The sequence below is a fragment of the Sphingomonas arabinosi genome (assembly GCF_036663715.1).
In the GTDB taxonomy this organism is placed as follows: Bacteria; Pseudomonadota; Alphaproteobacteria; order Sphingomonadales; family Sphingomonadaceae; genus Sphingomonas.
The window spans coordinates 461,136-518,806 of sequence record NZ_JAXOJN010000002.1; the positions used below are offsets into that span (position 1 = coordinate 461,136).

The window sequence follows — 57,671 nt, forward strand, 5'->3', positions numbered from 1 at the left end:
GCAGATGGATCGCCGCATCGACGATTACCTTGCCGGGAAACCGGACGCGCGCGAGCAGCCAGGCCAGCGCGAAAGCGACCGGCAGGGTCACCAGCATCGCCACCCCGCCGACCTTCAGCGACAGCGCGACGATCTCCCATTCGGCCGCATCGAGCATCTAGCGCGCAGAGAATCCGTAGCGCACGAAGATCGCCTTGCCCGCGCGTGAGACTAGGAAGCGCCGGAACGCCTCGGCCTCGGGGTTGGTCGACGTCTTCAGCCGCGCGATCGAATAGGTGATCGCCGGATGCGTATCTTCGGGAAAAACGCCTGCGATCCGGACCTTTGCGGACGCCTTCGCATCGGTTGCGTAGACGATCCCGAGCGGCGCCGCGCCGCGCTCGATCAGCGCCAGCGTCGCGCGGACATTCTCGGCGCGCACGACCTTCGGCGCGACCCGCGTCCAGACGCCGAGCTTCTCCAGCGACGCCTGCCCGTATTTCCCCGCCGGCACCGCGGTATCCGCCATCGCCAGCGGCCCGGCGGTCAGCACGCGGACGAGCGCGGCGGGCGGGCGGACCGGGATGCGGACCGTGCTGCCAGCCGGCGCCGCGACGACGAGCCGGTTGCCAAGGAACGTCACGCGCGTCGAGGCGACGATCAGGTTCTTCTTCGCCAGTGCATTCATCCAGTCCTCGTCGGCCGACACGAACAGGTCGGCGGGCGCGCCGGCCTCGACCTGTCGCGCCAGTGCCGACGATGCGGCGAACGAGATTGTCGGCTTGGCATGGCCCTGTTTCGCCCAAGCATCGGCCGCAGCGGTGAGCGATTCCTGGAGCGACGCGGCGGCAAGCACGAGCGGCGGGCGCCGCTGCGCCTGCGCCGTCAGCGGCGCACCGATCAGCGAAGCGGCCAGAACCAGCCGCAGCGAATGTTTCACCTGTGTGGACTCCTCGAACCCGTCACCACCGCTATAGGGCGCGGCGATCGCCCCGCGCTACCGCGAAACGGACGTACGATCCTGCCCTCGAACTCGTTCCGTCGTGCACGCAACGCCGCTGCAACGGGCGACGCGCGCTACGCGTACGCCGAGGCCACCGACAGCCTCTTAGCATGGCCCTTCCCCTGAGGGCCCGTCGACATTCAGTTTGCCCCGTCCAATCAGTTCGTTTCTTCGTCATGTCGGACTGGTTCCGGCATCTACCGTGCCGCAAAATCGATAGAATTTGGTTTGCGGAACCGTGGACCCCGGAACCAGTCCGGGGTGACGGAAAATTGGTCAAATCTTGCGCGCCAAATTGAATGTCGATCCGGCCTAGTTCGCCGTCACGCGTCCCGTCCGCGCCAGCTTGCCCCAGCCGACCAGCGGCCCGCGCAACGCCTGCGCGATCGCCTTCAGCACGACGTAATACATCACCTGGCGATACCCGATCCGCTGCGGGATCAGCAGCCAGAGCAGCCGCCAGCGCTCCTTGCGCTCCAAGGCGAAGGCGATCGTCGCGGCGAGTAGGTCGATCGCGGTGAAAATCAGCCAATAGGCCAGCATCGTATAGACGTCGTGGCTGGTCTGCTCCCAACCATGCGCCTGCACCGACAGATAGGTCGAGGCGAAACTGACCAGCAGCGCGAGATCGATGATCGGCGAGATCGACGCGAGCACGATCTGGAACACGATCGCCTGCGGCAACCCGACCCAGCCGAGCCCGCGCGGCTGCGACCTGCCGATGGCGGAGCGGTGCTTGTAGAGGCATTGCAACGTCCCGAACGCCCAGCGGAACCGCTGTTTGGCGAGCGCGCGCATCGTCTCCGGTGCCTCCGTCCAGGCGATCGCGAACTGGTCGTATTTCACCGCCCAGCCGTGCCGCTGGATCGCGATCGTCAGATCCTGATCCTCGGCGAGCGTGTCGTCGGGATAGCCGCCGACGCTGCGGATCGCCTCGAGCCGCCACGCGCCGACCGCGCCCGGCACGACCGTCATCGCGTTCAGCCGCGCGAGCGCACGCCGTTCGAGATTCTGCGCGGTGATGTATTCGAGCGCCTGCCATTTGGTGATGAGGTTGACCCGGTTGCCGACCTTGGCGTTGCCTGCGACCGCGCCGAGCTTCGGGTCGTCGAACCACCGCGCAAGCCGGGCGATGGTCATCGGCTCGAACTGCGTATCCGCATCGAGCGCGATCACGATCTCGCCGCGCGCGAGTTCGAGCCCGCGGTTGAGCGCACGCGCCTTGCCGCCATTCTCCAGCGTCAGCAGGCGGACGCGGTCGTCGCCCGCGAACGCTTCGGAAACGACGCGGCTGGTGCCGTCGCTGGAGCCGTCGTCGATCACGATCACCTCGATCGCGACGTCGGCGGAGGCGAGCACGCCCTGCACCGCGCGGACGATCACGCGCTCCTCGTTGAATGCCGGGATCATCACGGTGACGAACCGCGACGGATCGATCGCCGGGAACACGGTCTTCAACTCGCGCCGCGCCTGGATCAGCGCGAGCGCGGAGAGCGCCAACGCGCGCAAGATGCCGATCGTGATCGCGATGCCGAAGATCCAGCGGAGCGCGACGACGATGCCGCCGAGCGTGCTGAACAACGCCAGATCGGCGACGGCGGCGACACGGTCGCTCGACGATATGACCGGCATCGCCGCATCGCGCGACAGGCCCGCAAGCGTCGAGACGGGGACGAAGCTGTAGCCCATCGCGCGCAGTCGATCGATGATGATCGGCAGCGCGGCGACGGTCTCCGCGCGGTTGCCGCCCGCGTCGTGGAGCAGGATGATGTTGCCGCTGCGCTCCGGATTGCCCGCCTCGACGCCGGCGATCGTCCGGTCGATGATCGCCTGCACGCCCGGCCGCTTCCAGTCGTCGGGATCGACGTGCAGGCCGACCGAGATATAGCCGCGCTGCTGCGCCTCGAGCGCGGGCAGGATTTCGTCCGCGGTGCTCGGCTCGGCATCGCCGAAATAGGGTGCGCGGAACAGCCGCAGCGAGCGTCCGGTAAACGCCTGGAACAAGCGCTGCGTCGCGTTGAGTTCGTACTTCACCTGCCGCGTCGACACGTTGGCGAGGTTGGGATGCGTATAGGTGTGGCTGCCGATCTCATGCCCCTCGGCGACCATCCGTTCGAGCAGCGACCGCTGCGTCAACGCATTCTCGCCGATCACGAAGAACGTCGCCGGGGCATGCTCGCGCTTGAGGATGTCGAGGATCTGCGGCGTCCATTCGGGATCGGGACCATCGTCGAAGGTCAGCGCGAGCTGTTTCGGACGATAGCCGGTCCGCACCACGACGTAAGGCGACGGCATCCGCGTGAAGTTCACATCGGCGATCGTGCCGTCCTTGGCCGGCACCGCATCGCGCATGCCGGTGACGGGCTCGGCGGCGATCTTCAGGATCTCGCCATTGCCCTCGATATCGACGTTGGTGCCCGCCGGCATGGCGTCGATCGAATCGGGGACCGGCAGTTTCCGATGATCACGCCCCCAGATCGACCAGAGCCCCGGATCCTCGGAGCCGAGCCGCCACAGCGCGACGCTCCCCAGTCCTGCCTTTTGCAGGAACGCGATCTGGTTGTACGCCGATGCCGCATCGAGCAGCCAGACCTGATGCTGCACGCCGCCTTCCGAATAGGCGAAGCTGCTGTTGCCGCTGGCCTTGTCGAAGGTCGGCACCGTGCCGGAGTCTGCTGCGTTCTGCCACGCTTCCTCGACGTCGAGCGCGTCGCCGTTGCCGCTCTCGGCACCCGCATGCCAGTCGTAAGCGTAGGAGCCGATCGCGACGACCAGCTTCGACGGCGGGATGCCGCGCGCCGCATCGGCGACCATCCGCGCGAACCAGCGTTGCGAGGCGATCGGGCCGGGCGCGCCGCTCGTCTCATGCTCGTCATAGGCCATGAGGAAGATCTTGTCGGTCACCTTGGCGTAGGCGGGCAGGCTCCAATCGGGGTTCGCGACCGGCGCGGCGATCGCGACCACCCAGCCGCGCGGCGCGAAGCGGGCGCGGGTCTCGGCGAGGAACGCGCGGTAGTTGGACTGCGCCGACGCGGGAAGGTCTTCGAAATCGTAGAACACGCCGCCGGCATGGTTCGCGCTGAGGAACGGTACGAGTTTGTCGAGGAACGCCGCGCGTGCCTTCGGATCGGCGAACAGCGCTGCGCTGCCGGCGCCGTCCCAATCCCCGTCGACCGCGTTCTGTACCATCGGCAGGATCACCGGGCGATGCACCGCCTTGTTGAGGATATCGCGCCCGGCCTGATCGCGGAACACGGTGATCTTGTGATCCTTGCCGGTGATCGAGACCCAGCCGGGGATCAGCCAGTCGAGCTGTTCGACGTGCCGAGCGAGGCTGGCCGTGCTCGCCTCGTCCCACGGCACGTGAAAGGCGATTGCGAGCGACGGGTTGGCGCCGTTACCGACACCGGGCTTGGCCGCGCTCGTCCCGAACAGTTGCCGGGCGTAGTAGTTGATGTCGCGCCGCGTCTCGCGAAGGATCCCGCCGCGTGGTGCGGGCAGCTTGTGGAGCGCGGGGTGCTCGGGCTCGATCGGCAGCAGCGGCGCGGTCGGCACCGCGCCGATCGACACCGCGAACACCGCGATCGACAGCAGCAGCAACGCGACGAACGCAGCAACACCAAAGGTAAAGCGCCGACGCCGACGGCCGCTTGTATCGTAGAATACAGGATTGTGCGACATAGGTTAAGTATCAACCGGCGGAGGAAAAACGGCAAATTGCCATTTCAGGCCGCTACAGCGCGTGACACGCGGACGCTTCTGACAAATGCGTCACGCTGGCGTTAGGAATAGTCCGAGAACTCTATGCATCCCCTCCCGCAAGCGGGAGGGGATCGAGGGGTGGGCGCCCGGCCGAACGCGTACTGCGCCTAGTGACAGCACGAGCCCACCTCCAACCCCTCCCGCGTGCGGGAGGGGGGACGAAATCAGCGGAACTTACCGCTGAGTGACACGCCAATGATCCGCGGTTCGTTGAACACCGCCGCCATGTAGTTTTCGATCACACCCTTGAGGTTCTTCTCGCCCGTGATGTTGCGCGCGAACACCGCAAGCTCATACGCATCGTCGGGCGCGGCGTAACCGATCTTCAGGCCACCCTCGAAGTTGCCGTTCGCGGTGAACTCCTTGGTCTTGTACAGCACGAACTGCGTGTAGCCCTGGATGTTGAAGTCGCCCGCGATGAACGCGCGCCCGCCATTGCCGAGCGGGTGGTCGTAGCGCGCGGTGAGGTCGACATTATATTCGGGCGCATTCGGCAACGGCTCGCCGTTGATCTTGACCAGATAGGTCGTACCGAACGCACCAGGCACCGCACGGACCGGCGCCGACGGCGTGCAGACCACGACGTTGTTGAGCGCGCAGATCTGCACCTCGGTCGTCTTGTCGCGGATTGCGCTGTGCAACAGGCTGAGACCCGCACCCAGCGTCAGGTTCGGTACCGGCTTCCAATTGGCCTCGGCTTCCATGCCGTACGCCTCGGCCTTGTTGCCGTTGAACAGGATGCCGTTGCCGTTGACGTCGTTGCCGTTGAGCTGAATGTCGTTGACGCGGTAACCGAACACCGTGGCGTTGAGCGTCAGCGTGTTGTCGAGCAGGCGGGTCTTGATCCCCGTCTCCCAAGACAGAATTGTCTCGGAGTTTGCGGTCGAAAAGTCCGAGTCGAACACCGCCGAACGTCCCTGGATCGTCGGTCCACGGAAACCTTGGGCGACGCGCGAATACAGGCTGATGTCGGGCGTTGCCTGATACAGGATGCTCGCATCCCAGCTCGGCTTGGTCGACTTCAGCGTGACGTCGCGACGGCCGTTGGCCGGATACTGATTGATGCCGCCGGCGGTCTGCACCGTTTTCAGCAACTGCGTACGCTTCTTGTCTTCGGTGATGCGGCCACCGAGGGTAACGGTCAGCTTGTCCATCAGCTCGTAGCTGACCTGACCGAAGCCGGCCCAGGACGTGTTCACGTCGCGCAGGCGCACCCAGTTGTTGGGATTACGCGCCGCGCCTGTCAGGAAGTACGTCCGCTGGTAGAAGTCAGTGATATCGCGGTTGTCGAAATACAGGCCGCCGACCTGCCAGTTGAAGCGGCCACCGGGCGTGCCGGCGACGCGCAACTCCTGCGACCACTGGTCGAGGTCGCGGATCTGGCCCTGCGACTCGCCGAAGCCGTTGGCGACGCCGCGTACGGGGAAGTTCGCGCCTGCACCGCCGTCTGTATCACCACGGCTGAAGCCCGACGTCGTCTCGTACGCGGTGATCGAGGTTAGCGCGGCCGGACCGAAATCGTAGGTCGCGCGGGCCGAGCCGCCATAGGTGTTGTAGCTCTGCGGGTTGTCGTTCCCCTCGTCGAGCGACACGGTGTTGCGCGGCTCGGCCGAAACGTCGTTCGAACCCTTCTTGAGCGCGCCGCGATGGAACAGCGTCGAGGTACCGTCATACCAGCGCGCATGGCCCGACAGGTCCAGCGTGAAGCGCTCGCCCGGGGTCAGGGCGAGCTGCACGCGCACGTTGCGATCGTCGAAGCCGCCCATCGCATCCTTGCGCGGCGTCGCGGTGTTGTCAGCGCTGACGCCGGCAAACCGGTTGTCGATGTAGTTCTCGCGGTGCTGGAGAAGCGTCGACAGGCGAATCGAAAGCAGGTCCTTGATCAGCGGACCACCGACACCGGCATCGAGGCTGACGCTGTTATACGACCCTACCGACGCTGAAGCGCGGCTCTCGAAGTCGTTGGTCGGTTTGTTCGTGTCGAACTTGATGATGCCAGCGGTCGTGTTGCGGCCAAACAGTGAGCCTTGCGGCCCGCGCAGCACTTCGACCTGGCGGACGTCATAGACCGGGTTCGACTTCAGCACGACATGCTCGAGGATCACGTCGTCCTGGATGATCGTGACCGGCTGCGACGCGCCGAGGTAGAAATCGATGTTGCCGAGCCCGCGGATGTAGAAGCGCGGGAAGATGCGGCCGGTCGTCGACTCGACGTACAGTCCGGGGACACGGCCCGACAGCGCGAGCAACGTATCGTCGCCGCCCGCCGTAAAAGTCCGTAAATCAACGCCCGAGACGACGCCGACCGACAGCGGCACCTTCTGGAGGTTCTCGGAACGACGCTCGGCGGTGACGACGATGTCGTCGAGACCTTCGTCTGGAGCGGCCTGCTCCGTGGCGGGAGCAGCCTGCGCGAACACGACCGAACCACCGAACACCGAACCACACGCGACGCCGAGCATCAGCGCCGATTTAACGACCGAAATCTTCAAGATGATATTCCCCAATCGTGCGGTGCCGTCCCTGACGACCGGCCGCACATCCAATATGCAACGCCGCTGTTCGTCGTCGACCGCCCTCCCTGGACGGCACGAAGACGCCTCGCGACGCTCACTCCCCGACCCGGCGGTTAGGTCGGGATTGTGTTGGTATGATGACAGTTGGTGATGGCTTGGTGGGGCGAGCACAGGTTTGCAACATGGTGCGATATTTTTGCCGATAGCGACCGGTAGAGGCGCCATGCTAGCCTCGTCCGATGGACCTGCTGATGCGATTTTGGCTGACCATCCGGCACTCGGGGTGGTTCGAGTCCAGTGCGACCGGCGGCATCTTCCCCTTCGCCTGGCAGGCCTGGGCGATCATGGCTGCGTTTATGGCCGCGATCGCGGCGAGCGTCGTACTGCACGGCGAAGCGGCGTGGCTGACGCGGATTATACTGTGCGTCGGCTACATCGCGTTTGGAATTGCAACGTACGAGTAACTGCGCCGTATTGCGATGCGCCGTTCAAGCACGGCAGGCATTCAGGGTTTGGCTCACGACAGTTCCAAAGCCGCGCGACCACTGCGGACTGGTCTGGTGCTTATTCCATAGAGACAAGAATAGCTTGTTTCCCCGCGAAGGCGAGGATCCAGACTGGGCTCCCGCCTTCACGGGAGAACAAGGAAGAGCGGATGGTCGTTTGAACACGGGCTCAGTCGCGCCGCGGCAAAGCCGCGTCGTCGGACGACACGGCCGAGTACCAGCGCGGCCGGTCGCCGTCCGGCTAGACGCTTGTCCTCGTCCAAGCAAAGCTTGGCCTCAGGCGTCGTCGCCCATCCTGAGCGCGGCAATAAACGCTTCCTGCGGGATACTGACCGAGCCGTATTCGCGCATCTTCAGCTTGCCCTTCTTCTGCTTCTCCAGAAGCTTCTTCTTGCGGCTCGCGTCGCCGCCATAGCATTTGGCGGTCACGTCCTTGCGCATCGCGCTGATCGTCTCGCGCGCGATCACCTTGCCGCCGATCGCCGCCTGGATTGGGATCTTGAACAGGTGGCGTGGGATCAGTTCCTTGAGCCGCTCGACCATCCCGCGGCCGCGGACTTCGGCGGTGCCGCGGTGGACGATCATGCTCAGCGCGTCGACCGGCTCCTCGTTGACGAGAATACCCATCTTCACGAGATCACCCTCGCGGTAGCCGATCTGATGATAATCGAAGCTCGCATAGCCTTTCGACATTGATTTTAGGCGGTCGTAGAAATCAAAGACAACTTCGTTGAGGGGGAGTTCGTAGGTGGCCTGCGCGCGGCCGCCTACATAGGTGAGGTTCTGCTGGATGCCGCGGCGGTCCTGGCAGAGCTTGAGGACGCTGCCGAGATATTCGTCGGGGACGTAGATCGTCGCTTCGATCCACGGCTCGCTGATCGTCGCGATCTTGTTCGGCTCGGGCATGTCGGCGGGGTTGTGCAGCTCGATATGCGTCGTGCCGGACGGATCGGGGTGGGTCAGCTCGATCTCATAGACGACGGAAGGCGCGGTCGTGATCAGGTCGAGATCATATTCGCGCGTCAGCCGCTCCTGGATGATCTCCAGATGCAGCAATCCGAGGAACCCGCAGCGGAAGCCGAAGCCCAGTGCCGCCGACGTTTCCATCTCGAACGAGAAGCTCGCATCGTTCAACCGCAACTTCGAGATGCTCTCGCGCAGCTTCTCGAACTCGGCAGCATCGACCGGGAACATCCCGCAGAACACCACCGGCTGGACTTCCTTGAAGCCCGCGAGGGCCTCCAGCGCAGGGCGCTTCGCATCGGTGATCGTGTCGCCGACGCGGGTCTGTGCGACCTCTTTGATCTGCGCGGTGATGAAGCCCATCTCGCCGGTGCCGAGCTCGGTCAACTGCTCGATCTTCGGCCGGAAACAGCCGACCCGGTCGACCAGATGCATCGTGCCGGTCTGCATGAACTTGATCTGCTGGCCCTTCTTCAGGACCCCGTCGATCACCCGCACCAGGATGACGACGCCGAGATACGGGTCGTACCAGCTGTCGACCAGCATCGCCTTCAACGGCGCCTCCGGGTCGCCGCTGGGCGGCGGGATCTTGGTGACGATCGCCTCCAGGATCTCGACGATGCCGATCCCCGACTTGGCCGACGCGAGCACCGCCTCGGATGCGTCAATGCCGATCACGTCCTCGATCTCTTTCCGGACCTTCTCGGGCTCGGCGGCAGGCAGATCGATCTTGTTGATGACCGGCACGATCTCGTGGTCGTGCTCGATCGACTGGTAGACGTTGGCGAGCGTCTGCGCCTCGACGCCCTGCGCGGCATCGACCACCAGCAGCGCACCTTCGCACGCGGCGAGGCTGCGGCTCACCTCATAGGCGAAATCGACATGGCCCGGCGTGTCCATCAGGTTGAGGACGTAATCGAGGCCGTCCTTCGCGTGATACGCAAGCCGCACGGTCTGCGCCTTGATCGTGATCCCGCGTTCCTTCTCGATGTCCATGTTGTCGAGCACCTGCTCGGACATTTCGCGCGCGGTAAGGCCGCCAGTTTCCTGGATCAGCCGGTCGGCGAGCGTCGACTTGCCATGGTCGATATGGGCGATGATGGAAAAATTGCGGATGCGGTCGAGCGGAGTCATGGCGCGCTCCTAGCAGCGACGCCGCGTGCGCGATAGATCGCCGCAACACTCAACATGCTCCCCCATATTTGTCTTGAACGTTCGGGATGTCGCGGCTAGGGGGCTCACCGGCAATGTTGTCGGGGCGTGGCGCAGTCTGGTAGCGCACTGGTCTCGGGGTCCAGGGGTCGTAGGTTCGAATCCTATCGCCCCGACCATTGCCAATTTTACGGGGTGAGTTTGCCCCTACCCCGAACCCAAACTCTTCTCGATGTCGCGAGCGTTGTACCCCTAGGGGTCCGCCTGCCGCCCGAAGGCGTCCGGCAGTTCAGAACGCGTTGGCGATCCGCTTCTGCATCGATCGAACCGGGCTCGCATCCGGTTCCGGCATATCCTGTGCCTCGTCCATCAGAGCCACACGCCGATGCAGGTCCGTACTGGCGCCGATCATCTCGCGCGCACGCGCCGGCAGCATCGCGAGCAGGGCAGCGTCGGTAACGGGAGCATCCCCCAGGCGTCGCGCGGGATCGAGCGCGTCGCGCGGAAGCAATTCACCGGATTCGATGGCGCGCTGCGTCAGCAACCAAGCGACGACATGCATCAGCCGCGTCGTGACCTTAAGGGATTCGCAACTGAAGCTGACGCGGATCAACGGGTCGAGCGCCTCGCGCTCGACCCGGCCGGCTTCGTCGAAATAGGTCCGCGCCTCATCCGCCAATATCATCGCTTCGCTATACAGCGCGTCGAACACGTGGCGCTGCATCCGCGATTCATATCTGGGGTGGGTCATCTTCCGGGCAGATGCCACACCGCCTCGACGCCATCCAGAGAGGTTAACGACCGGCTAACCATCACATGTCCCAAAATGCGCCAGTATGCGTGCGCTCCAGTTTAGAGCGCTGCAATCAGGCGATAATATCCGGGATGAGCAAGTCCTCGAGCGATGCGATCTCATCACGAAGCCGCAATTTACGCTTCTTCAGCCGTGCCATCTGCAATTGGTCGGGCGTCGACGCCAGTGCGAGGGCGGCGATCGCATCGTCGAGATCGCGATGCTCTATCCGCATCGAGTCAAGTCGAACTCTGGTCTGCGCGTCGTCCACTCGTCCCCCGATGGCTGCCGTCGTGTGACGGGTCCTTAGCAAACACAGCGCACGGCGCGAGCACGAAACCGCCGCTGGCCTGCGGGCACGTCGAAAACATGTTACGCGGCCCCCGCCCCCCAGTCGACGGACACCCCGAGGGACAGCCCGAGGGACAGCCCTGGGGGGACGGCCGTCGTTCGATCAGTCCGTCGCGGCAAATCGCTCGGACAATCGATTTGGTCCGTTTCCGATGAAGACATTTCGATGACGGAGTGGTTTACTTCGCTCCCCAACCCGAATGCAGGAGGCAACCCACCGTGCAGACGACTCATCAGACAGCCCTGGAAACCAAGCATGCCGTGCTGGATCAGCGGATAGCCGACGAAACGCATCGTCCGCTACCCGACGCGAACCTGTTGGCGAGCCTGAAGAAGCAGAAGCTGCGACTGAAGGAAGAGATCGTCAGCCTGTAACGGTCGCGATACCGCTCCCCGGGTCGATCCGGGGAGCGACTTGCCCTGCTATCGCGGTTTCGGATTACGCAACGCGTACGCGGTGTCGGATGCCTTTGCGATAGGGGGCGGTGCGATAGGAGGCTGCGCCGAGGGTTTGGCCCCGCTGGATGACTTACGCACCCGGAGCGGGTCGATCGGCGAATCGAGCGATATGCCCATCCGACCCTCGGTACACCACGCTACGCTTCCGGCGACGTCGCCGATCCCGCGCAACGTTACCGTGACCGGCGTACCGACATCGACGACCTTGGCGAGCTCCGCCATCAGCCCCGTTTCCGAGAGATTGCGGACCCTCGCGTCGCTCGGAGTCGCCTCGTCGCCGATCCGCACCTGCGCGACCAGCAACAGGCTGTCGCGATCACGCTGTCGCCGGTTGCCGTTACCGTCGGCCGACCCCGTGTCCACGCTCATGCCGCGACCGATTTTACCATGATCGAACACAGCATGCTTTTTCTTCCTCGTCGGCGCGCGCTCAATCCTCGCGCGACACCTTTTCGTTACGCTCGTGCCGCTCCTGCGCTTCGACCGTCATCGTGGCGATCGGACGCGCTTCGAGCCGCGCAAGGCTAATAGGCTCACCGGTGACTTCGCAATAGCCATATTCACCTTCGTCGATACGACGAATCGCGGCTTCGATCTTCGAGACGAGCTTGCGCTGACGATCGCGCGTCCGCAGTTCGATCGACCAGTCGGTTTCGCTCGATGCGCGATCGGTGAGATCCGCCTCGCGCAGCGAATCCACCTGCAACTGGGAAAGCGTCTCCTGCGACTCCCGAAGGATCGATTCCTTCCACTCCTGAAGCTTGCGACGAAAATAGGCCTGCTGCTTCAAGCTCATGAACGGCTCGTCCGCATCCGGACGATAGCCGTCTTCACCGCTGTCGTTGGCGGCCTCTCGATTGGAATTCCCGGTGTCGTCCATACGATTCATTACGGTCGCCATACCACTCTCCCTCTGGCCCCGTCGCATCAGCCTCGCTGATTTCCAGGGACCGCCCCCAAATGGTGAAAGCGCCTATAGTCTCACGTGTCGGCGACCACAAGCGACAGGACTTACACATTCGACCCGCAAACCGACATTATGTTGCGAGCGGCGGACCGTGCGTGTCGCCGCAGCAATCGACGCATATTGGGCGAAGCCCGGTGCAGTGGGGACTCGGCCTGTCCCAGTGCGGTACGTTAAGGATGCCGCTTCCGAATCCACATGAGCGGATCGAGCGGGAGCATCGTGATATCGTCGACGTCGAGCGGCGGATCCACCTCCACCGGCGGGTCTTCGACCAGCAGCGGTGGATCCTCGACCAGCACGGGCGGCGCGACCGTTTCCAGCGCCTCGTCGACCGGCGGATCGAGCGGCGACGTGTCCTCCTCGACCGGCAGCGGATCGAGTGCGAGCAGCGCCAGTTCCGGTGGGAGCACGAGGTCGAGCGGCGGTCCGCCAGCACCCGTTCCCGCGCCGCCGATGGTGTTGCTGTTCGGCGCGGCAGCGGCAGCACTGGTGGCACGCAAGCGCTTCGCCAAGCCGAAGGGCGTCGCCGCTTAAACGCCCGAATACCGCAGAGAAAAGGCCCCGCCGGATATGCTCCGACGGGGCCTTTTTCGTATCTGAGGTTCAGGCGTTCTGGAGCGCCTTCTCGATGTCCTTGATCGGATGTCCGGTCAGGTCCTTGTCGAGTTCGCCCTTGAGGCGGCTGCTGACTTCCTTGTGGTAATGCTTGCGCAATTCACCAAGCGTCTTCGGCGGTGCGACGACGATCAGCGAGTCATACTTGTTCTTCAGCGCACCCATCTTCAGAAAGTCTGCTGCGTCCGCAGCGAAGCGATCTTCCTCGATCTGGTGGAAATCGGTCGGCTCGACCGAACTCTGCACACCACCCTGCGGAGACGAGGCGCGGCCTGCGGAATCGGTCGCCTGGTCGCGGGTGGCTGGATTGTCCTGCTCCTGCGCCTTTTCGACGACGAAATTGGGAAATTCATTGTCTCCCTCGTTGCGCAGGAACAGCATTTTCCGGCCGTCCGCGACGAGCACGACGGAGTTGTGGGGAAGCTGCATGCGGGTCTCTCCTTTTCGCTATGCGTACACGGGGTTAACGCGCCCAGTACCGGGGAGGTTGCGCTGCCTTGCGTACGCCCCCGGCGGTCGGCATAGCCCAGCCATGCACGACATACGCCTGATCCGCGACGATCCCGCCGCCTTCGACGCCGCCCTCGCCAAGCGGGGTGTCGCACCGCAGTCCGCCTCGCTCGTGACGCTCGATGAGCAGCGCCGAGCCACGATCGCGGAGTCGCAGACCGCGCAGACGCGGCGCAACGAACTGTCGAAGGCGATCGGCCAGGCGAAGGCACAGAAGGACGAGGCCAAGGCACAGGCGCTGATGGCCGAGGTCGCGAGCCTGAAGGAGGCTCTGCCGCAGCTGGAAGCGGAGGAAGCGCGACTGAGTGGTGAACTCGGCGATATGCTGGCGGCTATCCCCAACCTGCCAGCGGCAGGCGTGCCGGAAGGCGGCGGCGAGGACGATAACGCGCTCGTCCACACGCGCGGCACACCGACGATTTTTGCTTTCGCTGCCCGCGAGCACGACGCGATCGGTCCGGCGATCGGCCTCGATTTCGAGACCGGCGCGGCGATGTCGGGCGCGCGCTTCACGCTGGTCCGTGGCCCTGCCGCCAAGCTGCAACGCGCGCTCGGCCAGTTCATGCTCGATCACGTTGCGGACGCCGGCTTCGAACAGGTTTCGCCACCGCTGCTGGTGCGTGACGAAGCCGTGTTCGGCACAGGCCAGTTGCCCAAATTCTCCGAGGACCTGTTCCGCACCACCGATGGTCGCTGGCTGATCCCGACCGCGGAGGTGAGCCTCACCAACATCGTTCGCGAACAGATCCTGAGCGAGCGCGAACTGCCGTTGCGCTTCACCGCGCTGACGCCGTGCTTCCGCTCCGAGGCAGGTGCTGCGGGGCGCGATACGCGGGGCTATATCCGCCAGCATCAGTTCGACAAGGTCGAGATGGTCTCGATCGTGACGCCCGACATGTCCGAGGCCGAGCATGAGCGGATGACGGCGTGTGCGGAGGGGGTGCTCGATGCGTTGCAGCTGCCGTTCAGGCGGATGCTCCTATGCACGGGCGATATGGGCTTCACCGCGGGACGCACCTACGATCTCGAAGTCTGGCTGCCGGGCCAGGCGCGCTATCGCGAGATCAGCAGCGTCTCGACCTGCACCGATTTCCAGGCGCGGCGGATGAACGCGCGCTATCGGCCCGAGGGCGAGAAGGGCACGCGGTTCGTCCACACGCTCAACGGCTCCGCGCTCGCGGTCGGTCGGGCGCTGGTCGCGGTGCTGGAAAATTACCAGCAGGAGGATGGCTCGGTTGCGGTGCCGGCGGTGCTCCAGCCGTATCTCGGCGGGCTGACCATGCTGGAGCCGAAGCGCTGATGCGAATCCTGCTGACCAACGACGACGGCTATTACGCCCCTGGCCTCAAGGTGTTGGAGGCGATTGCCAAGACGCTGTCGGACGACGTCTGGGTGGTGGCGCCGGCGGAGGAACAGTCGGGCGCGGGGCATTCGCTGACGCTGTCGCGCCCGTTGCGCGTCCGTAAGCACGGCGAGAAGCGCTACGCGGTCGCGGGCACGCCGACCGATGCGGTGATGATGGCGCTGGCCAAGATCATGAAGGATTGCCAGCCCGACCTGATCCTGTCGGGGGTCAACCGGGGCGCGAACCTTGCCGAGGACGTGACCTATTCGGGCACCGTTTCGGCAGCGATGGAGGGCGCGCTGGGCGGCATCCGGTCGATCGCGCTGAGCCAGATCTACAGCCGCGAGGGGATGGGCGACAGCGTGCCGTTCGAGGCCGCGGCGGCCTGGGGCGAGCGCGTGCTGCGGCCGCTGGTCGATGCGCCGCTCGCCCCAAGGACGCTGGTCAACATCAACTTCCCCGCTTGTCCCGCCGACGCGGTGAAGGGCGTGCGGGTCGTCGGCCAGGGCCTGCGCGACTATGGGCGGTTGCAGATCGTCAGTAACACCGATCCGCGCGGGTACGAATATCACTGGTTCGCGCTCGGCCGGACGGTCGAGACGCCGGCGCACGCGACCGATCTCGAAGCGACGGCGGCGGGATATGTGTCGGTCACGCCGTTGCACCTCGACCTGACGCATTTCGAATCGATGGACATGTTGACGCAGGCCTATCGTTGATGCGGCGTGCGGGCGTCCTGGTCTCACTGGCGACGCTCGCGCTGACCGCGTGCATCCCGAAGGTCGATCGTCCCGCCGGCTACGGCAACGCATCGCACCGCCCGTACCGCGATCCCCCGCCCCACCGCGACGATCCGCCGCGCCCTCGTGAGGATACGCCGCGGGAGAATAGCCCTCGCGACGACCACCCGGTGCAGGACATTCCCGGACGTGATACCGGCGAGGTCACCACCCTGCCCGCCCCGCGCCCCGCTTGGGAAGCGCGGCCGGTCAGCGCGGATGCGAAGACGATTCCGGACACCACCTACATCGTCCGGCCCGGCGATACGTTGAGCCGCGTGGTCGATCGCAGCGGCGCGAGCCTCGAAGCGATCGCGCGCGCGAACGACCTCGAGCCGCCTTATACGATCCGCGCCGGCCAGCGGTTGCAGATCCCCGGCGGCCGCTATCACCAGGTCCGCCGCGGCGAGACCGGCATTGCGATCGCCCGCGCCTACGGCGTAGAATGGTCGCGGATCGTCGCCGTCAACGCACTCGTCGAACCGTACGTGCTGCGCGCCGACCAGCGCATCCAGATTCCCGGCGAAGCGAGCGGCGGCACCGCCAGCGCCTCCGAGCGCGCGCGGGCGTTCACGCTCGACATCGACGACATCCTGACCGGTGGCGAACCCGCGCTCGCGAGCAACCAGGCGCCTGCGAGACCGATTGCGACGCCGCGCCGCGTACTCCCGTCGAACGCCGTCGTGACCGCGCCGGCCCGTCTGGCGAGCGGCGGGTTCCTGTGGCCGGTCGACGGCAAGGTCGTGAAACGCTTCGGCCACGGCGCGAGCGGCGAGCGCAACGACGGCATCAAGATCGCGGTGCCGGTCTCGACCCCGATCCATGCGGCGGCGGACGGCGTAGTCGCCTATGTCGGCGACGGCATCGCCGCGCTTGGCGGGCTGGTGATCATCAAGCATGGCGGTGGCTGGACGAGCGTCTATGGCCACGCATCGAAGCTGCTCGTTCAGCGCGGCCAGAGCGTGAAACGCGGGCAGACCGTGGCGTTGTCCGGGGATACCGGGTTTGCGGATCGGCCGGAGTTGCACTTCGAACTCCGAAAAGGGCGCACGCCTGTGGATCCCACGTCGCAACTGCCGCGCGCGTGAATCTCCCCTCCCGCTTGCGGGAGGGGTCGGGGGAGGGCATGGGGGCCGGTAAGCCCCTCCCCTAACCCCTCCCGCAAGCGGAAGGGGAATGAGACGCACCATGACCTACCAGTCCGACCTGCTCACCACGCTGACCTCGCGCGGCTATGTTCACCAGATGACCGACGCGACCGCGCTCGACGCGCTCGCCGGCAAACAGGTCGTGCCCGGCTATATCGGCTTCGACCCGACCGCGCCCTCGCTCCACGTCGGCAGCCTCGTCCAGATCATGCTGCTTCGTCGGCTCCAGCAGACCGGGCACAAGCCGATCGTGCTCATGGGCGGCGGCACCGGCAAGATCGGCGACCCCAGCTTCAAGGACGAGGCGCGCAAACTGCTCGGCGAGGACGGGATCAAGGCCAACGTCGCCTCGATCCGGCGCATCTTCGAACGCTTCCTGACCTTCGGTGACGGGCCCACGGACGCCGTGATGCTCGACAACGCCGAGTGGCTCGACGCGCTCGAATACATCCCGTTCCTGCGCGATGTCGGCCAGCATTTCTCGGTCAACCGGATGCTTGCGTTCGACTCGGTCAAGCTCCGCCTCGACCGCGAACAGTCGCTGAGCTTCCTCGAATTCAACTACATGATCCTCCAGGCCTACGACTTCCTGGAACTGTCGCGCCGCGCCGAGTGCCGGTTGCAGATGGGCGGATCGGACCAGTGGGGTAACATCGTCAACGGCATCGAACTCGCGCGCCGGATGGATTCCACCGAGGTCTACGGCGTCACCACGCCGCTGATCACGACCGCGGACGGCGGCAAGATGGGCAAGACGATGTCGGGCGCGGTCTGGCTGCACGAGGACCAGTTGCCGCACTTCGACTACTGGCAGTTCTGGCGCAACACCGACGACCGCGATGTCGGCCGCTTCCTGAAGCTGTTCACCGACCTCCCGCTCGACGAGATCGCACGCCTCGAAGCGCTCGAAGGCGCGGAGATAAACGCCGCCAAGATCGTCCTCGCCAACGAGGCAACCGCGATGTGCCGCGGGCGCGCTGCCGCCGAACAGGCTGCCGAGACTGCGCGGAAGACGTTCGAGGAGGGCGCTTCGGGCGACTCGCTGCCGAGCTACGCCGTTGCCGGTGGCGCGATCGGTGTCGTCGAGGCGCTGGTCGGGCTGGGCTTCGTCGCCTCCAACGGCGAGGCCCGCCGGAAGATCGCCGAGGGCGCGGTGCGGGTTGACGGCGAACCGGTGCGCGAGCCAACTGCGAGCATCGACGTCGCGTCACCTGTCCGGCTCAGCCTCGGCAAGAAACGCCATGGGATGCTAACCCCCTCGTAAGAGCCGCAGTCTCGTTTCGAAGAACGCCGCGTTAAGCATCACCGGTCGTATCGGGTTGACGCCAGATCGCGTAAACAGGCGGGATGATTATTCCAGGGGAACGATCGATGCCACGCTACGCAACGGCCGTTCGCGATGCGCGCGGCGAGCCCCGCGACGAGGTGATGCACCGGACGCATGCGCTCGACCGCGACGATCGCACGGTGAAGCTGGTGCTGGTCAACATGTCTGCCAACGGCCTCATGGCACGCTGCGACGGCGATCCGGTAGCGGGTGAACGATTGCGGATCCGCCTGCCGATCCTGGGCTATGTCGACGCGGTGGTACGGTGGTCGCTCGGCGGACGGATCGGCTGCGAGCTTGAGCGGACGATACCGCTGGCCGAATATTACACGATGCTCACGGTGATGGTCCGCGCCAGCTGACGACTCAACCGGAGCGGAGCAAGGCCACGCCGGCATCGCGGTCGAACAGGTAAAGTGCGGTGCGTGCCGCCTGCCCTCTTGGTCCTTCGAGGCCACCATCGCGGTCGATCAGCAGGCGCGCGTCGTCGTGCGCGCATTGCAGTAGGTCGGCCATCATGTCCGGCGTCGCGAGCCGGAACGCCATCTCGCCGGATTGCTTGGTGCCGAGCAGTTCGCCCGCGCCGCGGAGGCGCAAGTCTTCCTCGGCGATGCGGAAACCGTCGTTGGTCTCGCGCATCAGCGCGAGGCGCGCGCGCGACGTTTCGCTCAGCGAAGAGCCGCGCATCAGCAGACAGATCGACCGACCGGTGCCGCGCCCTACCCGTCCGCGGAGCTGGTGGAGCTGGGCGAGGCCGAAGCGGTCGGCGTGCTCGATCACGATCAGCGTCGCGTTGGGGACATCGACGCCAACCTCGATCACGGTAGTGGCGACGAGGACGGAGGTGCGGGCGGCGGAGAACTCGGCCATCACCGCGTCCTTTTCCGCGGGTTTCATGCGACCGTGGACGAGTGCGACCTTCTCGCCGAACCGTGCACGCAATGTCTCCGCGCGCATCTCGGCGGCGGCGAGGTCGCTCTTCTCGCTCTCCTCGACCAACGGGCACACCCAATAGGCCTGCCCCCCATCAGCCAGATGCCGGCCGAGCGCGTTGACCACGTCGTCGAGGCGATCTTCCGAGATTACGCGCGTCTCGATCGGCTGACGGCCCGGGGGCATCTCGTCCAGGCGGCTGACGTCCATCTCGCCATATTGCGCGAGCGTCAGCGTGCGCGGGATCGGCGTTGCGGTCATCGCCAGCAAGTGCGGCGGCGCGACGCCCTTCGCCTGCAACGTCATGCGTTGCGCGACACCGAAGCGATGCTGTTCGTCGACCACCACCAGCGCGAGATCCTTGTAGCCGACCGCATCCTGGAAAATCGCGTGCGTGCCGATCAGGATGTCGATCTCGCCGCTCGCCAGCGCCATCAGCGTCGCCTCGCGCACACGGCCCTTGTCGCGGCCGGTGAGCACGCCGATTTCGATCGGCAGCCCGGCGAGCGTCTTCCTAAGCGTCTCATAATGCTGACGCGCGAGGATTTCCGTCGGCGCAAGCATCGCCGCCTGCGCGCCGGCCTCGACGGCAATCAACATCGCCATCGCCGCGACCAGCGTCTTGCCCGAGCCGACATCGCCTTGCAGCAGCCGCAGCATCGGCGCGGTCTGCGCGAGATCGCCCTCGATCTCGCCCACCGTCCGCGATTGCGCGCCGGTGAGGGTGTATGGAAGCTTGAGCAGGTCGCGCAGCCGCCCGTTGCCCTGCAAGGCACGGCCCCGGCGCTTGCGGGTATCCGCGCGGACGATCGTCATCGCGAGCTGGTTTGCGAACACTTCGTCATACGCCAGCCGCTCGCGCGCCTTCGCATCCGACGGGTCTGCATGGATGCGTTCCAGCGACTCGTGCCAGCCCGGCCATTCGCGTTTCGCCTTCAGGCCCGGCTCGATCCACTCGGGCAGGTCCGGCGCGCGTGCGACCGCCTGCGCGGTCAGCGCTGCCAACCGCCGCGACGTGAGGCCTTCCGACAGCGGATAGATCGGCTCGCGCTCGCGCAGCTCCTCGTCGGGCTCGACGATGTCGGGATGGACGATCTGCAATTCCTGGCCATATTCGTCGAGCCGGCCCGAGATCCGCTTGGCCTCGCCGATCGGGAGGAGCTTCTTCGCCCAGCCCGAACTGCCGCCGAAGAAGACGAGGCTGACGTAATTTCCATGCTCGTCGGTCGCCTGCACACGCGTCGGACCGCGGCCCGCGCTGATCCTGTAGTCGCGCGGGGTCAGCGTGATCGTGATGATACGCCCGGCATCGCTCGACATCAGCTCGGTGCGCGGCAGGCGGTCGACATAGCCGGTCGGCAGATGGAAGGCGACGTCGACGACGCGCGCGAGCCCGAGCCGGTCGAGCGGCTTGGCAAGCGCAGGCCCCACCCCCTTCAGGACGAGGGTTTCGGCGAACAGCGGATTGAGGATTTCGGGTCGCATGACTATCTGGCCTCTATAGCCTAGCCGACGCCCGCCGCCAGCGGTCGCCGGCCTATCCGCGTTGGAGATACGATGGACCACGAGACCCGCCTCAAGCGCCTGGGCTTTCGCAGCTCGCACCGCGGCACGCGCGAAGCCGACATGATGATCGGCGGCTTCTTCGCGACCTATGGACGGACGTGGACGCCGGAGCAGCTCGACTGGTTCGAGGCGCTGCTGGAGGAACAGGACGTCGACATCATGGGCTGGGCGATCGGCTCGATTCCGTGCCCGAAGGAGTGGGACGGCCCGATGATGCAGGCGATGCGCGACATCAACTACGTGACGGTCGTGAAGTAAGCCTTCTGCGCCCCTCTCTGGAAGGGAGGGGTTGGGGTGGGTCGGCCGCTTGGCGGTCGTGACACGCGCCCCATACCAACCCACCCCCAGCCCCTCCCTTCCAGGGAGGGGGGAGTTCGAATGCCAGATCTCAAGACGATCCTCTCCGCGACGACCCCGCTGATCCTCTCAGGCGTGCCGTCCGGCTTCCAGCCATCGCTGCTCGCCGACCTCGCCCGTGCCGTGAAGACCCGCGCGGTGTTCATCGCGCCGGACGATGCGGCGATGCGCGCGATCGCCTCGACCGCGGCGTATTTCGCGCCCGATCTCGAAGTGCTGAGCTTCCCGGCGTGGGACTGCCTCCCCTACGACCGTGCCTCGCCGACGCTGCGCATCATGGCCGAGCGTGTCGCGGCGCTGCAACGACTCCAGGGCAGGCCCAAGGGTCCGCAGCTCCTCCTCACCACCGCCAACGCGGCGACGCAGCGCGTCCTCACCCCGTTCCGCATCCGCCAGCTCGTCGCGCGGCTCGCACCGGGCGAACGGATCGGCCGCGACAAGCTTGCCGTGCTGCTCCAGGCCAACGGCTATGTCCGCACCGACACCGTCCACGACCAGGGCGAATATGCGGTCCGCGGCGGGATCGTCGATCTCTACCCGTCGGGCGAGGACCACGCGCTGCGACTCGATTTCTTCGGCGACGAGATCGAGAGCGTCCGCACGTTCGACGCGGCAGACCAACGCACCACCGGGCGGATCGACGGCTTCGTCCTCCTCCCTGCCTCCGAAGCGTTGCTCGACGAGGATTCGATCAAGCGTTTCCGCACCCGCTACCGCGACGCGTTCGGCGCGACCGCGACCGGCGATCCGATGTACCAGGCAATCTCCGAAGGCCGCCGCATCGCCGGCATGGAACATTGGCTGCCGCTGTTCGAGGAGAAGATGGCGACGCTGTTCGACCATCTCGGCGCCGACGACGTCGTGGTGCGCGACAACGGCGTCGCCGCCGCGGTCGAGAGCCGGCTTGAATCGATTGCCGACTATTACGAGAACCGCAAACGCGCCGAGGCCGCCCAGCCCGGCAGCTATCGGCCGATGCCCGCCAAGGCGCTATACCTCGACGCACAGGAATGGTCCGGCGGCGTCGAGGCGTTCGCCGCGCATATCACGTCGCCGTTCCACGAACCGCCGAGCGACACCGTCCTCGACTTCGACGTCGACGGCCCGCGCGATTTCGGCCCCGAGCGCGCGGCGCAGGCGAACATCTATGAAGCCGTCGCAGATCACGTCGAGAAGCTACGGAAACAGGGTCGGAAACCGATCCTCGCGAGCTACTCGATCGGCGCACGCGAGCGCCTGGGGAGCCTCCTCGCCGACCACGGCATGAAAGGCGGCAAGCACGCCGAGACCTGGCAGGAGGCGCTCGGCATCGCGGATACCGCGCGAAGCTTCGGCGTCGCGCTGATCGTCCTGCCGCTCGATCACGGCTTCACCGCGCCGGGGATTGCCGTGCTCACCGAGCAGGACATGCTCGGCGACCGCCTAGTCCACCGCAAGAAGCGCAAGAAATCCGCCGACGCGTTCCTCGCCGAACTCGCGACGCTGACGCCCGGCGATCTCGTCGTCCACACCGAGCACGGGATCGGGCGGTACGAGGGCCTGACCTCGATCCCGGTGGGCCAGAGCCCGCATGATTGCGTCGCGCTGAGCTATGCCGGTGGCGACAAGCTGTACGTGCCCGTCGAGAATATCGACGTCCTCTCGCGCTACGGCTCGTCCGAGGAAGGCGCGACGCTCGACCGTCTCGGCGGCGAAGGCTGGCAGCGCCGCAAGTCGAAGATGAAGGAGCGGATCCGCGAGATCGCCGGCGAACTCATCGCGACCGCCGCCGAACGCGCGCTGCATCCGGGCGACGTGCTAGAACCCGATGCGAGCGGTTATCCGAGCTTCGTCGACCGCTTCCCGTACGAGGAAACCGAGGACCAGGACCGCGCGATCGAGGACGTGCTCGGCGATCTGTCCGCGGGCAAGCCGATGGACCGGCTCGTGGTCGGCGACGTCGGCTTCGGCAAGACCGAGGTCGCGTTGCGCGCGGCGTTCGTCGCGGCGATGGGCGGCAAGCAGGTCGCGATCGTCTGCCCGACGACGTTGCTCGCGCGCCAGCACTACAACAACTTCGTCGCGCGCTTCGAAGGCTTCCCGATGAACATGGGCCGCCTGTCGCGACTCGTCACCGCGAGCGAGGCGAAGGCGACCAAGGAGGGTTTGGCGAACGGCACGATCGACGTCGTCATCGGCACGCACGCGCTGCTCGCGAAGAACATCGACTTCAAGCGGCTCGGGCTCGTCGTGGTCGACGAGGAACAGCGGTTCGGCGTCACGCACAAGGAACGGCTGAAGGCGCTGCGGGCTGACGTCCACATGCTGACGCTGACCGCGACGCCGATCCCGCGCACGTTGCAGATGGCGATGTCGGGCATCCGCGAGCTGTCGGTGATCCAGACCCCGCCGGTCGATCGCCTCGCGGTGCGGACGTACATCATGCCGTTCGATCCGGTCGTGCTGCGCGAGGCGTTGCTGCGCGAGCATTACCGCGGCGGCCAGAGCTTCGTCGTCACGCCGCGCGTCGCCGACCTGCCCGAGATCGAGGATTTCCTGCGCGAACAGGTGCCCGAGATCCGCTTCGTCGTCGCGCACGGCCAGATGTCGCCGACCGAGGTCGAGGAGCGCATGTCCGCGTTCTACGACAAAAAGTTCGAGGTGCTCGTCTCGACCACGATCATCGAGAGCGGGATCGACATCGCGTCCGCCAACACGATGATCGTCCACCGCGCCGACCGCTTCGGCCTCGCCCAGCTGTACCAGTTGCGCGGTCGCGTCGGTCGTTCGAAGACGCGCGCGTACGCGTATCTGGTTACGCCGCCCGAACGGCAGATGACGGTAACGGCCGAGAAGCGACTGAAGGTGCTGTCCGATCTCGATTCGCTCGGGGCTGGCTTCCAGCTCGCCAGCCACGATCTCGATATCCGCGGCGCCGGCAACATGCTCGGCGACGAGCAGACCGGGCATATCAAGGAGGTCGGGTTCGAACTCTACCAGGCGATGCTGGAGGAGGCGATCATGGACGCCAAGGCGGGCGGCATGACCTCGTCGCGCCCGCGAGATTTCAGCCCGCAGATCACGGTGGATGCGCCGATCCTCATCCCCGAGGATTACGTGCCCGATCTCGATCTGCGGATGGGGCTGTATCGCCGCCTCAACGATCTCGACGAGGGCCAGGAGATCGAGGCGTTCGCCGCCGAGATGATCGATCGGTTCGGGCCGCTGCCGGACGCGACCGAGAATTTGATCAAGGTCATCGAGATCAAGCTGAACGCCAAGCGCGCGTGTGTGTCGAAGATCGACGTCGGGCCTAAGGGCGTGCTGGTGTCGTTCCACGACGACAAGCCGCCGAACATCGACAAGCTGCTGGCGTATGTCGAGCGGCTGAACGGGGTCGCGCGGTTGCGGCCGGACAGCAAGCTGGTGTTGCAGCGGGCTTGGGGCGACCCGAAGGCTCGGCTGCATGGTGCGTTGCAGCTGTCGAAGGGGTTGGCGAAGGCGGCGGGGTGACTTCTTAAGCCCTCTCCCCCTCGGGGAGAGGGTTGGGTGAGGGGCGCCGCGAGCGCTGCCCTTTACAACAGCCCCTCACCCCGACCCTCTCCCCGCAGGGGAGAGGGAGCAGTGGCACGAAAAAGGCCGGACTACCCTGGGGTAGCCCGGCCTTTTTACCGCTTATAAACCTAAACTTACTTCGGCAGCACGACGCTCGGCCCGATGCTGTCCACGACCTTCCGCGCATCGAACGCGCGGATGTTGTCGCGCGGGATCGGGCCCTTGCGCATCACGATCTCGGCCGTCGCCTCGTAGCGATCGATCGTACGGACGTCGAAGTCGTTGCCCCATGGCCCGCCACCGAAGCCACCGCCAAAGCCACCGAACCCGCCGCCAAAGCCGGGGCTCCAGTTACGCCAGCCGAACCCGCGGCCGTAGTAACGCCACGACGGACCCCAATAGCCGCCGAAGCCGCCATAGCCGAACCCGCCACCGATACCCGGCGTCGAGTAGGTGCGCGACTGGAGGTTGGTGTCGCGGTCGGCCATCAAATAATAGTCATAGCCATTCTGCAACGTAAGTTCGGCCGCGCGGAAGAACAGATAGCGCTCGACGGTATCGCGCGAAGTGACGCTGTTGCCGGCGAAGCTGACGAGGAAGCGGCCCGGCTCGATCATACGGTCGCTATAGCCGGTGCGGCTGAACCCCTGGCCCGTCGCCGGCCGATAGGTGGTCTCGGTCGCGCAACCGGCCAGCAATAGGGCGCCCGTTGCGAGCGCTGCCAGTGCGACCTTGCGACCAGGTTTCATGAACATGGTATGTCTCCGTTCGCGGCGAGTGCGGCGAAACGCCTCTTATTAGCCGTCAGTGGTGGAACGGTTGATGAACGGGTTCGCTCCAATGCGCCACCTTGCTGACTCATTTTTCACGATTCGTCTAAACGCCGATCAAGTGCAGCGCCAAAGTGCGGCGATGCGGGCGGCGGCGATGCTCGAACAGATAGATGCCCTGCCACGTGCCGAGCGCGAGTCGTGCGTCGATCAACGGGATCGTGAGCTGAACCTGGGTGAGCGCAGTGCGCAAATGGGCCGGCATGTCGTCCGGGCCCTCGTCGTCGTGTTCGTACTCGCGCGACTCCGGGGCAATGCGGGCGAAATAGGCTTCGAGGTCGGTGCGGACTTCGGGGGCCGCGTTTTCCTGGATCAGGAGGGAGGCGGAGGTGTGGCGGCAGAAAATCGTCAGCAAGCCTTCGGTGAGGCGTTGGTCACGGGTCCAGCGGGCGATCTGGTCGGTGACGTCGACGAGGCCTTGGCGGGTGGTGTCGATGGTTAGGATCGTGGTGGCTTGGCGCATGGGGTCCTAACGATTGGTCGGGGGGGTTGCTCCAAATCCCGTTGCCCGGAAGCAACTGTTCCCCCGCGAAGGCGGGGGTCCAGGAGTCCCATAGGCCATCGCCGATAGCCTGGGCTCCCGCCTTCGCGGGAGAACTAAAAGTGCGTCCACACTTCTTACCACCCCGGCGGAGGCCGGGGCCCAGTTGGGGGACGTCGCTAACTGCGGGTGCGCTCCGTTACTCCGACCTTTCAAACTGGGCCCCGGCCTTCGCCGGGGTGGTAGGAGGTGGGGAGGTTGGAGCGTCAGGTCACTCAGTCCCTCAAACTGCCCCATGGCACTGCTTGTACTTACGCCCCGACCCACACGGGCAAGGCGCATTGCGGCTCACCACACCTTCCCAGTTCGTAGGATCCTCGCCGATATCGGCTTCCTGCGGCTGAGGGATCTGCAACGGTGGCATCTGCGAGGTGATATGCCCCCGCGTCCCCCCGTCGAAGTCGTTCGAGTCGTCCTCCCCCGTGAACGGGTCGAAATGCGTCGTGATGAAGTCCGGCAGCTCGGGCAGCCCGACCGGCGCCTGCATCTGGAACTGGGCATGCGCGATCGTCTTGGTCACGTCCTCGCGGATCGTCTCGAGCATCCGCTGGAACAGCGAGAACGCCTCCTGCTTATACTCGTTGATCGGCGTCTTCTGTGCGTAGGCGCGCAGATGGACGACCTGACGCAGCGCATCGAGCGTCGCCAGATGCTCCTTCCAGTGGTGATCGAGGTTCTGCAACAGGATCGACTTCTCGACCGACGTCCACGTCTCCGTATCGAGATCGGCGGATTTCTGCGCGATCGCCTCGTCCGCCATCGTGCGGATGCGCTCTTCCAGAACCTCGGGATCGACCGATTCTTCCAGCAGCCAGGCGTCGATCGGCGGTTCGAGGTTCATCACCTCGGCGAGCCGCGTCTTCATCCCCGCGACGTCCCACTGCTCGGGATACGAATTGGGCGGGCACGCATCGCCGACGATCACGTTGACCGTCTCCGCGCGCATGTCCGTCACCACGTCACCGACCGTATCGGCATCCATGATGTCCGCGCGCTGCTCGTAGATGACCTTGCGCTGCTCGTTCATCACGTCATCATATTCGACGACCTGCTTGCGGATGTCGTAGTTGCGCGCCTCGACCTTCTTCTGCGCCGTCTCGATCGCCTTCGACAGCCACTTGCTGCCGATCGCCTCGCCGTCCTCGATGTTGTTGCGCATCATCTTGGCGAACAGCGTGTCCGGCCCGAAGATCCGCAGCAGATCGTCGTCGAGACTGAGATAAAAGCGTGACAGGCCCGGATCGCCCTGACGACCCGAACGCCCGCGCAGCTGATTGTCGATACGCCGGCTCTCGTGCCGCTCGGTGCCGAGCACGAACAGGCCGCCCGCGGCGAGCACCGCCTGCTTCTCCGCCTCGATCTCGATCGTGATCCGCTTTGCCGCCTCGTCATATTCGGGCGTGCCCTCGACCAGCTCGGGATGCTCGTCGAGCATGCGGAACTCCAGGTTGCCACCGAGTTTGATGTCGGTACCGCGGCCCGCCATGTTCGTCGCGATCGTCACTGCGGACTTGCGCCCGGCCTGCGCGACGATGTGCGCCTCCATCTCGTGGAAGCGCGCGTTGAGGACCTTGTGATCGACGTTCTCGCCGACCAGGAACTCGCTCAGCATCTCGGACTTCTCGATCGATACCGTGCCGACCAGTACCGGTTGGCCGAGGTCCGCGTGATGCTTGATCTTCTTGGCGATCGCCGCGAACTTGTCCTTGGTGTCCTTGTAGAACTCGTCTTCCTCGTCGACGCGCTTGACCTCGACATTGGTCGGGATGCTGACGACGTTGATCTTGTAGATGTCGTAGAATTCGGCCGCCTCGGTCGCCGCGGTGCCGGTCATGCCGCCGATCTTGGGGTACATGCGGAAATAGTTCTGGAACGTGATCGACGCCATCGTCTGGTTCTCGGGCTCGATCTGGACGCCCTCCTTGGCCTCGACCGCCTGGTGCAGGCCGTCCGACCAGCGCCGGCCGTCCATCATGCGACCGGTGAACTCGTCGATGATGATGACCTTGCCGTCCTTGACGATGTAGTCGATGTCCGACTTGAACATCACGATCGCGCGCAGCGCCTGGTTGAGGTGATGCACGACCTGCGTGTTCTCGAAGTCGTACAGGTTCTGCCCCTCCAGCAGCCCCGCCGCCTCGAGCATCCGCTCTACCTTCTCGGTGCCGTCCTCGGTGAGGATGATCGTCTTCTGCTTCTCGTCCTTGTCGTAATCGCCCGGAATGAGCTGCTTCACGACCGCATCGACCTGGATATACAGCTCGGACTTGTCGTCGGTCGGGCCGGAAATGATCAGCGGCGTGCGCGCCTCGTCGATCAGCACCGAATCGACCTCGTCGACCACCGCGAAGTTGAACGGGCGCTGCGTCATGGCGCTGCGCTCGTACTTCATGTTGTCGCGCAGATAGTCGAAGCCGAACTCGTTGTTGGTGCCGTAGGTGATGTCCGCGGCATAGGCGGCGCGGCGTTCCTCGTCGGACAGGTTCGGGATGATGACGCCGATCGTCATGCCCAGGAAGGTGTAGACCTGCCCCATCCACTCCGCGTCGCGCGCCGCGAGGTAATCATTGACGGTGACGACGTGGACGCCATCGCCGGGGAGCGCGTTAAGGTAGGTCGCGAGCGTGGCGACGAGCGTCTTGCCCTCGCCGGTCCGCATCTCGGCGATCTCGCCGCGGTGGAGGACGATGCCGCCGACCATCTGCACGTCGTAATGGCGCTGGCCGAGCACGCGGTGTGCAGCCTCGCGGACCGTCGCAAACGCCTCGGGGAGCAGGTCGTCGAGCTTCTCGCCGTTCGCGAGACGCGCGCGGAACTTCACGGTCTGTGCGGAGAGTTCCTCGTCCGACATCGCCTGGAGCGACGGCTCGAACGAGGCGATCTTCGCGAGGATCGGGTTGAGCGACTTGACGTAGCGGTCGTTGGACGAACCGAACAAGGATTTGGCGAGGCCACCGAACATTGGCTGATTTCCTGAGATTATGGCGCGGCGACACACGGTGGGCGCACGCGGAAGCGGATCACTCGGATCCAAAGGTAACGATAAGGTCACACCAAGACGCTATTCGCGGCGGCGCTCGACCCATAGCGGCAGCGAAACGATGGCGATGGTCCGCAGCGCGCTGGCGACCGCGACCTGGGGTAGCGTGACGATGCGGGACACAGGCCTCGTCAACACCTTGGCCGGGGTTGCTGCCACCGACTGCGAGCAGACGCTACCCTGTGCGACGGCCTGTGCGGACTGCCCACGCACACCCGGCACCGCGCCGGTCAGCGCGGAGAGCAGGGCAGAGAGGAGCAGCAACAGGTTCATGCGGCACCGGCTGTATGCGAGCTTGCGGCATAAATCTACCGTTCGTCTCAGCGGCGCACCCGCCGAACGCGGCAAAGGCCCGTCCGCCTCGGCAATCTTCGCGGACGTCATCTTGCCGCCCGATCTTGCCGACCGCCGGGCAGCGGCTATGAAGACGGCATGCAGACCTCGCCGCTCGCCTTGCCCTTCCCCGCCGCCCCTTCGATCGACGGAGTCGCGCTGCATGTCGCGCGCGCGGCGTACAAGAATTGGGATCGGTGCGACCTGACGTTCGTGACGCTCGAGCCGGGGACGGTGGTCGCCGGCGTGCTGACGCAGAGCAAATGTCCGTCGCCCGAGGTGGAGTGGTGCCGTGCGGCGCTGACGCTCGGGCAGGCGCGCGCTCTGGTGGTGAATGCGGGCAATTCGAACGCGTTCACCGGGTCGCGCGGGCGTGCGGCGGTCGAGGCGATCGCCGCGCGGACTGCGGCGCATCTCGGGTGCCAGCCTTCGGACGTGTTCGTCGCATCGACCGGCGTGATCGGGGTGCCCTTGCCGATCGACAAGGCCGAGGCCGGGCTCGATGCGGCGTTTGCCGCCGCGCCGTGCGGCTGGGAGGATGCCGCCGCGACGATCATGACGACCGACACCTTCACCAAAGGTGCGGTGACGACGGCGGTGATCGGTGATCGCACCGTCACGCTGGTGGGGATCATCAAGGGCTCGGGGATGATCGCGCCGGACATGGCGACGATGCTCGGCTTTATCTTCACCGACGCCGCGGTCGAACCGGAATTCCTGCAGGCCGCGCTGTCCAAGGCGAACGCGCCGAGCTTCTCGTGCATAACCGTCGACAGCGATACCTCGACCAGCGACACCGTGCTGGCGTTCGCGACGGGCAAGGCGGGTAATGTGGCGCTGGCGGACGATGACAGCATCGGCGCCGACGCGTTTCGCGCCGCGCTGGCCGACCTGTGCCACCAACTCGCGATGCTCGTCGTTCGCGACGGTGAAGGCGCGCAGAAGCTGATCGAGATCCAGGTGACCGGTGCCGACAGCGACCGCAGCGCGCACCGTATCGCGATGAGCATCGCCAACTCGCCACTGGTCAAGACTGCGATCGCCGGTGAGGACGCCAACTGGGGCCGCGTCGTGATGGCGGTCGGCAAGGCCGGCGAACCTGCAGATCGGGACACGCTGTCGATCTGGTTCGGGACTACGCAGGTCGCCGAGGGGGGCTTGGCGCTCAGTGGATATGACGAGGCGCCCGTGGCGGCACATCTCAAGGGCCAGGAAATAGAAATCGGCGTCGATCTCGCGCTAGGCGAGGGCCGCGCGACTGTCTGGACCTGCGACCTGACGCACGGCTATATTTCGATCAACGCCGACTATCGCAGCTAAGTTATCGCAGCGCTGGCGACAGGTCGTTGTTCTCTTCGATACGCAACATCCGGATGTCGCTCACCGCAGGACTGAACCACGAATACGTGCGGTTCAATTCCTGGACGGCGAGTACGCAGTCGACCGCCGAGATGGTTTCGTTACCAAAATAGGTCGAGCCCTGCTGTCGCTCGAACCCGCGTCTGTTGAGGATATCGCCGACATCGCGGTACGCATTCCGCCACGACGGATTAGGATACATCTGCTCGAGCATCGACACGTCCAGATCGAATACGATCGCGTACATGCTACCTCTCCGCCGAGCCGGGGTAGCGCCCGCCCGATTGTGCCCGATCGTCGTCATGACGATAATCTAGCGCAGTCGGGCGGGCTTTGCATCAGGCCAGTTCACCCTCGAGCCAGGCCTTCAGACGGCCCTTCGGCTCCGCGCCCACCTTGGTCGCGGCGGGTGCGCCGCCCTTGAACAGGATCATCGTCGGGATGCCACGGACGCCATATTTGCCGGGCGCGTCGGGGTTCTCGTCGATGTTGAGCTTGGCGATCGTCACCTTCTCGCCGAGCTCCTCGGAGATTTCCTCGAGCGACGGCCCGATCATCTTGCACGGACCACACCATTCCGCCCAGAAATCGACGAGCACGGGGCCGTCCGCGTTCAGTACGTCCGCATCGAAGCTGGCATCGGTGATCTGCTTGGTCGCCATCGTGAATTCTCCTTGGTTGAATCGTATCTAAGGTCGCCCGCGTGTCCGCTCAACCTCCGGGACGCTAGCTTTGCTCCGTGGGCCGATAGCGCGGCTTGTGATCGGCAAGCAGTTCGGGCGGCAGCACGATCAGGCGAGGCCCCGCGGTGTAGAGCAGCGCCGCCTCGACCGCGCGCCCCGGAAAGATCACGCGCAGCGCCTCGGCATACGCGGCGATCTGCTTGAGGTGATAGTCGGGGACGTCGGCCAGCCCCGACGGCGCCCGGCGGCCGGTCTTGAAATCTACGACGCGGACGCGGTCGGTCTCGATCAGCAGGCGGTCGACCGTCCCCGACACGACGATCCCGTCGCTCAACGTCGCCGCGATCGGCGCTTCGGCCAGCGTGTCGGCGCCGAACAGGTCCGTGAACCGCGGATCGTCGAGCACCGCCGCGACGCTGGCGATGATCTCTGCCCTCGCCGCCCCATCGTCGACGCCGCCGGCCTTCGCAAGCCAGCGATCCGCCGCCGCCGCGCGGTCGGCCGGCGCGATTGCGGGGAGGCGCTCGAACAGCGCGTGGATCAGGCGGCCGCGTTCCGCCGCCAGCCGCATCGCCGGCGTGGGCGGCGGATCGGACACCGCATCCTCGCCGAGCGCGGACGGCGACAGGGGCCGCGGCGGGCGCGACTCGGTCGGAGCCGGCTGGTGCGCCCAATCGGGGAGCCGCGCGGTTTCGGACGCGGCCGCTTGGTTAGAAATCTTGGCGACGATCGCCGGCTGCGGCTCCACCCCATGGAAAGTTCGAGCGCCCTCGCCCTCGGTAACACCCAACGCTGCCAACGCATGATCGGCGGCGGCGTACCAGCTATTCTCGGGCGGCACGCCTTTCGCGCGGGGGCCGAGCGCTCCGGCGATCACTAGACGTTCCTCGGCGCGCGTGGCGGCGACGTAGAACAGCCGCCAGTGCTCCTCCAGCTCGCGCTGCTCGGCCGCCGACACGACTGCATCCAGCGGCCCGCCCCGCTCTGCAGAACGCGGGCGGAAAACCGGGATCGGCGCGGCACCGGGCTCGGGCGCCCATTTCAGGATCGAGCGCGGCGCCGCCGACGGGTCCGCCGTCGCATCCGCCAGGATCACCAGCGGCGCCTGCAACCCCTTCGCGCCGTGCGCGGTCATTACGCGGACCGCATCAAGGGGGGCGGACGGATCGCGAACGATCTCGACGTCGCCACGGTCGAACCAGTCAAGGAAACGCTGCAACGACGGTGTCGTCGTACTCTCGAACGTCAGCGCGGCGTTGAGCAGTTCCTCGATCGGGTCGCGCGCCTCGGTGCCGAGGCGGCGGATCAGTTTCCGGCGACCGTCGAGCGGGCCGGACAGCAGTTCCTCCAGGAACTGGTACGGCGTGGCGATATCGGCGCGTGCGAGCATCGCCAGCAACGGGGCGAGCCTCGTCGCGGGCTGCGTGCGTTGCAAATGCCGCCAGAGCGGGCCGGCTTCGCGCGGTGCCGCCGCCATGAGTTCGTCCTGCGTCCAGCCGATCAGCGGCGACACGAGCAGCGCGGCGACGGACAGGTCGTCCTCCGGCTGCAACACGAAGCGGATCGTAGCGAGCAGATCCTGCACCGCGAGCGGCGCGTTGAGCCGCAGGCGATCGACGCCCGCCACCGGCACGCCCTCGGCATAGAGCCGTGCGACGATCAGCGAGGCGAGGTCGCCGCGTCGCTTGACCAGGATCATCACGTCCTCGGGCCGCAACCGCCGCCCCTTGCTCTCCAGCATGAGCCCCGTGTCGGGCGCGAGCCAGCCCTTCACCGCGCGTGCGATATCGCTGGCGAGTTTCCGCACCGCGTCGTCGACCCAGCCTTCCTCGTCGTCTTCGCTGCCGCCAGCGGAGACCGGCGGCCACAGAGTCACAGTGCCGGGGCCCGCGACCTCGCTGGCGTGGCGTTCGACCTCGCCCGCGATCCCGAGCCCCGGTTCGCCGATCGCGTCGATCGCCGCATCGACGAACTCCAGCACGGTTCGGGTCGACCGGAATGAGTGGCGGAGCGACAGTCGCGCCAAGGGAAGTCCGCGCTCCTCCTCGGGCCAGTCGTCGTCGCCCTCCGCTTCGCTCGCACGGTCGCCGAAATACTGTTCGGCCGCCTGGAAATTGAGCGGGTCGGTGCCCTGGAAGCCGAAGATCGCCTGTTTGTAGTCGCCAACCGTGAACAGCGTGCGCGTCGACGGCGCATAGATGCCGCGGCCGACGAAGAACTCGTCCGCCAGCGCGCGCACGATTCGCCACTGGTGACCGTTGGTGTCCTGCGCCTCGTCGATCAGCAAATGCTCGGTCGCCTGGTCGAGCTTGTAGCGGACCCACTCGCCGATCCCCGGCTGGTCGAGCAGCGCCACCGTCGTGGCGATCAAATCGTCGAAATCGACCGCGCCCGCGCGCCGCTTGGCGAGGGCGTAGGCGCGCGCATAGTCGCGCCCGACTTCGAGCCCGTCGGCGAGCAGGTCGCAATAGGTCGCACGCTGGACCATCGACAGCACGTCGGTGCACGCTTCGCCCAGATCGCGTGCCAGCACTTCGTAGTCGGGCTCGGCATCGATCAGCTTCTTCGACGCCTTGCGCTGCGTGCCCGTGCCGGTCAGCACGACGCTGGCGAGCTCATCCAAGGTCGCCGCGCGATCCTCGGAGTCGAGCCAGCGCTGTACGGTCGCCGCCGCGGCCTGCCCGGTGGCCGTTCCCCAGGCGCGATTGGCCGCGGCGATCCGCGCGATCGCGTCGAGGTCGAGCGCGTCGCACCATTCCGCGATCGCCTCGTCGATATCTCCGGACGGAAGCCCGAGTTCGCGTCGGAGCCACGGCTGAATCCCGACCGGGAGGGCCTCCAACGCCGGCAGCGCACGGGCGCACGCGAGCAGGAACGCCTCCGCCCCGCCCTCGCCCATCCGTAGCGACAGGCGCCCGACGATCTCGACCGGGCGTTCGCGGCCTTCGCGCTCGGCGTCCGACAGCATCGACGCCAGCGCTTCCCGCGCGAGCCCCGCCTCTTCGCGCGCCTCCAGCGGCCGGAAGCCCGGCGTCAGCCCGGCCTCGACCGGGAACGCCGCCAGCAAACTCTGGCAGAATCCGTGGATCGTCTGGATGCGCAGGCCCCCGCCCGGCGCGTCAAGTACCTTGGCGAACAAGGTGCGCGCCCGATCCTGCAGCGCCTGCACCGGGCTTTCACCGAGCGCGATCAGGTCCGCCGCGAGCGCCGGGGCCGGCATCCTTACCCAGGCCGCGAGGCGCCCGTTGATCCGCTGCGCCATCTCCGCCGCGCCAGCCTTGGTGAAGGTCAGGCACAGGATCGCGCCGGGATCGACCCCGCGCAGCAGCAGCCGGAACACGCGCGCCGCCAACACCTGCGTCTTGCCCGTGCCCGCCGACGCGGACAGCCAGACGTGCGAGGCCGGGTTGCTCGCATCGGCCTGCGCGCCCCTTAAGCGGGGCAGCGTGGCGAGCGCATCACCGCTCACGGCCATACCATTCGTCGCGTCGCATCAGTTGGTCGTACTCGGCATAGGGGGCGTATTCGGGGACGAGCTTGGCGGTAAACGCGGCGCTGCCGGTCAGCCATTCGCCGACGACTTCGGTGAAGTTGTGCGCGGCGATCGACGTGAATTCGGCGGTAGGGATCTTGTCGCGCTTGCCCTCGGGGTCGACCGGACTCTCGATATAGCCAAACGCGTCGCGCTTCTTGCCGAGCGACCAATATTCGAACGCGCCCGCGGTGCCGCGCACATCCTCGAACCCGCCACGTTCCGCGATCAGCCCGAGCAGGCCGAGTTGCAGGCTGTAGCCCGCGCGGACTGCGGTCGGCGAAGGCGGCTTGCCGGTCTTGTAGTCGATCACCGCGAGACGCCCGTCGGGCAGCTTATCGATCCGGTCGTAGCGGCCCGACAGGGTGACGCCGGCGATCTCGATCTTGCCCTTGCCCTCGGCGCTCGCAACGGTGCGGCCGTCCTGCCCTTGCGCGACGATAGCGCCCGCGATCCAGTCGATCGCCTCAAGCAACCGCGGTTGCCACAGCGCGCGCATCATCGGGTGCGTGCGCTCGTCGTCGAGCATCGCTTTCGCACGCAGCCGGAGCGTGTCGACGGTGCAATTGTCCTGCTTCCACCATTGCTCGAGGATGTCGTGCACCGCAGTCCCGCGCCACGCCGCGCTGGGATCGGCATCGACCGGGTCGAGCGGCATCAGCCCGAGCACGCGGCGGGCGTAGAAGGCGTAGGGGTCGGCCTTGAGGCGATCGACCTCGGTGACGGAGATGACCTTCGGACGCAGCGATGCGGGTGGTGAAGGCGCAGGCCGATCGGCGGGCAAGTGCTCGCCTGGATCGTCAAGCGCGCGCGTCCAGCCCTCTAGCGCGGACGCGCGTTCGAACCGATCGCCGGCGAGCGCCTGCAAACGCAGCCACAGCCGGGACGCCAGCGCGGGCGACTTCGCATCGCGGCGTGCCCTCGTGACGACCGCGCGCGGGGCTCCCAAAGCCTGCGCGAAATCATGCGCCGCCGTGCCGACGCGCCGCTCCAACCCCGGCAACCCGAGTTCCATGCGAATACGCGGCGCCAGCCAGGGATCGGGCGCAGGCCGACCCGGCCACACGCCTTCGTTGAGCCCGCCGAGCACCATGACGTCGGCCGTCTGCAACCGCGCCTCGATCAGGCCGTAGATCGCGAGCCGGGGATGCCCGCCCGGCGCCGGCCGCACCGCGACCTCGTCGAGCAAGGTCCGCAGCAATTGCGGGAGTTCGCGCGGATCGATCCTCGGCGGACCGGCGGGTGCCTCGGCTTCCAGATCGGCGAGGAACTCCGCCGCCGCGCGCCCTGCGAGACCCGACCAGAGGTTGTCACCGCACAAGGTCTGCGCCGTCTCGCGCAGGCAGGCGAGCACCGACGCCAGAGGCTGCGGCCCCTGATCGAACGCGCCAGCCAGCGGCGTCAGCAGCGGCTGGACTTCGGCCCACCATGTTGCTGCGGTACCCTTGCGCTCCTCCAGATGCCCGGCGATCCCGTCGAGCCCCGCCGCCGGCCGCGGCCCGCGCAACCGCCGGTCCAGCGCGCGCGCGCCGTCGAGCCACAGCAAGCGATCCTCGCCTGCGCGCACTAGCGGATGCTTCAGCAACGCCAGCAGCGCGAGCGGTGAGAAGCGTTGCGCCGCCGCCTCGGCCAGTGCGAGCAGCAACGTTCCCGGCGGCAGGATCGACAGAGGCCGCCCTGCGCTGTCGTCGATGCCGATGCCCCATCGCCCGAGATGCGCCGCAACCCTTCGCGCCAAAGCCCGGTCCGGCGTGACGAGCGCCGCAGTCCGCTCGGGAACCTCCAACGCCTCGCGCAACACCAGCGCGATCGCCTGCGCTTCCTCCGCCGGGGTCGCGAGTTCGGCCGCGGTCACGCCTTTCAACCGGCGATCCTCCGCCGCGATCTGCGTCCACTTGCCGGTGAAGTCCGCGGGCGCCAGCGCGTTGGCGATCGCCCGCCCGCGCGCGGCGTCGGCGTCATGTCCCCCGCCCTCGCGCCACGTCTGCACCTCGCCGCGCGCTATACCCATGCGCAGGAGCATCAGCTTGGCATCGAACTGCGGATGCGTCTCGATAGACCGCCGCGTTAGCCCCGTCACTGGGTTCGGATCATGCGGGCCGAGCGCGTCCCACTCATCGTCCGGCAGCGCGAGGTCCAGGCCGGCGAACACCACCATGCCCTGCGGCATGTCGGCGATGCACCGGAGCAGGCGCGCGACCGCGGGTGCGGAGTCGGTCACGCCCGCGGCACACACGATCCCGGCGGGCGGCGCGCTTCGCCAGCGCCGGGCGAGCCGGTCGAGCAACGCCGAACGCCGCGTCGCCGCGTCGATCCGCTCAAGCCGCGCGAGTTCGCCCGGCCAACGTTGCAGCACGATCTCGAACGTGGCGAGCGCGCGGCGCCAGTGCTCGGTCAGCTCTGGGCCGAGTTCGATATCGCGCAACTTGGTAGGCGGCACCTCCTCGACCAGCAACTGATCGAGCGTCCGCGCGAGTTCGCCAGCGAGCCGCACCGCCTCCGCCGTGTCGACCGGATGGCCTTCGCGGGCGCGCTCTTCCGATACCAGCCGCGCGAGGATCATCCGCCGCTGATACGGTGGCACCGCGGGCAGCGGCGGATCGATGTCGTCCGCCGGATCGAGCGCGGCGCCTACCGCCTCGCCCATCTCCGGATCGCCCAGCGCGACCAGCCGCGGCAACACCAGCCCGCCACCACTCGCGCGGACGAACGCCTCGGTCACGGCCTTCACCGCGCGATTGTTCGGCAGGACGACCAGCGCGCGCGCGAGTGCGAGCGGATCACGCCCCGCCCGCCGGGTCAGCCCTGCGACCAGCGCGTCCGCGAACGCCCGGTGCGCCGGGATCGTGTACAGCGTCGGGCGATCCGTCGCGATCAGATCAGCCATCCGCGAGGATCGCCTCAGTCTTCGGAATCGCGCCGGGCGTGCCGACGTCGAACCACAGGCCCTGGTGGACCTGACCATAAGCGCGGCCCGCGGCGATCGCGCGATCCCAGAAGATGTTGGTCGAGAAAGGCCCCTCGGGCCAGTCCGCGATCAGGCGCGGATGCAGGATCTGGATGCCGGTATAGGCGAACGGCGCGACCCGGCCGAGCTTGCGCCGCCCGGCGATCCGCCCGTCGCTGGCGAGATAGAAATCGCCCGTCCCACCGTGATTGTTGGCACGCGCGAGCGGCACCATGAGCAGAAGCGCGTCCATCGTCGCGTCGTCCCAGCGCGATGCGAGCAGCTTGATCGCGTCCATCGGCCCGTCGATCCAGAGATTGTCGCTGTTGACGACCAGCACCGGCGCATCGCCGAGCAGGTGCCGCGCCTGGACGAGCCCGCCGCCGGTCTCCATCAGCATCTTGCGCTCGTCGGAGATCACGACGTCGATCCCCTCGAACCGGTCGGTGACGTGCGCCTCCAGCGTGTCTGCGAGATAATGCACGTTGACGACCGCGCGCTTGATGCCGGCCGCCTGCAACCGTTCGAAGACGTGGTCGATCAAGGGCTTGCCCGCGACCTTCACGAGTGGCTTGGGTCGCGTAACGGTGAGCGGCCGCATCCGCTTGCCCAGGCCCGCCGCCATCACCATCGCCGTTTCCGGCACCACTCCGCGAGGGACGGGGCGGATCGTCTGCTGGCGGGTCACGCGCCCAGGGCCAGCGGATCGCCGCGGAGCGCAGACGGCACGTTCGCCGCGAACCACGCCGCGACCGGCGCCATCACCGGCTGCGCGAGGTCACGCTCCAGATAGGTCCACACGCGCGGGCACATCGTCGGGTAATGCGGCTTGCCGTCGCGCTTCCACAGGCGCGTGAAGATGCCGAGGATCTTCGCATTCCGCTGCGCGCCGAGCACGTGATACGCGTTCATGAAACCTTCCCCCGCGTCCGCCGCCGCGCGATATCGCCCGAGCATCGCCGCCTCGACCGCGGGATCGACCGTCCGCCGCGCGTCCTGCAACAGCGACACCAGGTCATAGGCCGGATGCCCCGCCAAGGCGTCCTGGAAATCGAGCAGGCCAAGCGAGCGCGTCGGTCCGACCAGCATGAGATTCTCGGCATGATAATCGCGCAGCACCGTGACCGGCGTCTCGGCGATGGCGTGATCGAACACCCCTTCCCAAGCCGCGTCCCAGCCCGTCAGATCGGGCTCGATCCCGACCGCGGGGCAGTACCATTCGACGAACAACCGCGCCTCGCGCCGCAGCACTGCGCGGTCATAGGGAGGAACGGGGCCCGCCGGATGGCCACGCAACCGGACCAGCAGGTCGATCGCCGGCGCATAGAGCGAGAGTTCGTCGGCGGGCGCCGCGTCGATCGCCTCGCGCAACCGGTCGTCGCCGAAATCCTCGATCAGCACGAGCCCCTGGTCGAGATCGCACGCCAGGATCGCCGGCGCCGCGAAGTCGCGCTCGACCAGCCATTCGGCGACCGCGATGAACGGCCGTGGGTCCTCGTGCGGCGGCGGTGCGTCCATCAGGATCGCCTGACGCCTCCCCCCTTCCGCGTCATCGACTGCGCGAAAATAACGCCGGAACGACGCGTCGCCGGCGACCGGGAGGATCTGCGCCCCACCCCAGCCATGAGCGTCGAGAAAAGCGGCGGCGCCGGGCGGCGGGGTCATGTCGGCCATCGCGACCTCCAAGCTTCCGGCACCTCGACTGTCAAGCCGCGCGTGCCATCCGGCTCGATCGTCAGGCTCAGGCGAAGCGCGTCGGGCCAGTAATCCGGGCCTGCGCGCTCGGGCCACTCCACGAGCAGCAGCGAATCGTAGCGTGCGTCGTCGAGCGCCAGTTCCTCGATCTCGGCGGGGTCGTCGATGCGGTAGAGGTCGACGTGGAGCACGGGGAAGCGGACCTCGGGCGGCTCGTAGGGCTGGACGATCGCAAAGCTCGGCGATGGCGCCTCGCCGGCGAGTCCGAGCGCGGCGAGGAGCCCGCGCGCAACGCTGGTCTTGCCGGCGCCGAGCGTGCCTTCGAGGGTAATGACATCGCCGGGCTGAACGCGGGTGGCCAGCAGCGCTCCGAACGCCTCGGTCGCCTGAGGATCGGGTAGACGGATCACTAGCAAGAGCCCTCTCCCCCTCGGGGAGAGGGTTGGGTGAGGGGCTGTTCCAGGCACCGCACTGCTTGGCAGCCCCTCACCTTGACCCTTTCCCCGAAGGGGAGAGGGAGTAGTGGCCCCGCTTTCATCGCCGCGGCAACTCTACAGTGATCAGCGTGCCCTCGCCCGGCTCCGAGAGCAGCTCGATCGTTCCGCCGTGCGCCTCCACGAACTGTTTCGCCAACGGCAACCCCAATCCCAACGCCCGATCCCCCATGGGCTTGGACTCCGCGAACCGGTCGAACGCGTGCGCGACCGCGTCCGCGTCCATCCCGACCCCGTCGTCCGACACCACGATCCGCGCAGATGTCGCGTTGCCGTCGGTATGCAGCAGCACGCGCCCGCCGTCCGGCGTCGCGGCGACCGCATGGCGCAACAGATGCTCGACGACCTCCTTCAGACGCTTCGGATTGCCGTTCACCCGCCCGGTCGAGCGCCCGACCTCGACCGCGAAGTCGAGCTTCCGACGCTTGGCCGACGGCAGGATCGTCTCCGCCGCCGCGCGGACCGTGGTCGCGAGATCGACATCGCTGCGATCCGTTTCCGCACGGTCGCTCTCCGCCCGCGTCAGGTCGAGCACGTCGTCGACCAGCAGCCCCAGCCGCTCGACAGACTCGAGGATCGCCCCTACATAGCCCTCGGCCTGCGGCGTCAACGCGCCGGCATAGCCGCCATGCAGCATCTCCGCGAACCCGCTGATCGACGTCAGCGGCGTGCGCAGTTCGTAACTCATGTTCGCGACGAACGCTGTCTTCACCTTGTCGGTCGCCTCCAGCGCATCCGCGCGATCCCGCAACGCCTGCTCCGCGCGCCGACTGTCGGTGATGTCGAGCATCGTGAACAGCGCATTTCCATCGGGCAGCGGCACGCCGGCAAACTCGAAATGCCGCCCGTCCGCGAACGCCACGCGCCCGCCGCGCTGTTGCCGTCCGATCGTTGCCGAGCGGACGAGATCGGGGATCAGCACGGACCTGCCGGGGGTCGCGAGCTTGTCCCCCGCCGCTTCGGCAAACGCATCGACGCGCGGATGCGAGGCCAGGAACTCCTCATCCAGACCCCAGAGCGCGCGGAACCGGTTGTTCCAAAGCTGCAACCGGCCGTCCGCCGCGAACACGCCGAGCGCCTCGAACAGATTGTCGAACGTCGCGGTCCGAACGCGCAGGAGCGTGTCGCGCGCGCTCGCGAGCTGCACCTGCTCGGTGCGATCCTCGAAGATCAGCAGCAGGCCTCCGTCGGGCAAAGGCTGCGCGACGACGCGAAGGTGTGTGCCGCCGCGGAGGTGCCAGTTCTCCTCCATCGCGCCCCCACCGGCCGCGCCGCCTTGCGCCGAGCCGGTCTGCATGAACCAGTCGCGGCGCTCCGCCTTCCAGCTCGGGAAATCGCGGACCTCGGGCAGTCGGTTCGCCTCGCGCATCCGTTCTAGCACGCGGTCGAACTCGGGGCGGTCGGCGAGCCATTCGCTGCGCATCGCGAACATCCGGCGGAACGGCTGGTTGCAGAACACGAGCGAGCGATCGCCGCCGAACTGCGCCACGCCCGCCGACAAGCGATCGAGCATCGCGCGTTGCGCTTCGGCGAACCGCTTGGCACCCGACCGTGCCTGCTCCAGCTCCTCGATGTCGATCGCGAACCCGGCCACGCCGCCGCTCGGCAATGGTACGTCGTAGATCTGCAAGGATCGCCGTGCGCCGTCGATGGTCGCGGGCAGGACCTGCTGGTGCGGCCGCCCCTGCTCGCGCGCGACCGCCGCGCCGGCGAGCGGCCCGCCACGCCCGGACCCTTCGACCAGCTCCAGCCCACGCGCGACGACATCGGCGGCATCGCGCCCCTCGACCGCATCGACATACGCCGAATTGACCATCGCCAATCGGAGGTCGGTAGCGCGGTACCACATCGGCATCGGCGCCGCCTCGATCAGGCCGGTCAGCGACTCATACGCCTCGCCGAGCCGTGCGGTCTCGGCCCCGAGCCGGGCGATCTCCGCCTCGCTGTCGGTCGCATCGAACGCCCAGAGCAGCACCGCCCCGGTTGCGCCCATCTCGCCCGGCGCCCGCGCGCCGCGAAACGTGATCGCCCGCGTCGAGCCCTGCAACCGCACCGACCGGACGAACGCCCGCCCCGCCCGCTGCGCCGCGGCAACGTCGGCAATCAACCGCGCCGCATCGTCCGCCGACAGCGCAGTGCCCCCGGTGGCAAGCTCCGCGATCGACCGAGGCGGCGCGTCCAGCCCGAGCCAATCCGCCATCCGCTGAGACATCTCGATCCGCCCACCGGACCGGATTACCGTGACGATCGCCGGCGACCCGTCGAGGATGGCCTGCAACTGCGCGCGTGCCTCCATCACGTCCGCGGCGGCGGATCGTGCGTGCAGCCCTACGAAAATGAGAACGCCGCCCGCTGCGACCAGCGCTAGCAAAAGCACGCCCGCCAGCACCGCCGTTCCAAGGCTAACCGTGATCATCGTAAAGCGGAGGGGATACGGAGCGAGATCATCGCTACCCGTCTAGGCACCTCGATGCCGATCGGAAAGGCAGATGGCAAATGCCGACCGCATTTTCGCCGCGCGATGCCCCTGCGCGCGCCGCAGTCGGACGGACACCGCCAAATGTCTCCAACCTTGCCAGACTGTTGCAAGGAAGAAACACCACGCAAGAATCGTTCGCGGCTTGCCGCAAGACAATGGCAGAAGCCATGTCCCAGCCCTAGGCAGCGTCGCATCCACGAACGACAGCCCCTTTGTCGTTTCGCTCGCATCCCAAGCCAGGACTCCCCAGAATGCAGACATATCGCCGCCGTTTGCTCGCCACGACATTGTTTGTGGGTGCCGTTGCCCTAGCCGCACCCGCCGTTGCCCAGGTCGCACCGACCGAAGCTCCCGCCACCGACCCAATGGCATCGCAGCCTCCCGTCGATCAAGCAACTGCACAGTCGGCAGCCGATCCCGCCGCGCAGGCGACCGGCAGCGCCTCCGCACAGGGTGACGAACCCGCGGGCGATATCGTCGTCACCGGTTCGCGCATTTCCTCGCCATCGGCCACTGCTGCTTCCCCGTTGCAGTCGATCAGCGCGGACCTGATCCGCCAGTCCGGCGCGGTCAACGTCCAGGACGTGCTGTTGCAGAACCCGACGTTCGGCGCGCCGGGCATCAGCCGTACCAACTCCAGCTTTGCGACTCAGTCGGCCGGCGTTGCCACCGTCAACCTGCGCAACCTGGGTGAGGATCGTACGCTCGTCCTCGTCAACGGCCGTCGCTTCGTCTCGGGTGTTCCCGGTAGCAGCGCAGTCGATCTCAACGTGATCCCGGCGCAGTTCCTCGAGCGCACGGACATCCTTACCGGCGGTGCATCGGCCGTGTACGGTTCGGATGCCGTCGCAGGCGTCGTGAACTTCGTCTACAAGACCAAGTTCGACGGGCTGAACATCGATGCGCAGCAGGGCATCTCGCAATATGGCGATGGTTCCGACCGCCAGATCAACCTGCTCGCCGGCAAGAACTTTGCCGATGGTCGCGGCAACATCATGCTGTTCGGCGGCTATTCGAAGCAGGGCACCGTCCTGAAGAAGGACCGCTCGACCGAGGCCGGTTCGAGCGCGATCGACCGCACCAGCGCGACGCTGACGCCGAACGATCCCGAAGTCCTGTTGTCCGGCTTTATCCCGGGCGGTCGCTTTTTCGCTGGCGAGGGTGCGACACGGCAGACCTTCAGCTACGGCACGGACAACACGCTCCGCAACTGCACCACGGTAAGCTGTGGTGGTTTCAACCGCTCCGATTCGCGTTACCTTGCCGTGCCTGTCGAGCGCTATCTGGCCGCCGGCCGCGCGAACTACGAGTTCTCGCCAGCCGCCAACGTCTTCATCGAAGGCAATTACGCGAAGACCAAGGCGCGCACCAATATCGAGGCATTCCCGCTTCAGTCTGATCTGGTCGACATTCCAAACGGCGGCCAAGTCGCTCTTCAGACTGTCGTGGGTGGCGTAACGTATCGGAACCCATATGTTCCCGATTTGATCTTCAACGCTTCCACCGATACGAACAATGACGGTCTGAAAGACATCAGTTTTGATCGTCGCTTAACGGATTTCGGCCCACGCACCAGCAGCGCGACGCGTGACATGTTCCGCTTCGCTGGGGGCGTTAACGGCAAGTTCCTGGAAGATCGCTTCAATTACGAAGTCTATGGCATCTACGGTCAGACTATCGAGAACCAGACCGGTAACGGGCAGTATGACAGCACCAAGTTCACACAGGCACTGAACTCGTACCGCGATCCAGCGACGGGCCAGATCGTCTGCGCCGACCCCGCAGCACGCGCGGCCGGCTGTGTCCCCGCGAACATCTACGGCATCAACGCGCTCGCCCCCGCAGCCGACTACCTCGCGGTGCCGACTTCGCTGCGTTCCAAGATCACGCAGACGGTCGCTGGTGCGAACGTGTCGGGCAAGCTGTTCTCGCTGTTCGGGGCGGACCCGGTCGGCTTCAGTGTCGGTACCGAATATCGCCGTGAGAGCAGCAGCAACACCTTCGATCTGCTCACCCAGCAGGGCCTTAACGGCAACAACGCGCTGCCGTCGACGAGCGGCAGTTTCGACCTGATCGAAGGCTTTGCCGAGACGATCGTGCCGCTGCTCCAGGATCGTCCGTTCTTCCATTCGCTGTCGGTTCGCGGCGCGGTCCGCGTGTCGAACTATTCGACCGTCGGCACCACGGTCAGCTATAACTATGGCGGCGAGTGGGCACCAATCCAGGACGTCCGCTTCCGGGTGATGCAGGCACGTTCGGTACGTGCGCCGAACGTCAACGAGTTGTTCCAGCCTGCCCAGCAGGATTTCCCGTCCGGTTTGCAGGATCCATGCCGAGGCGTCACCGCGACGACGGCGGGAACTCTCGGCACGCAGTGCCGCGGTGCGACTGGGGTCGCAGCGAATATCGCAACCAACGGCGCGTTCGCGGTCAATCAGGCTGATCTTCAAGGTATCACCAGCTTCGGTGGCGGCAACCCGACGCTGCGGGAAGAGAAGGGCAATTCGTTCACCGCTGGCGTGGTCATCAACCCACGATCGGTTGCGGGACTGCGTAACCTCGTCCTCAGCGTCGATTACTTCAACATCAAGATCGACGATGCGATTGTCACGACTCCGCTCCAGTTCATCCTGAACCAATGCTACAATTCGGCGATCCAGCAATATTGCGACCTGGTCGTCCGCCGTCCGGGCGCCCTGGGCCCCAACAGCGCCGGTTCGCTCGACGAGGTCAACACTTCGCCCAGCAACAGCGGCGGCGCAAAGACATCGGGTATCGACGTCGCGGTCGACTGGCGCTCGAACCTGTCGTCGCTCGGTTTGGGCGGTGATCTGACGCTGCATGGCGCCTACACGCACCTGATCAGCGGCTACAACGTACCGTTGCCCGACTCTGCGCGTGATTATTTCGCGGGTGAGATCGGTGCGCCGCGCGACAAGTTCAGCATCACATCGGGCTACGACATCTCGGGCATCGGCTTCACGATGACCGGAACGTGGCTGAGCCAGTCGAGTCTCGACGATCAGTTGACCGGCGTCCGTCCGGGCAGCGATCTCCAGTACCGCGTCCGCCCGCAATTCTACCTCGACTCGCAGGTCCGCTTCCGGACCAGCGACGGCTTCGAGTTCTATGTGGGCGGGTCGAACCTGCTGAACAACAAGCCGCCGTTCATCGCCGATATCGGTGGTTCTGCGGGCCAGGATACCGATACGGGCGTCTATGATCCGCTCGGTCGCCGCTATTATGCGGGCGTTCGCATGTCGTTCTAAGCGACCTGTACGATCGAACCGAAAAGGGGGAGCCGGAAACGGCTCCCCCTTTTTTATTGGGCCAAAGGTAAGTAACTCTGTCTCGTTCAATCGAGACTGACGATCTCTGCCAAGGGAGCAATGCAGATGAATTGGGTATCGGGATTGGCGACGATGGTGCTGGCGGCTTCGGGTGTTCCAACCGCTCAACCGGCCGAAGGCAACACCGAACTTTTGCGAGTGAAGGACGTAGGCCGACTGGTTTCCGTCAAGCCTGAGTCCGAGATCCGGATCGCGTTGCCGTATTCTATCGGCTCAAACTATCGGTGGCAGATATTGTCGGCGAAGCGGGTGACGCTCGCGGCCCCCATCACGACGATCGACGATCCCGATCGTTCGGTCGGAGCGCCCGGCTTACCGCAGGTCGCCTTGATCAGACTGCGCGCGCCATCGAGCGGAACCGCTAGCGTCTTGCTGGGTGAGGTGCGCGATGGCAATGGCGGTGGCAACGCGTCGAATTCGTACCGCTTCCGCTTTCGCGTAGTCCCGTAACAACGGCTCCATAACGAAAAAGCCGCGCCCGCCTAATGGCGGACGCGGCTTTCGAAAACCCTACGTAATCCTAAAGATCAGTAGCGGTAGTGGTCCGGCTTGAACGGGCCTTCGACCGGGACGCCGATGTAGCCGGCCTGCTTGTCCGAAAGCTTCGACAGCTTCACGCCGAGCTTCTCGAGGTGGAGCATCGCGACCTTCTCGTCGAGGTGCTTCGGCAGGACGTAGACTTCGTTCTTGTAGTTCTCGCCCTTGGTCCAGAGCTCGATTTGCGCGAGCGTCTGGTTGGTGAAGCTGGCCGACATCACGAACGACGGGTGGCCGGTGGCGCAACCCAGGTTCACCAGGCGACCCTTCGCCAGGATGATGATCTGCTTGCCGTCCGGGAACTTCACCAGGTCGGTGCCGGGCTTCACTTCGGTCCAGTCGTAGTTCGACAGCGCGGCGATCTGAATCTCCGAGTCGAAGTGGCCGATGTTGCAGACGATCGACATCGGCTTCATCGCCTTCATGTGATCGGCGGTGATGACGTCGGCGTTGCCGGTCGCGGTGCAGAAGATGTCCGCGCGCGTCACGGCCTCTTCCATCGTCACGACCTCGAAGCCCTCCATCGCCGCCTGCAGCGCGCAGATCGGATCGACTTCGGTGACCATCACGCGCGCGCCGCCGTTGCGGAGCGACTGGGCCGAGCCCTTGCCGACGTCACCGAAACCGGCGACGCAGGCGACCTTGCCGGCGAGCATGACGTCGGTCGCGCGACGGATCGCGTCGACCAGCGATTCCTTGCAGCCGTAGAGGTTGTCGAACTTCGACTTGGTGACCGAGTCGTTGACGTTGATCGCCGGGAACGGCAGCTCGCCCTTCTTGGCGATCTCGTACAGGCGGTGGACGCCGGTGGTGGTCTCTTCCGAGACGCCCTTCAGGTTCTTGACGGTCTCGGTCAGGTAGCCCGGGTTCTTCGCGACGTACGCTTTCAGCGCACGCTGCATCTCGACCTCTTCCTCGTTCTCGGGCTCGGGCATCGTGTGGCCGGCTTCGAGCTTGGCGCCCCAGAGTGCGAACATCGTCGCGTCGCCGCCGTCATCGAGGATGATGTTGGCGGTCTGGCCCTCTACGTCGCGATCCCACGAGAAGATGTCGCCGACATAGTTCCAGTAATCCGCGAGGCTCTCGCCCTTGATCGCGAACACCGGCACGCCGGTCGCGGCGATCGCGGCGGCGGCATGGTCCTGCGTCGAGAAGATGTTGCACGTCGCCCAGCGGACGTCGGCGCCAAGCGCGGTCAGCGTCTCGATCAGCACTGCGGTCTGGATCGTCATGTGCAGCGAACCGGTGATCCGTGCGCCCTTCAGCGGCTGCGACGCGCCGAATTCGGTGCGCAACGACATCAGGCCGGGCATCTCGGTCTCGGCGATGTTGATCTCGGCGCGGCCGAAATCGGCGAGGCTGATGTTGGCGACGACGTAATCGGTCGCATTGTCAGACTGCGCGGGGGCGAGGGTGGTGGCCACTATGGGTCTCCTGGAAATTCTGTGATCGGCGAGCCTCATGCCCGTGCCGGATGGGCTGCGCCTTAGCGGATCGAGGGGCTCGGATCAAATATAAAGATATCTTTATATGATGCCCAGAGATGCCCTCGGCGTTAGCTGCACTGCCCTTCTTCGTCTCCCCTCCCTGGAAGGGAGGGGTTGGGGGTGGGTCGGTTCGAGGCGCGCGCAGAGCCAGCCAACCGGCCGACCCTACCCCGGCCCCTCCCTTCCAGGGAGGGGGGAAGTCAGGTCGGGTCTTTGTCGCTGGGAGCAGAAGTCAGGCCCTACCCGTCTCCGCAACCAGCAACCGTGGATCCACGCCAGCCTGTGCGAACGCCATCGTCCAGCGATCCTCCGCCGCGGTATCGAACAAAAGTTCGGCATCCCCGGCCACGTTGAACCACCCCGGCCGCGACAGCTCGCCCTCCAGCTGCCCGCCGTCCCAACCGGCATAGCCAAGCGCCACGACCCACTGCGACGGCCCCTTACCCTCGGCGATCGCGCGCAGCACGTCGACCGTGCTCGACAGCTTCCACCGGCCGGCGACGTCCACCGAATCCTGCCCGCCCCAGTCGGACGAATGCACCACGAACCCGCGCCGCGGCTCGACCGGCCCACCGAAATGCACCGGTGCGTTGGGCGCATCGCCGGGCTGGATCCCGAACTGTTCGAGCAGATCGTGGAAGCCGAGCCCGTCGATCGTCGCGCCCAGGCCGATGCCGATCGCCCCGCTCTCGTCATGGCTGCAGATCGCGATCACCGCGCGCGCGAACCGCGGGTCGCTCATCCCCGGCATCGCGAGCAGGAATTGTCCGGAAAGAAAGGGCGTCTTGTCCATGCATTGCACCATAGCGACGCACGGGGGGGCCCGCCACGCTTGAAATACCCGTGGCCGCGTCCAAGGTACGGCTCGCCCGAGACCAGCTCGCGGCGACAGGAGATTTCAGATGACGATCAGCGTCGGCGACCGCCTTCCCACCACCAATCTCGTCAAGGCCACCGCGGATGGCCCCGATCAGGTCGACACCGACAGCTTTTTCAAGGGCCGCAAGGTCGCGCTGTTCGCGGTCCCCGGCGCGTTCACGCCGACCTGCTCGGCTAAGCACCTCCCCGGCTTCGTCGAGAAGGAAGCCGAGCTGAAGGCCAAGGGCGTCGACGAGGTTGCGTGCGTCTCGGTCAACGACGCGTTCGTGATGGGCGCGTGGGGCAAGTCGGCGGGTGCGGGCGACATCACGTTGCTTGCGGACGGCAATGGCGATTTCGCCAAGGCGATCGGGCTGACGATGGACGGATCGGGATACGGCATGGGCATCCGTAGCCAGCGCTATTCGATGATCGTCAATGACGGCGTGGTGGAGCAGCTGAACGTCGAGGCTCCGGGCGAGTTCAAGGTGAGCTCGGCCGAGCATCTGCTTAGCGAGATCTGATCATTCCGAGGGAGTGAGCTATCTTCCCCCCTCCCTGAAAGGGAAGGGCCCGCTCTTCCCCCCTCCCTGAAAGGGAGGGGCCGGGGGTGGGTCGGCTTGGGGCGGATGCTAGCGTTCCCCCGAGAGCTACCCACCCCTAACCCCTCCTTCCAGGGAGGGGAATGACGATTTCCGCACGGTCGCGCCCAACGCGGGCGTGGTCTTGCCACCGTAACCTCGCCCGCGTAACACTGCGCGATGACAATCGCATCCGACCTCGTCGCCGAACTCGACCGCCTCTACCGCGCCTCCGTCGAGCGCCTCCAAGCCGCGATGAGCGCGTATATCGCTGACGGCACGACACCCGATCCTGCCAGCCGCACCGACGGCTCGTTCGCCTATCCCGAGATCCGGCTCACCTATAAGGGCGGCGTCGATCGCCCCACGCCGTTGCGCTCGTTCGGCCGCATGGTCACCCCCGGCGAGTACAAGATCAGCGTCACCAAGCCCGCGATCTTCGCCGAATATCTGACCGAGCAGCTGACCCTGCTGATCGAGGATTACGACGTCACCGTCGAAGCGGCCGAAGGCCGCCAGGAAATCCCGTTCCCGTACGTGATCGAACCCGGCCACGCGCTGAGCCTCGACGAGGTGTCCGCGACCGAATTGTCGCGCCATTTCCCCGCGACCGAACTCGCGCATATCGGCGACGAGATCGCCGACGGCCTCTGGATCGCGCAGGACGAGACGCGCCCGCTCGCGCTGTTCGACGGGCTGCGCACCGATTTCAGTCTCGCTCGCCTGCGCCACTACATGGGCACGCCGGCCGAGCACGCGCAGCGCTTCGTGCTGTTCACCAACTACCACCGTTACGTCGACGAGTTCGTCCGCTGGGCTGGCACGCAGCTTGGCGAAGGGTCGCGCTTTACCAGCCTGTCGGGCGCGGGCGGGATCACGATCTCGTCTGGGGACGACATCGACAAGATCATCTCAGACAGCGCGTGGCGGCGGCACCAGATGCCTGCCTATCACCTGATGGCGGACGACCGCACCGGGATCACACTCGTCAACATCGGCGTCGGTCCGTCAAACGCGAAGACGATCTGCGACCACCTCGCGGTGCTGCGTCCCGAAGCATGGTTGATGATCGGCCATTGCGGCGGGCTACGGCCGAGCCAGCGTATCGGCGACTATGTTCTGGCCCACGCCTATCTGCGCGACGACCACGTTCTCGACGACGTCCTGCCGCCCGAGATTCCAGTCCCCGCGATCGCCGAGGTCCAGGTCGCGATGGCCAAGGCCGCCGAGATCGTCTCGGGCCAGTCGGGCGAGGAACTCAAGCGTCGCCTCCGCACCGGCACGATCGTCACGACCGACGACCGCAATTGGGAACTGCGCTATTCAAAGTCGGCGCTCCGCTTCTCGCTGTCGCGCGCGGTCGGGATCGACATGGAATCCGCGACGATCGCCGCGCAGGGGTATCGGTTCCGCGTACCCTATGGGACGTTGCTTTGCGTTTCGGACAAGCCGCTGCACGGCGAGCTGAAGCTGCCGGGTCAGGCCAACCGCTTCTACGAGCGCGCGATCAGCGAGCACCTGCGGATCGGGATCGAGACCTGCGAACAGCTTCGCCTGGAAGGTGCCAAGCTCCACAGCCGCAAGCTGCGTGCGTTCGACGAGCCTCCCTTCCGATAAGGGGCCGCTAAAAACCGGAGCGGATCGCGCGGGAATGCGTTACGCTTCCGGAATCATTGCTGAGGGAAGATAACCGTGGCCGACACCGACACGCCCGATACGGAAGCAAAGAAGCCCGTCACCCGCCGCCGCGCACCGCGCAAGACGAGTGCGCCGAAGGCCGCTCCGGCTGCGTCGCCCACGAAGCCGATCGCGGCCAAACCGGTGCCGGTCGCGGACAAGTCCGAAACTGCCGCACCGACGAAGGCCGCTGCCAAACCGGCGCCCAAGCCGCGCTCGACCAAGCGCAGCACCCCACGCCCCGCGCCTGTCCGAAAGACGGTCGCGCCGCTCGTGGTTGCCAAGGTGCCGGAAAAGACGCGCGGCAAATGGGGTGCGGCGGCGATCTTCAGCGGTGTCGCGGTTGCCGGAGCGGCGGTCGGCGCGTTGCTTACCTTGCGGGGAAGCACGCCCAAGGTTCCGGCGTCGCCCAAGCCCGAGGGCAAGCATGCGCATCAGGCGGACGGGGCGGATTCGTCGAAGTCGTTCGAGGCTGGCATTGCCGATCCGGGGACGGTTCCGGAGTAGACGCCGAGCAAGTCTACACATGAAGGATACCACCCCGGCGAAGGCCGGGGCCCAATTGGGAAACGCCGCTAACTGCGCGATGCGCTTCGTTACCCAGGACGTTCCAATTGGCCCCCGGCCTTCGCCGGGGTGGTGCAATTTTTTGCGCGATCCCAGCACATTTCCCGTTCCCCCGCGGATGCGGGGGCCCAGCTAAAACCGAATGGTGCGTTCGTAACCCTGGGCCCCCGCCTCCGCGGGGGAACTAGAAGTTAGCGGGCAAAAGTCCGCTGGCGCTTAGCCAACGTCCCCCCCTCACCACCCAGTCGGCTTCCCCTTGTTCTGCACGTCCAGCCAAGCCTTCAACGGCGCGAAATACTCCACCAGTGCCGCGCCCGACATCTCGCGGCTGCCGGTGAACACCTGCAACGCATCCGGCCAGGGCTTGGACTGCCCCATGCTCAGCATCGCGTTCAGCTTCGTCCCTACCGTCTTGTTGTCGTAGAACGAACACCGGTGCAGCGGTCCCTTCCAGCCGGACTGGTCGCACGCCGCCTTGTAGAACTGGAACTGCAACACCCGCGCCAGGAAGTAGCGCGTGTACGGCACTGCCGCCGGGATGTGGTATTTCGCACCCGCATCGAACTTGGTCTCGTCGCGTGCCACCGGCGGCTTGATGCCCTGATACTGGAGCCGCAACCGGTCCCATGCCGCCTGATAGCCGGTCGCCGGGATCTCGCCCGAGAACACGCCCCAGCGCCATTTGTCGATCAGGAGCCCGAACGGCAAGAACGCGACCTTGTCCATCGCCTGACGCAAAAGCAGCCCGATGTCCTTGTCCGCGCTCGGCACCCTAGCCTGGTCGAGCAGCCCGATCTTCACCAGATAATCCGGCGTGATCGACAGCGCGACGGTATCGCCGATCGCCTCGTGGAAACCGTCGTTCGCGCCGTTCGCATAGAGGAACGGCTGCGCCTTGTACGCGCGCTGATAGTAATTGTGGCCGAGCTCGTGGTGGATCGTGACGAAGTCGTCGGCGTTCACCTTCGTGCACATCTTGATGCGGATATCGTCCTTGGCGTCGAGATCCCATGCCGACGCGTGGCAGATAACGTCGCGGTCCGCAGGCTTGGTGATCTGCGACCGCTTCCAGAACGTCTCCGGCAACGGCGCGAAGCCGAGCGACGAATAGAAGCCCTCGCCCTGCTTCACCATCTTCAGGGGATCATAGCCCTTAGCCTTGAGCAACTCACCGGTGTCGAAACCGAGATCGCCCGCGCCCTTGGGTGCGACGATGTCGTAGATGTTGCCCCATTCCTGCGCCCACATATTGCCGAGCAGGTCGCTGCGGATCGGCCCGGTCTTGGCCTGCACCGCGTCGCCGTATTTCTCGTTGAGCTTCCACCGCGTGTAGGTGTGCAGCGCCATGTAGAGCGGCTCGACCTCTTTCCAGATCTTGTCGGTCAGCGCCGCGAACTGCTCGGGCGTCATGTCGTAGCCCGAACGCCACAACGCGCCGACGTCCTTATAGCCAAGCTCGCGCGCGCCCTCGTTCGAGATCGCGGTCATCTTGGCATAGTCGCCGCGCATCGGCGCACCGACCTTGTCGTTCCAGCTCGTCCACATCTCCTGAAGCTTCGCCGGATCGCGACTGTCCCCCATCGCCGCCTCGATATCCGAGCCGTTGATCGGCTTGCCGTCGAGAGTCCCCATGCCCTTGCCGTAGGAGGACGACATCTTCGTGGTCAGCGTCGACAGTTCCTCGGACGCGCCCGCGCGCGTCGGCGCCGGCAGCGTCAGCCCGCCGCGCAGCAGGTCGAGCTTGCGCTTCGTATCGAACGACAGCCCCGGCAGCGACGCGAACCGTGCCGCGCCGAGCGCATACTTCACCCCGAGATCGGTCATTTCCGCGCCCGACTTCGCCGCCAGCGCATCGGTATCGTCGGTGATGTAGGTCGCGTTGACCCACGCCACGCGGTTCGCGTCGAGCGACGCGGCGGCCATCACCTTCTCGGCCTCGGCGACGAACGCATCCGCCTGCGCGACGGTCGGCTTGCCGGTCGTAGTTGCCGCAACTTGCGCGCCGGCAACGGACGGCACGGCGCACAGCGCGCCGGCCAGAGCAAACATCGAAACGCTGAACCGAACCATCATTATCCCCTTTGTATGGGGCAGTGATTGCGGATGGAGCATGGCGAGGTCAACCCACGCCCCCCGTCATCCTGACGAAAGTCAGGACCCAGAGCCACATAGGACGACGCCTGTTACCCTGGGTCCTGACTTTCGTCAGCATGACGGAAGGGGTTGGGTGAGGTCGCGAAAACCTCTCAGCGCGCGAGGAAATCCGCGATCGCCTGGCCAAGCTCCGGCTTCACCACCGCACTCATATGCCCGCCCGGCGTCTCGACATACTCGCCATGCGGCAGGATCGCAGCCAGATCGGGTGCCGAGCCGTTATCCTGGTCTTCTCCTCCACACACCACCAAAGTCGGCTGCTGGATCGCCTTCACGGACTCCAGCGGCGTATCGACGAACGTCTCGAGGATCCCGAGCAACGCGACCGGATCGCCGCCGGTGGTCTTCAGGAATGCCTCCGCGAGCCACTCGGGCGTGCCCTGCGCATGCTGCCCGAGCTTGGTCAGGATGTTCCGGAAATGCCCGGCACGCCGCGACGTGTGCGTCAGCCCCTCCAGCCCCATCCCCGAGAATATCACGCGCCGCGGCGTCGCCCCCGTCGCCAGCATCCGCGACGTCGTCCGCGCCCCGAGCGAATAGCCGCCCAGGTCATAGTCCGTCAGTCCGAGATGAGCGACCAGCGCGTGACCATCCTGCGTCAGCGCATCCGCGGGATACGCCTCGAGGCCATGCGGCTTTCCGCTGTCGCCGTGCGCGCGCAGGTCGGGCATGATGACCCGGAAGCCCTTCGCGGCGATCTTCGCGGCGTGACCGTAGCGGATCCAGTTGGTCTTCGCGTCGGAGAAATAGCCGTGGATCAGCACGACGGCCCGACCTTCGCCGACCTCGTGCCATGCCAGCCGCGTGCCGTCGAAGCTCTCGAAAAACTGGGTATCGCTCGGGGTGCTGGCCACGGTCTCGTCCTGTCGTGCTGGGGGTGCCGCCAATTCGGTCCCCGGGTCCGGAGTGTCAACCCGCGGGCGTGCGAACCGCAAACCGGGCGCGCGGTGTTACGCCCCAAGAAAAAGCCGCGCCGCCATGTCGTGATGGCGGCACGGCAATGTCGTTCAGTCCGTCCCGGTCGCGCGGATCAGGCCTTCTGCAGATGCCGCCGCCCGAGCAGTTCGGCGATCTGGACCGCGTTCAGCGCAGCACCCTTGCGGAGGTTGTCGCTGACGCACCACAGGTTCAGGCCGTTCTCGACGGTCGGATCCTCGCGCACGCGGCTGATGTACGTCGCGAAGTCGCCGACGCACTCGATCGGCGTGATGTAGCCGCCGTCCTCGCGCTTATCGACCAGCATGATGCCGGGCGCCTCGCGGAGGATGTTCTGCGCCTCCTCGGCCGAGATCTCGTTCTCGAACTCGATGTTGATCGCTTCCGAATGGCCGACGAACACCGGCACGCGGACGCAGGTCGCGGTGACCTTGATCTTCTTGTCGAGGATCTTCTTGGTCTCGACGACCATCTTCCACTCTTCCTTGGTCGAGCCGTCGTCGAGGAAGCTGTCGATGTGCGGGATCACGTTGAAGGCGATCTGCTTGGTGAACTTCTTGGGCTCGGCCGGATCGCCGACGAAGATGTTGCGGCTCTGCTCGAACAGCTCGTCCATCCCCGCCTTGCCCGCGCCGGACACCGACTGATAGGTCGAGACGACCACGCGCAGGATCTTCGCCGCGTCGTGCAGCGGCTTCAGCGCGACGACCATCTGCGCGGTCGAGCAGTTCGGGTTGGCGATGATGTTGCGGACCTTGTAGCCGTCGATCGCCTCGGGGTTCACCTCGGGCACGATCAGCGGCACGTCGGGGTCCATGCGGTAGAGCGACGAATTGTCGATCACGACGCAGCCGGCAGCGGCGGCGATCGGCGCGTAGACGGCGGTGCCCTCGGAGCCGATCGCGAACAGCGCCATGTCCCAGCCGTTCCAGTCGAAATGCTCGATGTTCTGGCATTTGATCTGCTTGCCGGTGTCGCCGTAGTCGACCATCAACCCCTGGCTGCGCGACGACGCGACGCAGGCGATCTCGTCCGCCGGAAACTCGCGCTCCGCCAGGATATTGAGCATCTCGCGCCCGACATTGCCGGTCGCCCCTGCGACCACCACCCGATAACCCATGTCATAACTCCGATTGGACTTGGCCGCGCAGTACCGACGTTGCGCGGGCAGGTCCAACGGCTTTCGACTTGTTGCGCGGATAGCGGGGGTTTGGGGTGCCGCGATTATGCGCCACCTTACGGCCCGCCCCCTTGTTCCCCCGCGAAGGCGGGGGCCCAGACTGGACCCCCGCCTTCGCGGGGGAACAATCTTTCGCACGCCCCACCAGTAGTAGCACCACCCCGGCGAAGGCCGGGGCCCAATTGGAAAGGTCGCAGTAACAAAGAACTGCGCTCTGTTACCACCGTCCCCCAATTGGGCCCCGGCCTCCGCCGGGGTGGAGCTCGTAGTGGTCGGACCATCTGCTACTCACATCGTCAGTAGCTCTTCGCGATCCTTGGTCGAGTTGATGTCTGGTTTGGGAGGAAAGCGGACTGGCGGCCTTCGGTTGGCCGTCCGCGGTAACAAGCCGCTTGCCGCCTGCACGCAGGCGTGGGCTATCTACTCCGGGAACGTCGCCTGATAATTCGCCGCACAGTGCAAGACTATCTTGTGAACAGGAAACCAACGCCAACGAGAAATAATGCGCCCTCAAACATTCCGATAGCCACGTTACCGGTGGCACGCAGATAGCCAGTTCCGAGCACCTTCGCGAACCTACCGGTCACCACGAGCCAGTAGTTCAAAGTGCTAAGACCCATCAACCAGTGGCCAATCGTAGGCGTCAGCTCGCTATTTTTATCATCAATCAGGACGGCGCTGAGGCTTATCCCGAGGGCAAACACCGCGGCAGGATAACATTGCACGTAGAAGGGCTGTCGCAGGGAGCTGCGGTCTAATTTGGCCCCGCGGCAACGCACAATTCGAGCGGCAAGAAAGAGAGGAAATGCCGCAAATATTACAGCCCGGAAGGCCAGCGCCGTCGTATTATCGTTTACAAGTCCGGCAAGCCCATGGGTGTTAGCGATGATTTCGTCGGTCTGCCCAAGTGCTGCGCTGACTGTATGCGCTAGCAGCAACGCCAGTGCTAGGAAAAGCGGCGGCCGAACTAGGGCAGCATATTGCTGATCATCCGGAAGTGCCGCTTCTCGTTCGACCTGCTCCATCACGGCGATGGGTTGGAAGACCGCACGCCATAGCGTCAACGGGAAGAAGATTAGCCAGCTCATGACCTCGTAGAGGAGTTCGTCGAGCGAACTGAGCCACTTCATGAAATCCATGCTGCATCATGTTCGATTCCAACTTCGATCGCAACGGCTCGCTTCCTTCAAAGTCAGGCCTTAATGGTTGGTAAAGATAGAATGTAACGGACGCGGCAGGGTGTGCTGCAAACCATCGCCGGCCGTGCGCCACTTTGGCCGGACGGACGATCTTGATTTACCCAATTCCCGGTGGTGACCAGAGCCTGAAGGCTGTCGACGGCTATGGACGCCATCGTTCCTAATTTATAAACTCGCTATAGTAATGAAGAGGTTATTCCGCTCGAACAGGAGAGTCGCGATGCGTTGTCCAGCAGGCCTGTTGAAGATTACGGCTATATTTCTCTTAGGATCCGCACTTCCGGCGGTTGCCCAGGCGCAATCTACCGGGCTTGAAGACATGGTTGGTGCCCGTGCCGGTCAGGGCGAAATGGAACTGCAACGGCGCGGCTATGTTAACATCCGCGGGGAGCAAGGTGACGATCGCGCCTATACCTATTGGTGGAACGCCGACCGGCGCCAGTGCGTCAGCATCGCCACGATGGAAGGCCGCTACAATTCCATTCAACCGACCACGGCGCCCGACTGCCGAAAACCCGCGAACCTTCGTCCTGACCCCAACTACGGTCGTCAGCCTGCGTCACGGCCGCGCCCTGACTATGAACCGGATCCTGCATATGGACGCGCGCCAACGGGTGCCGGTAGCGGACAAGCCGGCTATCCGTCGG

46 protein-coding genes and 1 tRNA gene (2 of these 47 cut by a window edge) are annotated in these 57,671 nt (G+C 65.9%); 17 read left to right on the forward strand and 30 right to left on the reverse strand.

Annotated elements, in window-relative coordinates; translation table 11 throughout:
• The 4 genes from modB to U1708_RS05015 form a co-directional block, all read right to left on the reverse strand.
• Positions 1 to 157 carry the 5' portion of a molybdate ABC transporter permease subunit gene (modB, locus tag U1708_RS05000; protein WP_332743334.1) on the reverse strand. 533 nt of this gene lie to the left of the window's left edge, so only the first 157 of its 690 coding nucleotides appear in the window; its start codon is at positions 155 to 157; the stop codon falls past the left edge of the window.
• Positions 158 to 919, reverse strand: coding sequence for a molybdate ABC transporter substrate-binding protein (gene modA / locus U1708_RS05005; protein ID WP_332743335.1), 762 nt, complete (start codon positions 917 to 919; stop codon positions 158 to 160).
• A gap of 375 nt (positions 920 to 1,294) precedes the next feature.
• On the reverse strand, positions 1,295 to 4,663 hold the full coding sequence (locus tag U1708_RS05010; RefSeq protein ID WP_332743337.1) for a polysaccharide deacetylase family protein: 3,369 nt from the start codon (positions 4,661 to 4,663) through the stop codon (positions 1,295 to 1,297).
• A 245-nt stretch (positions 4,664 to 4,908) separates the two neighbouring features.
• Positions 4,909 to 7,206: a TonB-dependent receptor gene (locus U1708_RS05015; RefSeq protein WP_332743588.1), complete on the reverse strand. Its 2,298-nt coding sequence runs from the start codon at positions 7,204 to 7,206 to the stop codon at positions 4,909 to 4,911.
• A gap of 293 nt (positions 7,207 to 7,499) precedes the next feature.
• Between U1708_RS05015 and U1708_RS05020 the strand changes: the two genes are divergently transcribed.
• On the forward strand, positions 7,500 to 7,724 hold the full coding sequence (locus U1708_RS05020) for a hypothetical protein (protein WP_332743339.1): 225 nt from the start codon (positions 7,500 to 7,502) through the stop codon (positions 7,722 to 7,724).
• Positions 7,725 to 8,042: 318 nt separating this feature from the next.
• On the opposite strand, the gene lepA is transcribed toward U1708_RS05020, so the two are convergent.
• Positions 8,043 to 9,863 carry a translation elongation factor 4 gene (lepA, locus tag U1708_RS05025; protein ID WP_332743341.1) on the reverse strand — a complete coding sequence of 607 codons (1,821 nt, stop codon included), beginning with the start codon at positions 9,861 to 9,863 and terminating at the stop codon, positions 8,043 to 8,045.
• Positions 9,864 to 9,983: 120 nt separating this feature from the next.
• Between lepA and U1708_RS05030 the strand changes: the two genes are divergently transcribed.
• Positions 9,984 to 10,060 (forward strand) — tRNA-Pro (locus U1708_RS05030).
• A 110-nt stretch (positions 10,061 to 10,170) separates the two neighbouring features.
• Here the strand turns inward: U1708_RS05030 and U1708_RS05035 are convergent.
• Entirely contained in the window at positions 10,171 to 10,632 is a 462-nt protein-coding gene (locus tag U1708_RS05035) for a DUF1465 family protein (RefSeq protein WP_332743343.1), read from the reverse strand.
• Positions 10,633 to 10,747: 115 nt separating this feature from the next.
• Entirely contained in the window at positions 10,748 to 10,909 is a 162-nt protein-coding gene (locus tag U1708_RS05040; RefSeq protein ID WP_274705245.1) for a DUF465 domain-containing protein, read from the reverse strand.
• A gap of 335 nt (positions 10,910 to 11,244) precedes the next feature.
• Here U1708_RS05040 and U1708_RS05045 point away from each other — a divergent pair, with 335 nt between their 5' ends.
• A complete protein-coding gene (locus tag U1708_RS05045) occupies positions 11,245 to 11,400 on the forward strand; it encodes a YdcH family protein (protein ID WP_176499386.1) in 156 nt (51 codons plus the stop codon).
• Positions 11,401 to 11,448: 48 nt separating this feature from the next.
• Here the strand turns inward: U1708_RS05045 and U1708_RS05050 are convergent, their stop codons facing one another.
• The 4 genes from U1708_RS05050 to U1708_RS05065 all read right to left on the reverse strand — a co-directional run bounded on the left by U1708_RS05050 (position 11,449) and on the right by U1708_RS05065 (position 13,495).
• Complete coding sequence (locus tag U1708_RS05050; protein WP_332743346.1) at positions 11,449 to 11,853, reverse strand: PilZ domain-containing protein; 405 nt, start codon at positions 11,851 to 11,853, stop codon at positions 11,449 to 11,451.
• Between the two features lie 61 nt (positions 11,854 to 11,914).
• On the reverse strand, positions 11,915 to 12,385 hold the full coding sequence (gene dksA, locus U1708_RS05055; RefSeq protein WP_332743348.1) for an RNA polymerase-binding protein DksA: 471 nt from the start codon (positions 12,383 to 12,385) through the stop codon (positions 11,915 to 11,917).
• Positions 12,386 to 12,621: 236 nt separating this feature from the next.
• The gene (locus U1708_RS05060) at positions 12,622 to 12,951 is read right to left on the reverse strand and encodes a hypothetical protein (protein ID WP_332743350.1); all 330 of its coding nucleotides are present in this window, start codon (positions 12,949 to 12,951) and stop codon (positions 12,622 to 12,624) included.
• Between the two features lie 103 nt (positions 12,952 to 13,054).
• Positions 13,055 to 13,495, reverse strand: a complete 441-nt coding sequence (locus U1708_RS05065; protein ID WP_332743352.1) for a host attachment family protein — start codon at positions 13,493 to 13,495, stop codon at positions 13,055 to 13,057.
• A gap of 103 nt (positions 13,496 to 13,598) precedes the next feature.
• Here U1708_RS05065 and serS point away from each other — a divergent pair, with 103 nt between their 5' ends.
• The 5 genes from serS (at position 13,599) to U1708_RS05090 (ending at position 18,537) form a co-directional block, all read left to right on the forward strand.
• Positions 13,599 to 14,876 carry a serine--tRNA ligase gene (serS, locus tag U1708_RS05070; RefSeq protein WP_332743354.1) on the forward strand — a complete coding sequence of 426 codons (1,278 nt, stop codon included), beginning with the start codon at positions 13,599 to 13,601 and terminating at the stop codon, positions 14,874 to 14,876.
• Positions 14,876 to 15,640: a 5'/3'-nucleotidase SurE gene (gene surE, locus U1708_RS05075; RefSeq protein ID WP_307085507.1), complete on the forward strand. Its 765-nt coding sequence runs from the start codon at positions 14,876 to 14,878 to the stop codon at positions 15,638 to 15,640. Before serS ends, surE begins: the two co-directional genes overlap by 1 nt.
• On the forward strand, positions 15,640 to 16,788 hold the full coding sequence (locus U1708_RS05080) for a peptidoglycan DD-metalloendopeptidase family protein (RefSeq protein ID WP_332743360.1): 1,149 nt from the start codon (positions 15,640 to 15,642) through the stop codon (positions 16,786 to 16,788). The genes surE and U1708_RS05080 overlap by 1 nt, the downstream gene beginning before the upstream one ends.
• Before the next feature lie 100 nt (positions 16,789 to 16,888).
• On the forward strand, positions 16,889 to 18,112 hold the full coding sequence (tyrS, locus tag U1708_RS05085) for a tyrosine--tRNA ligase (RefSeq protein WP_332743361.1): 1,224 nt from the start codon (positions 16,889 to 16,891) through the stop codon (positions 18,110 to 18,112).
• A 107-nt stretch (positions 18,113 to 18,219) separates the two neighbouring features.
• Positions 18,220 to 18,537 (forward strand): PilZ domain-containing protein, encoded by a 318-nt coding sequence (locus U1708_RS05090; protein WP_332743363.1) that lies wholly within the window; start codon positions 18,220 to 18,222, stop codon positions 18,535 to 18,537.
• Positions 18,538 to 18,541: 4 nt separating this feature from the next.
• On the opposite strand, the gene recG is transcribed toward U1708_RS05090, so the two are convergent.
• Positions 18,542 to 20,593: an ATP-dependent DNA helicase RecG gene (recG, locus tag U1708_RS05095; protein WP_332743365.1), complete on the reverse strand. Its 2,052-nt coding sequence runs from the start codon at positions 20,591 to 20,593 to the stop codon at positions 18,542 to 18,544.
• Between the two features lie 72 nt (positions 20,594 to 20,665).
• Between recG and U1708_RS05100 the strand changes: the two genes are divergently transcribed.
• Both U1708_RS05100 and mfd read left to right on the forward strand, forming a co-directional pair.
• Complete coding sequence (locus U1708_RS05100; protein ID WP_332743367.1) at positions 20,666 to 20,932, forward strand: FAD assembly factor SdhE; 267 nt, start codon at positions 20,666 to 20,668, stop codon at positions 20,930 to 20,932.
• Positions 20,933 to 21,052: 120 nt separating this feature from the next.
• The gene (mfd, locus tag U1708_RS05105; protein ID WP_332743368.1) at positions 21,053 to 24,523 is read left to right on the forward strand and encodes a transcription-repair coupling factor; all 3,471 of its coding nucleotides are present in this window, start codon (positions 21,053 to 21,055) and stop codon (positions 24,521 to 24,523) included.
• Between the two features lie 176 nt (positions 24,524 to 24,699).
• Here the strand turns inward: mfd and U1708_RS05110 are convergent, their stop codons facing one another.
• The 4 genes from U1708_RS05110 to U1708_RS05125 form a co-directional block, all read right to left on the reverse strand.
• Positions 24,700 to 25,314 carry a CC0125/CC1285 family lipoprotein gene (locus tag U1708_RS05110; protein ID WP_332743591.1) on the reverse strand — a complete coding sequence of 205 codons (615 nt, stop codon included), beginning with the start codon at positions 25,312 to 25,314 and terminating at the stop codon, positions 24,700 to 24,702.
• 127 nt (positions 25,315 to 25,441) lie between these two features.
• Positions 25,442 to 25,858 (reverse strand): secondary thiamine-phosphate synthase enzyme YjbQ, encoded by a 417-nt coding sequence (locus tag U1708_RS05115; RefSeq protein ID WP_332743370.1) that lies wholly within the window; start codon positions 25,856 to 25,858, stop codon positions 25,442 to 25,444.
• 301 nt (positions 25,859 to 26,159) lie between these two features.
• On the reverse strand, positions 26,160 to 28,898 hold the full coding sequence (gene secA / locus U1708_RS05120; protein WP_332743372.1) for a preprotein translocase subunit SecA: 2,739 nt from the start codon (positions 28,896 to 28,898) through the stop codon (positions 26,160 to 26,162).
• 99 nt (positions 28,899 to 28,997) lie between these two features.
• Positions 28,998 to 29,360, reverse strand: a complete 363-nt coding sequence (locus U1708_RS05125; RefSeq protein WP_332743374.1) for a hypothetical protein — start codon at positions 29,358 to 29,360, stop codon at positions 28,998 to 29,000.
• 48 nt (positions 29,361 to 29,408) lie between these two features.
• Here U1708_RS05125 and argJ point away from each other — a divergent pair, with 48 nt between their 5' ends.
• Positions 29,409 to 30,629, forward strand: a complete 1,221-nt coding sequence (argJ, locus tag U1708_RS05130) for a bifunctional glutamate N-acetyltransferase/amino-acid acetyltransferase ArgJ (RefSeq protein WP_332743376.1) — start codon at positions 29,409 to 29,411, stop codon at positions 30,627 to 30,629.
• 1 nt (position 30,630) lies between these two features.
• Here the strand turns inward: argJ and U1708_RS05135 are convergent, their stop codons facing one another.
• From U1708_RS05135 to U1708_RS05170, 8 genes are all read right to left on the reverse strand, one after another.
• Positions 30,631 to 30,915, reverse strand: a complete 285-nt coding sequence (locus tag U1708_RS05135) for a virulence factor (protein WP_332743378.1) — start codon at positions 30,913 to 30,915, stop codon at positions 30,631 to 30,633.
• 91 nt (positions 30,916 to 31,006) lie between these two features.
• Entirely contained in the window at positions 31,007 to 31,330 is a 324-nt protein-coding gene (gene trxA / locus U1708_RS05140) for a thioredoxin TrxA (protein WP_055877560.1), read from the reverse strand.
• A gap of 64 nt (positions 31,331 to 31,394) precedes the next feature.
• Positions 31,395 to 34,826: a double-strand break repair helicase AddA gene (gene addA, locus U1708_RS05145; RefSeq protein WP_443029946.1), complete on the reverse strand. Its 3,432-nt coding sequence runs from the start codon at positions 34,824 to 34,826 to the stop codon at positions 31,395 to 31,397.
• The gene (gene addB, locus U1708_RS05150; protein WP_332743389.1) at positions 34,810 to 37,770 is read right to left on the reverse strand and encodes a double-strand break repair protein AddB; all 2,961 of its coding nucleotides are present in this window, start codon (positions 37,768 to 37,770) and stop codon (positions 34,810 to 34,812) included. Before addB ends, addA begins: the two co-directional genes overlap by 17 nt.
• Positions 37,763 to 38,518 carry a nucleotidyltransferase family protein gene (locus tag U1708_RS05155; RefSeq protein WP_332743391.1) on the reverse strand — a complete coding sequence of 252 codons (756 nt, stop codon included), beginning with the start codon at positions 38,516 to 38,518 and terminating at the stop codon, positions 37,763 to 37,765. Before U1708_RS05155 ends, addB begins: the two co-directional genes overlap by 8 nt.
• Complete coding sequence (locus U1708_RS05160; RefSeq protein ID WP_332743593.1) at positions 38,515 to 39,495, reverse strand: aminoglycoside phosphotransferase family protein; 981 nt, start codon at positions 39,493 to 39,495, stop codon at positions 38,515 to 38,517. The genes U1708_RS05155 and U1708_RS05160 overlap by 4 nt, the downstream gene beginning before the upstream one ends.
• Positions 39,492 to 39,932 carry a tRNA (adenosine(37)-N6)-threonylcarbamoyltransferase complex ATPase subunit type 1 TsaE gene (tsaE, locus tag U1708_RS05165; RefSeq protein WP_332743595.1) on the reverse strand — a complete coding sequence of 147 codons (441 nt, stop codon included), beginning with the start codon at positions 39,930 to 39,932 and terminating at the stop codon, positions 39,492 to 39,494. Before tsaE ends, U1708_RS05160 begins: the two co-directional genes overlap by 4 nt.
• Positions 39,933 to 40,059: 127 nt before the next feature.
• Entirely contained in the window at positions 40,060 to 42,435 is a 2,376-nt protein-coding gene (locus tag U1708_RS05170; RefSeq protein WP_332743393.1) for a PAS domain-containing sensor histidine kinase, read from the reverse strand.
• Between the two features lie 314 nt (positions 42,436 to 42,749).
• Here U1708_RS05170 and U1708_RS05175 point away from each other — a divergent pair, with 314 nt between their 5' ends.
• Both U1708_RS05175 and U1708_RS05180 read left to right on the forward strand, forming a co-directional pair.
• Positions 42,750 to 45,767, forward strand: coding sequence for a TonB-dependent receptor plug domain-containing protein (locus tag U1708_RS05175; protein WP_332743395.1), 3,018 nt, complete (start codon positions 42,750 to 42,752; stop codon positions 45,765 to 45,767).
• Between the two features lie 126 nt (positions 45,768 to 45,893).
• Positions 45,894 to 46,298 carry a hypothetical protein gene (locus U1708_RS05180; protein WP_332743397.1) on the forward strand — a complete coding sequence of 135 codons (405 nt, stop codon included), beginning with the start codon at positions 45,894 to 45,896 and terminating at the stop codon, positions 46,296 to 46,298.
• Between the two features lie 77 nt (positions 46,299 to 46,375).
• Here the strand turns inward: U1708_RS05180 and ahcY are convergent, their stop codons facing one another.
• Both ahcY and U1708_RS05190 read right to left on the reverse strand, forming a co-directional pair.
• On the reverse strand, positions 46,376 to 47,809 hold the full coding sequence (ahcY, locus tag U1708_RS05185) for an adenosylhomocysteinase (protein ID WP_332743399.1): 1,434 nt from the start codon (positions 47,807 to 47,809) through the stop codon (positions 46,376 to 46,378).
• A 295-nt stretch (positions 47,810 to 48,104) separates the two neighbouring features.
• Entirely contained in the window at positions 48,105 to 48,665 is a 561-nt protein-coding gene (locus tag U1708_RS05190; RefSeq protein WP_307085547.1) for a YqgE/AlgH family protein, read from the reverse strand.
• Between the two features lie 109 nt (positions 48,666 to 48,774).
• Here U1708_RS05190 and U1708_RS05195 point away from each other — a divergent pair, with 109 nt between their 5' ends.
• The 3 genes from U1708_RS05195 to U1708_RS05205 all read left to right on the forward strand — a co-directional run bounded on the left by U1708_RS05195 (position 48,775) and on the right by U1708_RS05205 (position 51,495).
• Positions 48,775 to 49,254 carry a peroxiredoxin gene (locus tag U1708_RS05195; RefSeq protein WP_307085549.1) on the forward strand — a complete coding sequence of 160 codons (480 nt, stop codon included), beginning with the start codon at positions 48,775 to 48,777 and terminating at the stop codon, positions 49,252 to 49,254.
• Positions 49,255 to 49,491: 237 nt separating this feature from the next.
• On the forward strand, positions 49,492 to 50,928 hold the full coding sequence (locus tag U1708_RS05200) for an AMP nucleosidase (protein ID WP_332743401.1): 1,437 nt from the start codon (positions 49,492 to 49,494) through the stop codon (positions 50,926 to 50,928).
• Positions 50,929 to 51,003: 75 nt separating this feature from the next.
• Positions 51,004 to 51,495, forward strand: coding sequence for a hypothetical protein (locus U1708_RS05205; protein WP_332743403.1), 492 nt, complete (start codon positions 51,004 to 51,006; stop codon positions 51,493 to 51,495).
• A gap of 294 nt (positions 51,496 to 51,789) precedes the next feature.
• On the opposite strand, the gene U1708_RS05210 is transcribed toward U1708_RS05205, so the two are convergent.
• The 4 genes from U1708_RS05210 to U1708_RS05225 all read right to left on the reverse strand — a co-directional run bounded on the left by U1708_RS05210 (position 51,790) and on the right by U1708_RS05225 (position 56,964).
• Positions 51,790 to 53,625: a M2 family metallopeptidase gene (locus U1708_RS05210; protein WP_332743405.1), complete on the reverse strand. Its 1,836-nt coding sequence runs from the start codon at positions 53,623 to 53,625 to the stop codon at positions 51,790 to 51,792.
• 176 nt (positions 53,626 to 53,801) lie between these two features.
• Entirely contained in the window at positions 53,802 to 54,563 is a 762-nt protein-coding gene (locus U1708_RS05215; protein WP_332743407.1) for an alpha/beta fold hydrolase, read from the reverse strand.
• A gap of 176 nt (positions 54,564 to 54,739) precedes the next feature.
• Positions 54,740 to 55,765 (reverse strand): aspartate-semialdehyde dehydrogenase, encoded by a 1,026-nt coding sequence (locus U1708_RS05220; RefSeq protein ID WP_307085559.1) that lies wholly within the window; start codon positions 55,763 to 55,765, stop codon positions 54,740 to 54,742.
• Positions 55,766 to 56,289: 524 nt separating this feature from the next.
• A complete protein-coding gene (locus U1708_RS05225; RefSeq protein ID WP_332743411.1) occupies positions 56,290 to 56,964 on the reverse strand; it encodes a hypothetical protein in 675 nt (224 codons plus the stop codon).
• A gap of 244 nt (positions 56,965 to 57,208) precedes the next feature.
• Between U1708_RS05225 and U1708_RS05230 the strand changes: the two genes are divergently transcribed.
• Positions 57,209 to 57,671, forward strand: the 5' portion of a protein-coding gene (locus tag U1708_RS05230) for a hypothetical protein (RefSeq protein ID WP_332743413.1). Its footprint extends 440 nt past the window's final position; the window shows 463 of its 903 coding nt (coding positions 1-463); its start codon is at positions 57,209 to 57,211; the stop codon falls past the right edge of the window.

What these genes read in the sequence shown, in the direction of transcription:
- argJ (WP_332743376.1), top strand. Translation starts at nt 29,409, where the DNA reads ATGCAGACCTCGCCGCTCGCCTTGCCCTTCCCCGCCGCCCCTTCGATC.
- mfd (WP_332743368.1), top strand. Translation starts at nt 21,053, where the DNA reads ATGCCAGATCTCAAGACGATCCTCTCCGCGACGACCCCGCTGATCCTC.
- U1708_RS05050 (WP_332743346.1), bottom strand. Translation starts at nt 11,853, where the DNA reads ATGAGCGTGGACACGGGGTCGGCCGACGGTAACGGCAACCGGCGACAG.
- U1708_RS05210 (WP_332743405.1), bottom strand. Translation starts at nt 53,625, where the DNA reads ATGGTTCGGTTCAGCGTTTCGATGTTTGCTCTGGCCGGCGCGCTGTGC.
- U1708_RS05080 (WP_332743360.1), top strand. Translation starts at nt 15,640, where the DNA reads ATGCGGCGTGCGGGCGTCCTGGTCTCACTGGCGACGCTCGCGCTGACC.
- U1708_RS05160 (WP_332743593.1), bottom strand. Translation starts at nt 39,495, where the DNA reads ATGACCCCGCCGCCCGGCGCCGCCGCTTTTCTCGACGCTCATGGCTGG.
- U1708_RS05170 (WP_332743393.1), bottom strand. Translation starts at nt 42,435, where the DNA reads ATGATCACGGTTAGCCTTGGAACGGCGGTGCTGGCGGGCGTGCTTTTG.
- addA (WP_443029946.1), bottom strand. Translation starts at nt 34,826, where the DNA reads ATGGCCGTGAGCGGTGATGCGCTCGCCACGCTGCCCCGCTTAAGGGGC.
- U1708_RS05190 (WP_307085547.1), bottom strand. Translation starts at nt 48,665, where the DNA reads ATGGACAAGACGCCCTTTCTTTCCGGACAATTCCTGCTCGCGATGCCG.
- secA (WP_332743372.1), bottom strand. Translation starts at nt 28,898, where the DNA reads ATGTTCGGTGGCCTCGCCAAATCCTTGTTCGGTTCGTCCAACGACCGC.
- serS (WP_332743354.1), top strand. Translation starts at nt 13,599, where the DNA reads ATGCACGACATACGCCTGATCCGCGACGATCCCGCCGCCTTCGACGCC.
- U1708_RS05180 (WP_332743397.1), top strand. Translation starts at nt 45,894, where the DNA reads ATGAATTGGGTATCGGGATTGGCGACGATGGTGCTGGCGGCTTCGGGT.
- dksA (WP_332743348.1), bottom strand. Translation starts at nt 12,385, where the DNA reads ATGGCGACCGTAATGAATCGTATGGACGACACCGGGAATTCCAATCGA.
- recG (WP_332743365.1), bottom strand. Translation starts at nt 20,593, where the DNA reads ATGCGACCCGAAATCCTCAATCCGCTGTTCGCCGAAACCCTCGTCCTG.
- U1708_RS05195 (WP_307085549.1), top strand. Translation starts at nt 48,775, where the DNA reads ATGACGATCAGCGTCGGCGACCGCCTTCCCACCACCAATCTCGTCAAG.
- addB (WP_332743389.1), bottom strand. Translation starts at nt 37,770, where the DNA reads ATGGCTGATCTGATCGCGACGGATCGCCCGACGCTGTACACGATCCCG.
- U1708_RS05225 (WP_332743411.1), bottom strand. Translation starts at nt 56,964, where the DNA reads ATGGATTTCATGAAGTGGCTCAGTTCGCTCGACGAACTCCTCTACGAG.
- U1708_RS05020 (WP_332743339.1), top strand. Translation starts at nt 7,500, where the DNA reads ATGGACCTGCTGATGCGATTTTGGCTGACCATCCGGCACTCGGGGTGG.
- U1708_RS05035 (WP_332743343.1), bottom strand. Translation starts at nt 10,632, where the DNA reads ATGACCCACCCCAGATATGAATCGCGGATGCAGCGCCACGTGTTCGAC.
- U1708_RS05115 (WP_332743370.1), bottom strand. Translation starts at nt 25,858, where the DNA reads ATGCGCCAAGCCACCACGATCCTAACCATCGACACCACCCGCCAAGGC.
- U1708_RS05110 (WP_332743591.1), bottom strand. Translation starts at nt 25,314, where the DNA reads ATGAAACCTGGTCGCAAGGTCGCACTGGCAGCGCTCGCAACGGGCGCC.
- U1708_RS05200 (WP_332743401.1), top strand. Translation starts at nt 49,492, where the DNA reads ATGACAATCGCATCCGACCTCGTCGCCGAACTCGACCGCCTCTACCGC.
- U1708_RS05175 (WP_332743395.1), top strand. Translation starts at nt 42,750, where the DNA reads ATGCAGACATATCGCCGCCGTTTGCTCGCCACGACATTGTTTGTGGGT.
- U1708_RS05100 (WP_332743367.1), top strand. Translation starts at nt 20,666, where the DNA reads ATGGACCACGAGACCCGCCTCAAGCGCCTGGGCTTTCGCAGCTCGCAC.
- surE (WP_307085507.1), top strand. Translation starts at nt 14,876, where the DNA reads ATGCGAATCCTGCTGACCAACGACGACGGCTATTACGCCCCTGGCCTC.
- lepA (WP_332743341.1), bottom strand. Translation starts at nt 9,863, where the DNA reads ATGACTCCGCTCGACCGCATCCGCAATTTTTCCATCATCGCCCATATC.
- trxA (WP_055877560.1), bottom strand. Translation starts at nt 31,330, where the DNA reads ATGGCGACCAAGCAGATCACCGATGCCAGCTTCGATGCGGACGTACTG.
- U1708_RS05125 (WP_332743374.1), bottom strand. Translation starts at nt 29,360, where the DNA reads ATGACGTCCGCGAAGATTGCCGAGGCGGACGGGCCTTTGCCGCGTTCG.
- tyrS (WP_332743361.1), top strand. Translation starts at nt 16,889, where the DNA reads ATGACCTACCAGTCCGACCTGCTCACCACGCTGACCTCGCGCGGCTAT.
- U1708_RS05010 (WP_332743337.1), bottom strand. Translation starts at nt 4,663, where the DNA reads ATGTCGCACAATCCTGTATTCTACGATACAAGCGGCCGTCGGCGTCGG.
- U1708_RS05015 (WP_332743588.1), bottom strand. Translation starts at nt 7,206, where the DNA reads ATGCTCGGCGTCGCGTGTGGTTCGGTGTTCGGTGGTTCGGTCGTGTTC.
- U1708_RS05220 (WP_307085559.1), bottom strand. Translation starts at nt 55,765, where the DNA reads ATGGGTTATCGGGTGGTGGTCGCAGGGGCGACCGGCAATGTCGGGCGC.
- U1708_RS05135 (WP_332743378.1), bottom strand. Translation starts at nt 30,915, where the DNA reads ATGTACGCGATCGTATTCGATCTGGACGTGTCGATGCTCGAGCAGATG.
- U1708_RS05065 (WP_332743352.1), bottom strand. Translation starts at nt 13,495, where the DNA reads ATGCAGCTTCCCCACAACTCCGTCGTGCTCGTCGCGGACGGCCGGAAA.
- U1708_RS05090 (WP_332743363.1), top strand. Translation starts at nt 18,220, where the DNA reads ATGCCACGCTACGCAACGGCCGTTCGCGATGCGCGCGGCGAGCCCCGC.
- U1708_RS05040 (WP_274705245.1), bottom strand. Translation starts at nt 10,909, where the DNA reads ATGCGGATAGAGCATCGCGATCTCGACGATGCGATCGCCGCCCTCGCA.